The organism is Pseudomonas sp. EA_65y_Pfl2_P78 (assembly GCF_963970495.1).
GTDB classification, from domain to species: Bacteria; Pseudomonadota; Gammaproteobacteria; order Pseudomonadales; family Pseudomonadaceae; genus Aquipseudomonas; species Aquipseudomonas baetica_A.
This window is the reverse complement of the sequence record NZ_CAXAON010000015.1, coordinates 57,672-115,342: the sequence shown is the minus strand read 5'-3', so window position 1 is coordinate 115,342 and position 57,671 is coordinate 57,672. Positions and strand designations below refer to the sequence as shown.

General features: G+C 59.6%; 48 protein-coding genes (2 of these 48 cut by a window edge). 24 read left to right on the top strand and 24 right to left on the bottom strand.

From position 1 onward, the window contains the following. On the bottom strand, positions 1-1,199 hold part of the coding region annotated (locus AACY02_RS14235; protein WP_339432497.1) for a DUF6531 domain-containing protein (this coding region is incomplete at its 3' end). Its footprint begins 972 nt before the window's first position; 1,199 of 2,171 annotated nt are visible. A gap of 248 nt (positions 1,200-1,447) precedes the next feature. Here AACY02_RS14235 and AACY02_RS14230 point away from each other — a divergent pair. Beyond that, positions 1,448-2,143: an HAD-IA family hydrolase gene (locus tag AACY02_RS14230; RefSeq protein ID WP_339432496.1), complete on the top strand. Its 696-nt coding sequence runs from the start codon at positions 1,448-1,450 to the stop codon at positions 2,141-2,143. A 74-nt stretch (positions 2,144-2,217) separates the two neighbouring features. Here AACY02_RS14230 and AACY02_RS14225 read toward each other — a convergent pair whose 3' ends face one another. Beyond that, positions 2,218-2,964 (bottom strand): 3-oxoacyl-ACP reductase family protein, encoded by a 747-nt coding sequence (locus AACY02_RS14225; RefSeq protein ID WP_339432495.1) that lies wholly within the window; start codon positions 2,962-2,964, stop codon positions 2,218-2,220. 126 nt (positions 2,965-3,090) lie between these two features. Between AACY02_RS14225 and AACY02_RS14220 the strand changes: the two genes are divergently transcribed. Next, positions 3,091-4,017, top strand: coding sequence for a LysR family transcriptional regulator (locus AACY02_RS14220; RefSeq protein WP_339432494.1), 927 nt, complete (start codon positions 3,091-3,093; stop codon positions 4,015-4,017). Positions 4,018-4,158: 141 nt separating this feature from the next. Here AACY02_RS14220 and AACY02_RS14215 read toward each other — a convergent pair whose 3' ends face one another. The 3 genes from AACY02_RS14215 to AACY02_RS14205 form a co-directional block, all read right to left on the bottom strand. Next, positions 4,159-4,887 carry an aspartate/glutamate racemase family protein gene (locus AACY02_RS14215; RefSeq protein WP_339432493.1) on the bottom strand — a complete coding sequence of 243 codons (729 nt, stop codon included), beginning with the start codon at positions 4,885-4,887 and terminating at the stop codon, positions 4,159-4,161. Positions 4,888-4,941: 54 nt separating this feature from the next. Beyond that, entirely contained in the window at positions 4,942-6,480 is a 1,539-nt protein-coding gene (locus tag AACY02_RS14210) for an NCS1 family nucleobase:cation symporter-1 (RefSeq protein ID WP_339432492.1), read from the bottom strand. A gap of 494 nt (positions 6,481-6,974) precedes the next feature. After that, complete coding sequence (locus tag AACY02_RS14205; RefSeq protein WP_339432491.1) at positions 6,975-7,709, bottom strand: phosphoadenylyl-sulfate reductase; 735 nt, start codon at positions 7,707-7,709, stop codon at positions 6,975-6,977. Between the two features lie 163 nt (positions 7,710-7,872). Between AACY02_RS14205 and thrH the strand changes: the two genes are divergently transcribed. Beyond that, positions 7,873-8,490: a bifunctional phosphoserine phosphatase/homoserine phosphotransferase ThrH gene (gene thrH, locus AACY02_RS14200; RefSeq protein ID WP_339432490.1), complete on the top strand. Its 618-nt coding sequence runs from the start codon at positions 7,873-7,875 to the stop codon at positions 8,488-8,490. A gap of 92 nt (positions 8,491-8,582) precedes the next feature. Here thrH and pabB read toward each other — a convergent pair whose 3' ends face one another. The 4 genes from pabB to rloA form a co-directional block, all read right to left on the bottom strand. Beyond that, positions 8,583-9,926 carry an aminodeoxychorismate synthase component I gene (gene pabB / locus AACY02_RS14195; protein WP_339432489.1) on the bottom strand — a complete coding sequence of 448 codons (1,344 nt, stop codon included), beginning with the start codon at positions 9,924-9,926 and terminating at the stop codon, positions 8,583-8,585. Positions 9,927-10,068: 142 nt separating this feature from the next. Next, entirely contained in the window at positions 10,069-11,055 is a 987-nt protein-coding gene (locus AACY02_RS14190) for an alpha-L-glutamate ligase-like protein (RefSeq protein ID WP_339432488.1), read from the bottom strand. Next, entirely contained in the window at positions 11,055-12,590 is a 1,536-nt protein-coding gene (rloB, locus tag AACY02_RS14185; protein ID WP_221733944.1) for an osmotic stress tolerance membrane protein RloB, read from the bottom strand. Before rloB ends, AACY02_RS14190 begins: the two co-directional genes overlap by 1 nt. A 5-nt stretch (positions 12,591-12,595) precedes the next feature. Then, a complete protein-coding gene (rloA, locus tag AACY02_RS14180; RefSeq protein WP_221733943.1) occupies positions 12,596-13,132 on the bottom strand; it encodes a retropepsin-like aspartic peptidase RloA in 537 nt (178 codons plus the stop codon). 292 nt (positions 13,133-13,424) lie between these two features. Between rloA and AACY02_RS14175 the strand changes: the two genes are divergently transcribed. From AACY02_RS14175 to prpD, 6 genes are all read left to right on the top strand, one after another. Beyond that, positions 13,425-14,147: a GntR family transcriptional regulator gene (locus AACY02_RS14175; RefSeq protein WP_221733954.1), complete on the top strand. Its 723-nt coding sequence runs from the start codon at positions 13,425-13,427 to the stop codon at positions 14,145-14,147. Continuing rightward, positions 14,144-15,034, top strand: a complete 891-nt coding sequence (prpB, locus tag AACY02_RS14170) for a methylisocitrate lyase (RefSeq protein ID WP_250603955.1) — start codon at positions 14,144-14,146, stop codon at positions 15,032-15,034. Before AACY02_RS14175 ends, prpB begins: the two co-directional genes overlap by 4 nt. Positions 15,035-15,074: 40 nt before the next feature. After that, a complete protein-coding gene (prpC, locus tag AACY02_RS14165) occupies positions 15,075-16,202 on the top strand; it encodes a bifunctional 2-methylcitrate synthase/citrate synthase (RefSeq protein WP_339432487.1) in 1,128 nt (375 codons plus the stop codon). Between the two features lie 118 nt (positions 16,203-16,320). Continuing rightward, complete coding sequence (acnD, locus tag AACY02_RS14160) at positions 16,321-18,915, top strand: Fe/S-dependent 2-methylisocitrate dehydratase AcnD (RefSeq protein ID WP_339432486.1); 2,595 nt, start codon at positions 16,321-16,323, stop codon at positions 18,913-18,915. A gap of 54 nt (positions 18,916-18,969) precedes the next feature. After that, complete coding sequence (gene prpF, locus AACY02_RS14155; RefSeq protein ID WP_339432485.1) at positions 18,970-20,160, top strand: 2-methylaconitate cis-trans isomerase PrpF; 1,191 nt, start codon at positions 18,970-18,972, stop codon at positions 20,158-20,160. Positions 20,161-20,341: 181 nt separating this feature from the next. Further along, entirely contained in the window at positions 20,342-21,826 is a 1,485-nt protein-coding gene (gene prpD / locus AACY02_RS14150) for a 2-methylcitrate dehydratase (protein ID WP_339432484.1), read from the top strand. 3 nt (positions 21,827-21,829) lie between these two features. Here prpD and AACY02_RS14145 read toward each other — a convergent pair whose 3' ends face one another. Together AACY02_RS14145 and AACY02_RS14140 are read right to left on the bottom strand one after the other, a co-directional pair. After that, positions 21,830-22,558: an alanyl-tRNA editing protein gene (locus AACY02_RS14145; RefSeq protein ID WP_339432483.1), complete on the bottom strand. Its 729-nt coding sequence runs from the start codon at positions 22,556-22,558 to the stop codon at positions 21,830-21,832. A 29-nt stretch (positions 22,559-22,587) separates the two neighbouring features. Then, the gene (locus AACY02_RS14140) at positions 22,588-23,508 is read right to left on the bottom strand and encodes a DMT family transporter (RefSeq protein WP_339432482.1); all 921 of its coding nucleotides are present in this window, start codon (positions 23,506-23,508) and stop codon (positions 22,588-22,590) included. 90 nt (positions 23,509-23,598) lie between these two features. On the opposite strand from AACY02_RS14140, the gene AACY02_RS14135 reads away from it, so the two are divergent. Next, positions 23,599-25,008, top strand: a complete 1,410-nt coding sequence (locus AACY02_RS14135) for an aminotransferase-like domain-containing protein (RefSeq protein WP_339432481.1) — start codon at positions 23,599-23,601, stop codon at positions 25,006-25,008. 50 nt (positions 25,009-25,058) lie between these two features. On the opposite strand, the gene ppsR is transcribed toward AACY02_RS14135, so the two are convergent. After that, a complete protein-coding gene (ppsR, locus tag AACY02_RS14130) occupies positions 25,059-25,877 on the bottom strand; it encodes a posphoenolpyruvate synthetase regulatory kinase/phosphorylase PpsR (protein ID WP_339432480.1) in 819 nt (272 codons plus the stop codon). A 332-nt stretch (positions 25,878-26,209) separates the two neighbouring features. Between ppsR and ppsA the strand changes: the two genes are divergently transcribed. The 8 genes from ppsA (at position 26,210) to AACY02_RS14090 (ending at position 34,371) form a co-directional block, all read left to right on the top strand. Then, a complete protein-coding gene (gene ppsA / locus AACY02_RS14125) occupies positions 26,210-28,585 on the top strand; it encodes a phosphoenolpyruvate synthase (protein WP_339432479.1) in 2,376 nt (791 codons plus the stop codon). Positions 28,586-28,684: 99 nt separating this feature from the next. Continuing rightward, positions 28,685-29,674, top strand: coding sequence for an alpha/beta fold hydrolase (locus tag AACY02_RS14120; protein ID WP_339432478.1), 990 nt, complete (start codon positions 28,685-28,687; stop codon positions 29,672-29,674). Positions 29,675-29,900: 226 nt separating this feature from the next. Beyond that, a complete protein-coding gene (rraA, locus tag AACY02_RS14115) occupies positions 29,901-30,392 on the top strand; it encodes a ribonuclease E activity regulator RraA (RefSeq protein ID WP_339432477.1) in 492 nt (163 codons plus the stop codon). Positions 30,393-30,413: 21 nt separating this feature from the next. Beyond that, entirely contained in the window at positions 30,414-31,409 is a 996-nt protein-coding gene (locus AACY02_RS14110; RefSeq protein WP_339432476.1) for a zinc transporter ZntB, read from the top strand. A 63-nt stretch (positions 31,410-31,472) separates the two neighbouring features. Continuing rightward, the gene (locus tag AACY02_RS14105) at positions 31,473-31,721 is read left to right on the top strand and encodes a hypothetical protein (protein ID WP_008076827.1); all 249 of its coding nucleotides are present in this window, start codon (positions 31,473-31,475) and stop codon (positions 31,719-31,721) included. A gap of 2 nt (positions 31,722-31,723) precedes the next feature. Further along, on the top strand, positions 31,724-32,548 hold the full coding sequence (locus tag AACY02_RS14100) for a mechanosensitive ion channel family protein (protein WP_221733929.1): 825 nt from the start codon (positions 31,724-31,726) through the stop codon (positions 32,546-32,548). A gap of 90 nt (positions 32,549-32,638) precedes the next feature. Continuing rightward, a complete protein-coding gene (gene sigX, locus AACY02_RS14095) occupies positions 32,639-33,229 on the top strand; it encodes an RNA polymerase sigma factor SigX (protein ID WP_166222309.1) in 591 nt (196 codons plus the stop codon). 107 nt (positions 33,230-33,336) lie between these two features. After that, positions 33,337-34,371 carry an OmpA family protein gene (locus tag AACY02_RS14090; protein ID WP_221733928.1) on the top strand — a complete coding sequence of 345 codons (1,035 nt, stop codon included), beginning with the start codon at positions 33,337-33,339 and terminating at the stop codon, positions 34,369-34,371. Between the two features lie 82 nt (positions 34,372-34,453). Here AACY02_RS14090 and cobA read toward each other — a convergent pair whose 3' ends face one another. The 8 genes from cobA to AACY02_RS14050 form a co-directional block, all read right to left on the bottom strand. After that, positions 34,454-35,200 carry a uroporphyrinogen-III C-methyltransferase gene (cobA, locus tag AACY02_RS14085; RefSeq protein ID WP_339432474.1) on the bottom strand — a complete coding sequence of 249 codons (747 nt, stop codon included), beginning with the start codon at positions 35,198-35,200 and terminating at the stop codon, positions 34,454-34,456. Between the two features lie 10 nt (positions 35,201-35,210). Then, positions 35,211-37,928, bottom strand: a complete 2,718-nt coding sequence (locus AACY02_RS14080) for a nitrate reductase (protein ID WP_339432473.1) — start codon at positions 37,926-37,928, stop codon at positions 35,211-35,213. Continuing rightward, entirely contained in the window at positions 37,928-38,245 is a 318-nt protein-coding gene (gene nirD, locus AACY02_RS14075; protein WP_339432472.1) for a nitrite reductase small subunit NirD, read from the bottom strand. The genes AACY02_RS14080 and nirD overlap by 1 nt, the downstream gene beginning before the upstream one ends. Further along, entirely contained in the window at positions 38,242-40,695 is a 2,454-nt protein-coding gene (gene nirB / locus AACY02_RS14070; RefSeq protein ID WP_339432471.1) for a nitrite reductase large subunit NirB, read from the bottom strand. Before nirB ends, nirD begins: the two co-directional genes overlap by 4 nt. A gap of 338 nt (positions 40,696-41,033) precedes the next feature. Then, complete coding sequence (locus tag AACY02_RS14065) at positions 41,034-42,704, bottom strand: bifunctional protein-serine/threonine kinase/phosphatase (protein WP_339432470.1); 1,671 nt, start codon at positions 42,702-42,704, stop codon at positions 41,034-41,036. A 7-nt stretch (positions 42,705-42,711) separates the two neighbouring features. Further along, a complete protein-coding gene (locus AACY02_RS14060) occupies positions 42,712-43,923 on the bottom strand; it encodes a nitrate/nitrite transporter (RefSeq protein WP_339432469.1) in 1,212 nt (403 codons plus the stop codon). A gap of 255 nt (positions 43,924-44,178) precedes the next feature. After that, positions 44,179-44,754: an ANTAR domain-containing response regulator gene (locus tag AACY02_RS14055; protein ID WP_339432468.1), complete on the bottom strand. Its 576-nt coding sequence runs from the start codon at positions 44,752-44,754 to the stop codon at positions 44,179-44,181. 15 nt (positions 44,755-44,769) lie between these two features. Beyond that, positions 44,770-45,981, bottom strand: a complete 1,212-nt coding sequence (locus tag AACY02_RS14050) for a CmpA/NrtA family ABC transporter substrate-binding protein (protein WP_339432467.1) — start codon at positions 45,979-45,981, stop codon at positions 44,770-44,772. Positions 45,982-46,216: 235 nt separating this feature from the next. Here AACY02_RS14050 and AACY02_RS14045 point away from each other — a divergent pair, with 235 nt between their 5' ends. Then, positions 46,217-47,236 (top strand): quinone-dependent dihydroorotate dehydrogenase, encoded by a 1,020-nt coding sequence (locus tag AACY02_RS14045; protein ID WP_339432466.1) that lies wholly within the window; start codon positions 46,217-46,219, stop codon positions 47,234-47,236. 157 nt (positions 47,237-47,393) lie between these two features. Here AACY02_RS14045 and rmf read toward each other — a convergent pair whose 3' ends face one another. Next, positions 47,394-47,609 carry a ribosome modulation factor gene (gene rmf / locus AACY02_RS14040; protein WP_003223300.1) on the bottom strand — a complete coding sequence of 72 codons (216 nt, stop codon included), beginning with the start codon at positions 47,607-47,609 and terminating at the stop codon, positions 47,394-47,396. Positions 47,610-48,138: 529 nt separating this feature from the next. Here rmf and rlmKL point away from each other — a divergent pair. Continuing rightward, positions 48,139-50,409, top strand: a complete 2,271-nt coding sequence (gene rlmKL / locus AACY02_RS14035; protein ID WP_339432465.1) for a bifunctional 23S rRNA (guanine(2069)-N(7))-methyltransferase RlmK/23S rRNA (guanine(2445)-N(2))-methyltransferase RlmL — start codon at positions 48,139-48,141, stop codon at positions 50,407-50,409. A gap of 143 nt (positions 50,410-50,552) precedes the next feature. Then, entirely contained in the window at positions 50,553-52,943 is a 2,391-nt protein-coding gene (locus AACY02_RS14030; RefSeq protein ID WP_339432464.1) for a sensor domain-containing diguanylate cyclase, read from the top strand. Positions 52,944-53,067: 124 nt separating this feature from the next. Here the strand turns inward: AACY02_RS14030 and dacB are convergent, their stop codons facing one another. Further along, a complete protein-coding gene (gene dacB / locus AACY02_RS14025) occupies positions 53,068-54,528 on the bottom strand; it encodes a D-alanyl-D-alanine carboxypeptidase/D-alanyl-D-alanine endopeptidase (RefSeq protein WP_339432463.1) in 1,461 nt (486 codons plus the stop codon). A 42-nt stretch (positions 54,529-54,570) separates the two neighbouring features. Here dacB and AACY02_RS14020 point away from each other — a divergent pair, with 42 nt between their 5' ends. Both AACY02_RS14020 and AACY02_RS14015 read left to right on the top strand, forming a co-directional pair. Further along, the gene (locus tag AACY02_RS14020; RefSeq protein WP_339432462.1) at positions 54,571-54,711 is read left to right on the top strand and encodes a hypothetical protein; all 141 of its coding nucleotides are present in this window, start codon (positions 54,571-54,573) and stop codon (positions 54,709-54,711) included. Between the two features lie 51 nt (positions 54,712-54,762). Next, positions 54,763-55,107, top strand: coding sequence for a YggL family protein (locus tag AACY02_RS14015; protein ID WP_003223308.1), 345 nt, complete (start codon positions 54,763-54,765; stop codon positions 55,105-55,107). Between the two features lie 37 nt (positions 55,108-55,144). Here the strand turns inward: AACY02_RS14015 and AACY02_RS14010 are convergent, their stop codons facing one another. Continuing rightward, entirely contained in the window at positions 55,145-56,341 is a 1,197-nt protein-coding gene (locus AACY02_RS14010) for a benzoate/H(+) symporter BenE family transporter (protein WP_339432461.1), read from the bottom strand. 271 nt (positions 56,342-56,612) lie between these two features. On the opposite strand from AACY02_RS14010, the gene AACY02_RS14005 reads away from it, so the two are divergent. Beyond that, positions 56,613-57,377: a GntR family transcriptional regulator gene (locus AACY02_RS14005; protein WP_008146364.1), complete on the top strand. Its 765-nt coding sequence runs from the start codon at positions 56,613-56,615 to the stop codon at positions 57,375-57,377. 149 nt (positions 57,378-57,526) lie between these two features. On the opposite strand, the gene guaD is transcribed toward AACY02_RS14005, so the two are convergent. Further along, positions 57,527-57,671, bottom strand: the final stretch of a protein-coding gene (guaD, locus tag AACY02_RS14000; RefSeq protein WP_339432460.1) for a guanine deaminase. Its footprint extends 1,160 nt past the window's final position; the window shows 145 of its 1,305 coding nt (coding positions 1,161-1,305); its start codon lies off the right edge, out of view — the gene reads right to left on this strand; the stop codon is at positions 57,527-57,529.

Below are 57,671 nucleotides of genomic sequence, written 5' to 3'. Positions count from 1 at the left end.
GGCACCGTCAAAACCACCGAATCGGCCTGACGAATATTCAGCGCAATTGACGGTGTCGGTTTCAGCTCAGCAGCACGGGCATTGATTACCAACGGCTTGAGCACGCTCGCATGCCGACTCAGTTCGGGCTCAGAGGTCAGCTCAGCCAGGCGCAATGCCGAGGCCGCCAGCCACTCCCGCGCCCGTGGCGATTTGATCTTCGCCAACACTTTGCTGCTCAAGCGCAGCGGTACACCGACACCGCCAGATACCCGCATCAACAGGAAGCTGATCAACAACTCGACGCGAACCTCGGCCACCACTTCGGCCAGGTACTGCGGCGGCAGCATTTTCAGCCAACTGGTGAATGCGGCCAGATGAATGAACATCAGCGGCTCGTCGCTGAGGATCAGCAGACCGTTAGCGATGGCCTCGCTTGAGGCTTGCAGCAGGGCGTCCAGCTCAATGTCGGTCAGGTACTCCAGCAGCTTTTCGCTATTGGCCTGCAAGTCGGCAAGCAGGGCAAACAGTTGCTTGATGTCATCCCAAACGCCGTGCAGGGCGTTCTCGAATCCGCGCCAGTCGGCTTGCTGCAGTTGACCGTAACGCTCAATGAATCCGGCGCTGGAAAACGCTGCCCATAGCGGCTGAAATTCCGTCCACTCCCCACGTAACCAGACTTCCAGGTCGTCGAGAATGCCTTGATAAGAGGCGTACAACGCTCGGACATGCTCAGCGCAGACATCGGGAAAGAAGGTGATGCGATAACGCTGGCCCCGGTCGCAGTCGTTCAGCTCCAGAATGCCGCTGGGGCCGATGGTGTGGGGTATCGGGTCTCCGAACGTCAAAACCCCGTTGGCATCGTCGATCACCGGCTCCAGCGTCACCGGGGTATTACCGATGGGGACGAATTGCGCGGCCTCGAACATGTGCACCAGGGTCAACGGGCCGCTTGCCTTACACATGACCACGGATGAGCTGATGGGCTGGCGAGATTTGATCGGTGCGCTGAGTTGCACATCGTTGCCGACCTTGAACACCTGCTCGACATCCAGCGCCGTGCCCGTCCAGAACTGTTCGGCCCAAACATCGTAGTTGTTCAGGCAAAGGCGAAATTCCCGGATCAGGTTTTCGAAGTCCGGGTGTTCAGGGTTCAGGGCGGCAACTACCAGCAGGCCGATGCTGTTGTTCAGGGCCAGAAGCCGATCGGGTTGGAGCATTCGCAGTCACTCGCGCACGTGAAAAAAGAGGTGCGCGGACTTTGCGGATGATCAAAAAGGAAAGAAGTCGGGAGAGTAGGCAATGCCTGTAGGGCGTTTCGCTAAATGCTCGCGATTAGTTCGTCGCTTCGACGAACATTGACCGTTGCTCAATGCCCGTTGCGCTCGCTATGCTGCTGAACCCTTTAATCAGGTCCGAGCAGCGGCGCTACCGGTCGCCTGGGATATGTTTGATAACGGATCCGATGATGAATGCACCGCTGAAGGCGTTTGGCCCGATCAAGGCCGTGATTTTCGATATGGACGGTTTGCTGCTGGACACCGAGGGCATTTACACCGAGGTCACTTCGCTGATTGCCGAGCGGTACGGGCGCACTTTCGATTGGGGCGTCAAGCAGAACATTATTGGCCGAGGCGCCAATGACCTTGCCAATTACGTGGTCCAGGCGCTCGATTTGCCGATCACTGCCCAAGAGTTTCTGGTGATTCGTGAGCCATTGATGCGTGAGCGCTTTCCCAAGGCTCAGGCAATGCCGGGCGCTGAGGAATTGATTCGCCACCTCAAGGCGCACAACATTCCGATTGCGGTGGGCACCAGTTCGTCGCGTCAGTCGTTCGGCCAGAAAACCACCTTGCACCGCGACTGGTTTGAACTGTTCGATTTCATCGTCACCGCGGACGATCCGGAAGTCGGCGCAGCCAAACCGGCGCCGGATATTTTCCTGACCGCGGCCCGTCGTCTGGGTGTCGTGCCTGAGGATTGTCTGGTGTTCGAGGATTCGCCGTTTGGCGTTACCGCGGCCAAAGCCGCGGGCATGACCGCCATTGCCATTCCCGACGCCGCGATGGCCGATGAGAAATACGCACACGCCGACGGTATTCTGCGGTCGTTGAAAGCCTTCATCCCGAGCGCCTGTGGTTTGCCGGCGCTGGAATGGGCCTGAACGCCAGATATCAAAAAACGCCGCCCCTCTGTTAAAGGAGGGGCGGCGTTTTTCTTACAGACGGTTGAGAAAAATCAGGCGCCGAAACCACCGTCGATGGTCAGGCTGGCACCGGTGATGTAACCGGCTTCAGGCCCTGCGAGGTAAGCGACGAAGCTGGCGATTTCTTCGGCTGTACCGTAACGACCCACGGCCATCAACGGAATCAGGCTTTCGGCGAAGTCACCGCTGGCAGGGTTCATGTCGGTGTCGACCGGACCGGGTTGCACATTGTTCACGGTGATACCACGAGGGCCCAGATCACGCGCCAACCCCTTGGTCAGGCCCACCAGCGCCGACTTGCTCATCGCATACACACCGCCGCCGGCGAAGGGCATACGGTCAGCATTGGTGCTGCCGATGTTGATGATCCGTGCACCTTCGCCCATGTGTTTGGCGGCTTCCTGGGAGGCGATGAAAACGCTGCGAATGTTGATCGCCACGGTTTGGTCGAAATCTTCCAGTTTGAAGTCTTCCAGTGGGGCGACGGCCAGTACGCCGGCGTTGTTGACCAGAATGTCGAGGCGACCAAAGGCTTCGACGGTGGCGCTGACCGCATGGCGGATGGCGGCGGCGTCGGCGCTGTCAGCCTTGATCGCCAAGGCTTTGCCGCCGCTGGCGGTGATGCTGTTTTGCAACTCTTCGGCTTTGACCGTTGAGCTGACATACGTGAAGGCAACCGCAGCGCCTTCAGCGGCTAGACGTTTGACGATGGCAGCACCGATGCCACGGGAACCGCCTTGAATCAGAGCGACTTTGCCGCTGAGGTGTTGAGTGGACATGTTCGATCTCCAGAGTATTCAAGGCGCAATGCCTTGTTGTTGGAACCGAGTATCGGCTTCTGATCCACAGCCGTGTAGACCCTGATTGCTATAGTCTGTGTAAACCAAAAGTTTATAGTGGCGACCATGGAAACCTTCAGCAGTATCGAATGCTTTGTGCGCAGTGCCGAAGTCGGCAGCTTTGCCGAGGCTGCGCGGCGCCTGAGCCTGACGCCAGCGGCAGTGGGCAAGAGCGTGGCGAAGCTTGAGGCGCGGCTCGGTGTGCGCTTGTTTCAGCGCAGTACGCGGAGCCTGACGTTGACCGAGGCGGGGCAGCTGTTTTTGAGTCAGGTCAGTGCCAGTCTGACGACCATCCAGAACGCGGTGGCCAATCTGGCCAGTGTCGAGGGCCTGCCAGCGGGGACTTTGAAAGTCAGTATGGGGACGGTATTCGGGCGCTTGTACATCGTGCCGTTGCTGGAAGCGTTTTTACGTCGATTTCCGGCGATCAACCCTGACTGGCATTTTGATAACCGCCAGGTCGATTTGATTGGGCAAGGTTTCGATGCGGCGATTGGCGGGGGATTTGAATTGCCCCAAGGTGTCGTCGCGCGCAAATTGGCGCCGGCGCACCGAGTGTTGGTGGCATCGACGGGGTATCTGGAAAGTCACAAAGCAATCGTCGAGCCTGATGACCTGCAACACCACGATGGCATCCTGATTCGCTCGCCGCAAACCGGTCGAGTGCGCTCCTGGCAGTTGATCAGCAGTGGCAGCCAGCTCTGCCGCCCCTTGACCCTCAAGACGCGAATGACCATGAGCGACTCCGAGGCGGCCTGTGCGACTGCCGCGCAAAGTCTGGGAATTGCATTGGTGAGCATGCCGTTTGCGGTGGGTTATCTGCAGGCGGGCACGTTGCAGCGCGTGCTGCCGGATTGGTACATCGATGACGGCAACATTTCGATCTACTACGCCGAGCATAAATTGTTGCCGGGCAAGACGCGGGCGTTTGTCGATTTTGTGATTGAGCAGTTTGCGCAGCAGGGCTTGGCGCAGCGGTTCAGTGCCATTTGAGCATGGCCTGAGACCTGGTTGCCCCGATTTGCGAGCAAGTCCGCTGCCACAGGGTTTTGTGTCGTTTACAAGGCTCCCGTTCCACACAAAACCTGTGCAAGCTTGCTCGCGAATGAGTCGACTCGATATCCGACTGTGAACTCAGCGAGCAAACCGCTGCGCCCAGCCAATGATTTTCTTCGGCCGCGGCGTCGCATACGTCCGCACCTTGGACGTCGACAGCCGCAACCGCACCAGCGCTTCAGCGATGGTCACCGCTGCCGTCACTCCGTCCACCACAGGCACCCCGGTACGCCGACGAATCTGTTCATCGAGCCCGGCCATGCCGCCGCAACCCAGGCAAATCACTTCGGCCTTGTCCTGCGTCACGGCCAGTTCAGCCTGATGCACGATCGCCTCCAGCGCGCGCTGCGGCTCGTGTTCCAGTTCAAGAACGGCCAAACCACTGGCTCGAACTGAAGCACAACGGTCCCACAAACCGGACAATTTCAATCGATCCTCGATCAGCGGCACGGTGCGATCCAGGGTGGTGACCACCGAGTACGCGTGCCCCAGGAACATGGCCGTACTGGCGGCTGCGTCAGTGATATCCACCACCGGTACATTGAGCAGTTCCTGCAAGCCTTCGCGCCCATGTTCGCCATAACCGGCCTGAATCACGGCGTCGAACGGCTGGTCGTAGGACATCACCCGATCCATCACGGCGATGGCCGCCAGATAGCTTTCGAAATTGCCTTCAACCGAGTCAGCACCGAAATACGGCGTGAGGCCGACAATTTCCGTACCGGGTGAGGCGACAGCCTGCGCCGAGCGGGCAATGGCCTGAGTGATGGAATCTGTGGTGTTGACGTTGACCACGAGAATGCGCATGAAAAATCCTTATAACGGGCAGTTCTGCGGCCCGAAGTCCGGGCCGCGAAGGGGTTAATGGCAGACGTTGTCGACGGCGAAGGCTTCGCCACTGACGTCGGCGTAGTGCGGTTGGCGTTTGGCGATGATGAGGTAAAGCATTCCGGCGATCCCGGCGCCGATCAGCCAGGAGAAGGGCGAAACGTTGTGGAAACCAGGCACCAGCGCCAGGACGATGGCGATCAGCGCAGCGGGAATAAACGCCGTGACGGCGCGCCAATTGATACCGCGGCTGTAGTAATAAGCGCCGTTGGGGTCTTCGCTGTAGAGCTGAGGAACGTTGATCCGGCCTTTGCGGATCAGCCAGTAGTCGACCATGATCACCCCGTACAACGGGCCGAGCAGGGCGCCCAAACCCGACAGGAAGTACACGATCACCAGCGGACTGTTGTAGAGATTCCACGGCAGGATCAGCACCGCGATGGTCGCGCTGATCAGCCCGGCGCGGCGAAAGGTCAGGTATTTGGGCGCCAGATTGCTCAGCACGAAGGCCGGGGCGACGAAGTTGGCCATGATGTTCACCGCCACGGTGACGATCAGGAACGCCAGGCAACCCAGCACCACAAAGAAGGTGTTGGGAATCGAAGCGATGATCTCGGTCGGGCTTTCGATGATCCGGCCATTGATCTGGAATTGCGCGCCACACAGCAGGACTGTTATCGCGGCGAACACCAGAATATTCACCGGCAAGCCCCAGAAATTCCCGACCTTGATGGTCTTGCGGCACGGCGAGGAGCGGGCGAAGTCGCAGAAGTTGAGAATCAACGTGCCGTAGATCGCCAGCCACAACGCGCCGCCTGCAAAAATATTGCGCCACATCTCGCCGCCGGTCAGCGGTTCGCGGATCGACCAGGCGATGGTTGCGTTGGCTTGCGTGTACATCCACGCGGCGAGCGCGGCGACGGTCAGCAAAATCACCGGCCCGGCGAATGCTTCATACCGGCGAACCATTTCCATGCCGTAGGCAAGAATCGCCAATTGCACGAACCAGATCGCCACGAAGCACACCCAACCCAAAGTCGACAGGCCGAGGATCGCGTTGTCATCGTACTCGGCGAAGCCGGGATGGACTGCCGTCAGTAACACGCGCAAAACCACTGACGCGAGATACGTCTGAATGCCGAACCAGGCGATGGCGATCACCGCCCGGATCAGTGCAGGAATTTGCGCGCCGTGGATGCCGAAACTGATCCGGCTGATCACCGGAAACGGCACCCCGGTTTTCTGCCCCATGTAGCCGGACAGGTTCATGAAGAAATACACCAGTGCCGCGCCAATCCCCAGCGACAGCAAAATCTGCCAGCCACCCAGGCCCAAGGCATACAGGCCGATGGCGAACGAGTAGTTGGCGATGTTGTGCACGTCGTTGGTCCACAGGGCGAAGATGCTGTATTTGCCCCAGCGCCGGCCTTCGGCCTTGGTCGGTGCCAGATCGCTGTTGTGCAGACGCGGGCTCAGTTGTAACGGTTCGCTCAAGCCGTCAGGGGGCAAGGGTTGAGCGTGGACAGAGGCGGGCAGATTCAGCGCGACGTTATTGGAGAGACTTGTACGCATTCCGGCAGGCTCCTGATGTTCAGGACCGCGATGACTGTGCGTGAGCTGTCAGGCTCGACAAATCTTCGTCGCGGCAGTGAACCATCATTGGTTACGGGGCATCTGCAGCCTGTACGGGATAGGGCGCTTCAGGCTTGCGGATCGAAAGTGTGTATGTTTTGCAGTTTTGTATACAAAACATGTATGCACTAAAGCCAGATCTGTGCCAGTTGTTGATCTATGGAATGGGTCTCTCATTTCGAAAAGTTATCGAACGGGACTAAGTGTCTGAAAATCAGTGGATATAAATTGACCGATTGAACAGGTATTTATTTTTTGCGCAAGATTTCGGCTGACATCAAAAGGGAGGGCTTTGCAGGAGGGATGTAACGTTTCAGGTCGCAGAAATGAAAAGTGCACACACAAATGGCACTGATGGTGACAGTTGTGTGTACACGTTTTCGGAGGGTGCCATATAACAAATGTGGGGATGTCACTGGATGCAAAGGTGTGGGTTACGCCTTGCCGATGATATTCCCGGCATGCAACCCGCATTCTTTCTGGGTGGCTTCTTCCCACCACCAGCGGCCTTCGCGCTCGTGCTGATTTGGCAGCACCGGGCGGGTGCACGGTTCGCAGCCGATGCTGATAAAGCCGCGCTCATGCAGGCTGTTGTACGGCAGTTCCAGCATACGGATATAGCCCCAGATCTCTTCGCTGGTCATCTGCGCGAGGGGGTTGAACTTGTACAGGGTGCGCTCCGGCGTGGAGAACGCGCTGTCAATTTCCATCACCGCCACGGCGCTGCGGGTGCCCGGGCTCTGGTCACGGCGCTGGCCGGTGGCCCAGGCTTTGACGTCGGACAGTTTGCGGCGCAACGGTTCGATCTTGCGGATACCGCAGCATTCACCGTGGCCGTCCTTGTAGAAACTGAACAGGCCTTTTTCCTTCACGAACGGTTCCAGTTTCGTGGCGTCCGGCGAGACGATGTCGATGTCGATCTTGTAGTGCTCGCGCACCTGCTCGATGAAACGGTAGGTCTGCGGATGCAAGCGGCCAGTGTCGAGGCTGAACACTTTGACGTTCTTGTTCAGCTTCCAGGCCATGTCCACCAGCACCACATCCTCGGCGCCGCTGAAAGATATCCACAGATCATCACCAAACTCGGCAAACGCGAGTTTCAGGATGTCTTGAGCGGATTTGTTGGCATAGGTCGTGGCGAGGTCCACGACGTCGAACGTTGGGCTCATCAGGGCGGCTTCCTACAGGTCGGTGGCGCTGGGCGCTCTATATGGCGCCGATGGTAACAAAAAGCAGCGGCGCTTGGGGCGTCCTGTGCGTTGCGTGGTTGGGGTTGAGTCGCTAGAGTTCGGGCTCGCTCGACTCAATAAACAATACAAACGGGAGTGTCTTGTGGAAATTGCTTGCCTGGATCTTGAAGGGGTGCTGGTACCGGAAATCTGGATCGCCTTCGCCGAAAAAACCGGAATCGAATCCCTCAAGGCCACCACTCGGGACATTCCCGACTACGACGTGCTGATGAAGCAGCGTCTGCGCATCCTCGATGAGCATGGGTTGAAGCTGGCGGATATTCAGGAGGTGATCGCAACGCTGAAGCCGCTGGATGGCGCAGTGGAGTTCGTCAACTGGCTGCGCGAGCGCTTTCAGGTGGTGATTCTGTCGGACACTTTCTATGAGTTCTCCCAACCGTTGATGCGTCAACTGGGCTTCCCGACCTTGCTTTGTCATCGTCTGATCACTGACGACAGCGGGCGGGTGAGCAGCTATCAGTTACGTCAGAAAGACCCCAAACGCCAGTCGGTTCTGGCCTTCAAGAGCCTCTATTATCGGGTGATTGCGGCGGGTGATTCGTACAATGACACTTCGATGCTGGGCGAGGCGGATGCCGGGATTCTGTTCCACGCACCGGACAATGTCATTCGCGAGTTTCCGCAGTTCCAGGCGGTGCATACGTTTGCCGAGTTGAAGCAGGCATTTCTCAAGGCGTCTAACCGGGATTTGAGCCTATAGTCGTCAGGCCTGACGCCTTCGCAGCAAGCCCGCGCCACAGGGGAATGCATTCTTGTGTGGGCGCGGACTTGCTCGCGAAGGTTTTAGAGGTTTTAGAGGTTTTGCAGGGTTTGGAGCAGAACCTTCACTTTGGTAATCGACTCCTGATACTCCGCCTGCCAGTCCGAGTCCGCGACAATCCCGCCGCCGCCCCAGCAGCACACCTGCCCATCCTTGACCAATAAACTGCGGATCGCGATGGAGCTGTCCATCTCGCCACGCACGTCCAGATACAACAACGAGCCGCAATACAAGCCGCGACGGGTTGGCTCCAGCTCGTCGATGATCTGCATCGCCCGAATCTTCGGCGCACCAGTGATCGAGCCACCGGGAAAGCTGCCGGCGATCAGGTCCAGTGCATCGCGATCCTGCGCCAGTTCGCCCGTCACGCTGCTGACCAGGTGATGCACATTCGGATAGCTTTCCAGGCTGAACAACTCCGGCACCCGTACCGAGCCGATACGGCAGGTGCGGCCGAGATCGTTGCGCAGCAAGTCGACAATCATCAGGTTTTCCGCGCGATCCTTTGGGCTGGCCAGCAGTTGCGCGGCATTCGCGGCGTCTTCGGCAGGTGTCAGGCCACGGGGGCGGGTGCCCTTGATCGGGCGGGTTTCGACCTGCCGCTGGCTGACTTTGACGAAGCGCTCGGGTGACAGGCTCAGCACTGCAGCGCCGTCGGGCAGGCTCTGGAAACCGGAAAAAGGCGTCGGGCAGGCGTCGCGCAATGCGCAATAGGCCAGCCATGGATCGCCTTGGCACGGCGCGCGAAAACGCTGGGCGAAGTTGACCTGATAGCAGTCGCCGGCCTGAATGTAATGCTGAATGCGTTCGAACGCCTGGCGGTAGTCGTCTGGCGACAGGTCGGGACTCATCGGCTGGTTCAGTTTGAACGGCGTCAGCGAGCCCGTCATCGGCTGACTGAACAGCGCAATCAGCCGCTGTTTTTCACTGTCGGCCAGCGTCGGGTGAAACACCAATTGGCTAGTGGCCGCGTGGTGATCGCTGATCAGCGCCCAGTTGTATAGGCCCAAACGCGCATCCGGTAATTGCAGATCATCGCGCGCCTGGCTCGGCAGACTCTCCAGATGCCGGCCGAAGTCATAACTCAGGTAACCGATCAGACCGCCGGCGAACGGCAACTCATAAGGCGCCGGCAATTGCGCGTCGCCCAAGCGCTCCAGATTGTCGCGCAGACGCTGGAGGAAATGGCTGCCGTTTTCGTCCGGCCACACCGCCAGTTGTTCCAGCGGCCAGGCGCTGAGCACGTCATAACGGCCACGGTCGGCACTCGGCCGGCCGCTGTCGAGCAGCACGGCGCCGGGGGCGTTGCGGATTGCCGCGAAGTATCCGGCGGGATTGGCGCGGTAAGGCAGAGGGTGTACGGAACAGGTCAGCATGGGCGGGGCAGATCGGCCATTGAGGCGGGGTAGGGATTGTAGTCCTCTGCGGGAATTGCTCCTAGAGGGGATGTCGGTGATTGGCAGGTTGTGGGGCTGATCGTCCCCGCGCAGCGCATGGGAACGATCATGGACAGGGTGATCAGCCTTCGACGGCGGGAATATGGCCGAACATCTCCTGAGTAAACGCCACCCGCTCTTCAACCGACTCTGTCACGCCACGGGCCTTCAGTTCTTCCAGTCGCGCTTCCACCGCGTGGGTACGCAGCGTCAGCCCGCAGTCGTTGGCGATCTGGATGTTCAGCCCCGGCCGCGCGTTCAGCTCAAGAATCAGCGGGCCTTTTTCCTGATCGAGCACCATGTCCACGCCGATATAACCCAGACCGCACAGCTCGTAGCAGCCAGCGGCGAGTTTCATGAAACCGTCCCAATAGGGCAGTTGCACGCCGTCCACCGCGTTGGTGGTGTCGGGGTGTTTGGCGATGATGTTGTTCAGCCAGGTGCCGCGCAGTGTCAGGCCCGTAGCCAGGTCGACACCCACACCGATGGCGCCCTGGTGCAGGTTGGCCTTGCCGCCGGACTGACGGGTCGGCAGGCGCAACATCGCCATCACCGGATAACCCATCAGCACGATGATGCGGATGTCCGGCACGCCTTCGTAGCTGATGCTCTTGAAGATCTGGTCCGGGGTGACGCGGTATTCGATCAGCGCGCGATCGCGATGGCCGCCTAGCGAATACAGGCCGGTGAGGATGCTGGAGATGTGATGCTCAAGTTCTTCGTGGGCAAGGATCTTGCCCGACACCGTGCGATAGCGTCCCTCGAAACGGTCAGCCACCACGATAATGCCGTCACCGCCGGCGCCTTGGGCCGGTTTGATCACGAAGTCGGTGTGCCCGTCGATGATCTCGCCGAGCTTGTCGATTTCCTTCTCGGTGGAGATCACGCCATACAGCTCTGGCACTTGAATGCCGGCCTCGATGGCGCGCTCCTTGGTGATGATCTTGTCATCGACGATCGGGTACAGACTGCGCTTGTTGTACTTGAGCACATAGTCCGCGTTGCGGCGATTGATGCCCATGATGCCTCGGGCTTCCAGGGCCTTCCAGGTCTTCCAGAAACCGAACATCAGTGATCAGCCTTGTTCAGGAACGCCTTGAAACGCACCAGCTCGGTCAGGCGATAACCGCGATAGCGACCCATTGCCAGCATGAAACCCACCATGATCAGCAGGATCGCCGGGAAGGTGAAGACGAAGTACACCAACTCAGGCACGGTCATGATCAAGTGCGCCAGCGACGCGGCGAACAGCGTGCCGATGGCCACTTTCATCGCGTGACTTGCGCCACGTTCTTCCCAGGTGATCGACAGGCGCTCAATGGTCATGGTCAAAATCACCATCGGGAACAACGCCACCGACAGGCCGCGCTCCAGACCGAGCTTATGGCTGAACAGACTGATCGCCGCGATCAACACCACGACAAAGGTCAGCACCACCGACAGGCGCGGCAGCATCTGCAGTTTCAGATGTTCCAGATAAGAGCGTAACGACAGGCCCAGCGCGGTAATCACGGTGAACAGGATGATGCCGAAGCCCAACTGGGTTTCGCGGAAGGCGAGGGCGATCAGTACGGGGGTGAAGGTGCCGAGGGTCTGCAGGCCGATCAGGTTGCGCAGGATCAGGATCACCAGCACGCCAATCGGGATCATCACCATGATCATGAAGGTTTGCTGGGTTTGCAGCGGCAGGCCATACAGCGAGTATTCGAGGAAGTTGGCGTCGGTGTTTTCGTCGGTCAGCTTGGCCAGACGAATCGCATTCATCTCGCTGTTGTTCAGGCTGAAGGTCACGTTGGCTTTCTTGCCGCCGTCGATGGTGATCAGGTTCTCATCGCCGGTCCACCACTGCAGGCGGTCGCTTGGCAGGCCTTGTTCGCCGGTTTCCGGGTTGAAGTACAGCCAGTCGTTGCCATTGAAGCTGCGCAGCCACAATTCAGGGCTTTGTGGTTGATCGGCAACCAGGCGGATGGTGTGGACTTTTTCAACCGGGACGTGCGCGATAGACAGCAACAGTTCGACGATTTTGGCTTTGTGCGCGGTGGATGGATCGCCCGCCAGCAGCAGTTTCACGTTGTCATCGTTGAGGTTGTTGACGCGTTTGATCGCCTCGCCAATGAAGGTTTCGACGTCGGCCGAGTGCTGGCGGATCGGCGCGAGCAGTGCTTCGGCGGCGATTTTTTCCGGGCCTTCGACCGCAATGCTGTCGCGGAAGGTCGGGCCTTTGATCTTGGATTTTTCCGAGGTGTAACGCTTGGTCAGCACCAAACGGTAATACAGGGTCTGGTTGCCCTTGGCCCGGCGCGCCGACCAGGTCACCTTGCGGTTGCCATCGACGCGGTTCACGGCCACGCCATAGTTATTGGAGATGAAGCTTTCGTTGAGGCTGACGTAATCGCGGCTCAGGGGCGGCACGAACATCTGGATTTTGACCGGATCCTTGGCACTGGCGACGAACTCGACCTTGGCATCGATGTTCCACAAATCGTCGGTGGCGTCTTCGGTCACCGGAATGCCGAGCACGAAAATCTGATAGGCCGTAACCGAAACGCCCAGCAACACCAGAATGGTGATCAGGATTTTCAGGTGAAAGGTTAGAGAACGCATGGAAATTACTCGGCGGTATGAGCGGCGATGGTGCAGGCGGGTTTGCCGGCAGCGTATTTAAGACTCGGGTCGACCAGCGCATCGAAACGTTTCAAGGCTTCGGAGCCGATCAAAAGCGGATATTGGAACGCACTTCGGTCGGTCAGGTTCACTTCGATGCTGCGCATCGCCGTGCCCATGCAGATATCCAGCTCGATCACCGGGCGGGCGGTGTACTTCTTGCCTTCTTCCGGGTCGTAGTCGCCGGCGCGGCGCTTGATCTTGCTGACCCGGGCCAGCGGTCGTTCGATCGGGTGCGAATGCGCGGCGTCGATCGCCAGGTAGAAACGTACCCAGGATTCACCGTCCCGCTTGAAGCGTTTGATGTCGCGGGCACTCAGCGAGGCGGTTTTAGCGCCCGTATCGAGTTTGGCCGCGACTTGCAGATTGATGCCATCCAACGAGGCGTATTCGTTGAGGCCGTACACGGTTTTTTCTCCCGCGGCGGCAAGCCCGGGCAGGCAAAACAGAGCAAAAAATGTGGGGAAAGGCTTGAGTCTCATAAATCCTGGTGCGCAGCGTTCCGTTTTCGGTTCAGGTCCTTGGCAAAACTTGCGCAAGCCCCTTCGTGTGCCTATCAGCTTTTTATGACAAGCCGTACAAATGGCCAGCAAATGCGGGCGGCATTCTAGCACGGTGATTTTATGGCGCCAGCGCCCGAGCGGGTCTATAACCCTTGGGGTGGTCCAAGGGTGGTTATTAGACGATTGTCGACAATATCTATTTTTCCTTTGACTGAGGCTGGCGAATTGACTAGTTTTTGCCGCATTGGATTTAAAGGTGTCGACAATCATGCTGGATCAACTCGATCCCCCGGTCATCAGCGGCGACGATTCCGAGACGCTTTCGGAAAACGTCTTCCGGCGCATTCAGGCGGCCATCGTCAAAGGCGAGATCGCTCCAGGCAGCAAAATCTCCGAGCCGGAGCTGGCGCGCACCTACGGCATTAGTCGTGGCCCGCTGCGTGAGGCGATTCATCGTCTGGAAGGTCAGCGCCTGCTGGTCCGGGTGCCGCATGTCGGTGCGCGGGTGGTGTCGCTCAGTCACGCCGAATTGCTGGAACTCTACGAAATCCGCGAATCCCTTGAAGGCATGGCTTGCCGCTTGGCGGCTGAACGCATGAGCGTCGAAGAAATCGACGAGTTGCGCCGGGTGCTCGAAACCCACGAGCGCGACGCGGCATTTCAGGCCGGCGTCGGCTACTACCAGCAGGAAGGCGATTTCGACTTTCACTACCGGATCATCCAGGGCAGCGGCAACCGCACCCTCACGCAAATGCTTTGCGGCGAGCTCTATCAACTGGTGCGCATGTACCGCATCCAGTTTTCCTCCACGCCCAATCGCCCCCGCCAGGCCTTTGCCGAACACCACCGCATTCTCGATGCGATCGCCGACCGTGACGGCGAGCTCGCGGAATTGTTGATGCGCCGTCACATCGGCGCCTCGAAACGCAATATCGCCCGTCATTACCAGGACGGCGCCAACGATAAGACAGCCACTGAACGAGGTGAGTCATGAGTTCCAACCTGAACACTCCAGGCCAGCGTTTCCGCGACGCGGTCGCCAGCGAGCATCCATTGCAGGTGGTGGGCGCGATCAACGCCAACCACGCGCTGTTGGCCAAACGCGCCGGCTTCAAAGCGATCTACCTGTCCGGTGGCGGTGTGGCGGCGGGCTCGCTCGGCGTGCCGGACCTGGGCATCACCGGCCTGGACGACGTGCTGACCGACGTGCGCCGCATCACCGACGTTTGCGATCTGCCGCTGCTGGTGGACGTGGATACCGGTTTCGGTTCTTCAGCCTTCAACGTGGCGCGCACCGTCAAGTCGATGATCAAGTTCGGCGCGGCGGCGATTCACATCGAGGATCAGGTCGGCGCCAAGCGCTGCGGTCATCGCCCAAACAAAGAGATCGTCAGCCAGCAGGAAATGGTCGACCGCATCAAAGCCGCCGTCGATGCCCGCACGGACGACAGCTTCGTGATCATGGCGCGTACCGATGCGCTGGCGGTCGAAGGCCTGGAGTCGGCACTGGATCGCGCTGCCGCATGCATCGAGGCCGGCGCCGACATGATCTTCCCGGAGGCCATCACCGAACTTGAGATGTACAAACTGTTCGCCAACCGCGTGAAAGCGCCGATTCTGGCCAACATCACCGAATTCGGCTCGACACCGCTGTACACCACCGAGCAACTGGCCGGCGCCGACGTGTCGCTGGTGCTGTACCCGCTGTCGGCGTTTCGCGCGATGAATAAAGCGGCGGAAAACGTCTACACCGCGATCCGCCGCGACGGCACGCAGCAGAATGTCATCGACACCATGCAGACTCGCATGGAGCTTTACGATCGCATCGATTACCACACCTTCGAGCAGAAGCTCGATGCGTTGTTTGCGGCGAAGAAGTAAGCCGCCGTACTCCCTAACAAATTCAAGATTGGAGAAAACAATGGCTGAAGCAAAAGTACTCAGTGGCGCCGGGCTCCGGGGCCAGGTGGCCGGGCAAACGGCACTGTCCACCGTGGGCCAGGCCGGCGCCGGGCTGACCTATCGCGGCTACGACGTGCGTGAACTGGCGGCAGAGGCGCAATTTGAAGAAGTCGCTTACCTGCTGCTTTACGGCGAGCTGCCGACCCAAGCGCAACTTGCCGCCTACCAGGGCAAACTGAGCAAACTGCGCGACCTGCCGCAAGCGCTGAAAGAAGTGCTGGAACGCATCCCCGCCGACGCTCATCCGATGGACGTGATGCGCACCGGTTGCTCGTTCCTGGGCAACATCGAACCGGAGAAAGACTTCAGCGAACAGTGCGACAAGACTGACCGTCTGCTGGCCGCGTTCCCGGCGATCATGTGCTACTGGTATCGCTTCAGCCACGACGGCAAACGCATCAACTGCGTCAGCGACGAGCCCACCATTGGCGGCCACTTCCTTCACCTGTTGCACGACAAGAAACCGAGCGAACTGCACGTCAAAGTGATGAACGTGTCGCTGATTCTGTACGCCGAGCACGAATTCAACGCCTCGACGTTCACCGCTCGCGTTTGTGCATCGACCCTGTCGGACCTGTATTCCTGCGTCACCGCCGCTATCGGTTCGTTGCGCGGCCCGCTGCACGGCGGTGCCAACGAAGCGGCGATGGAAATGATCGAGCGCTTCTCATCGCCCGAAGAGGCGATCAAAGGCACCCTCGGCATGCTTGAGCGCAAAGACAAGATCATGGGCTTCGGTCACGCGATCTATAAGGACAGCGACCCGCGCAACGAGGTGATCAAGGGCTGGTCGAAAAAACTGGCTGACGAAGTGGGTGACAAGGTGTTGTTCGCGGTTTCCGAAGCCATTGACAAGACCATGTGGGAGCAGAAAAAACTGTTCCCGAATGCCGACTTCTACCATGCCTCGGCTTACCACTTCATGGGCATCCCGACCAAACTGTTCACGCCGATTTTCGTCTGCTCGCGCCTGACCGGCTGGGCCGCGCATGTGTTCGAACAGCGTGCCAACAACCGCATCATCCGTCCAAGCGCCGAGTACATCGGCGTCGAACAGCGCAAGTTCGTGCCAATCGAACGTCGCTGAATGGTGGGCCTCCCGCACCGGTAACTGGATAAACCGGGAACCAATGTGTGACCGAGTCCACTTCAGTGCCGGTGCAATGTTCACCTCTTGAAACTACCGTGACCCGAGTCCTGACCCGATGAACACAGAATTTCGCAAGAACCTGCCCGGCAGTCCTCTGGATTACTTCGACGTCCGTGCGGCGGTCGAGGCGATTCAGCCCGGCAGTTACGACACCCTGCCGTACACCTCCCGCGTGCTGGCGGAAAACCTGGTGCGTCGCTGCGATCCGGCCACGCTCACCGATTCCCTCAAGCAACTGATCGAACGCAAACGCGACCTCGACTTCCCGTGGTTTCCGGCCCGTGTGGTGTGCCACGACATTCTGGGCCAGACCGCGCTGGTCGACCTCGCTGGTCTGCGCGACGCGATTGCCTTGCAAGGCGGCGACCCGGCGCAGGTCAACCCGGGGGTGCCGACGCAACTGATCGTCGACCACTCGCTGGCCGTCGAAGCGGGCGGTTTTGATGCCCAGGCGTTCGAGAAAAACCGCGCCATCGAAGACCGTCGCAACGAAGACCGGTTCCACTTCATCAACTGGACCAAAAAGGCCTTCAAGAACGTCGACGTGATCCCGCCGGGTAACGGCATCATGCACCAGATCAACCTGGAGAAAATGTCGCCGGTGATCCAGGTGCGCGACGGTGTGGCGTTCCCGGACACCTGCGTCGGCACCGACAGCCATACCCCGCACGTTGATGCACTGGGCGTGATCGCCATCGGCGTTGGCGGTCTCGAAGCCGAGAGTGTGATGCTCGGCCGCGCCTCGTGGATGCGCCTGCCGGAAAGCGTCGGCGTCGAATTGACCGGCAAGCTGCAACCGGGCATCACCGCCACCGACATGGTGCTGGCACTCACCGAATACCTGCGCAAACAGAAAGTCGTCGGGGCGTGGCTGGAGTTCTTCGGCGAAGGCGCTGCCGCGCTGACCCTCGGCGACCGCGCCACCATCTCCAACATGGCCCCGGAATACGGCGCCACGGCGGCGATGTTCTACATCGATCAGCAGACCATCGATTACCTGAAACTCACGGGTCGCGAAGACCAGCAAGTGCAGTTGGTCGAGCAATACGCCAAGACCACCGGCCTGTGGGCCGACAGCCTCAAAGGTGCGCAATACGAGCGTGGTTTGACCTTTGATCTGTCCTCGGTCGTGCGCAACATGGCCGGCCCGAGCAACCCGCACGCCCGCGTCGCCACCCGCGATCTGGCGGCCAAAGGCATCAGCGGCCAGTGGGAAGAGGTGCCGGGGCAGATGCCCGACGGCGCGGTGATCATCGCCGCCATCACCAGTTGCACCAACACCAGCAACCCGCGCAACGTCATCGCCGCCGGCCTGCTGGCGCGCAATGCCAACAAGCTTGGATTGACCCGCAAGCCGTGGGTCAAATCCTCGTTGGCCCCGGGCTCGAAAACCGTGGCGCTGTACCTCGATGAAGCGGGGCTGACCACGGAGCTGGAGCAACTCGGTTTCGGTGTCGTCGCATTCGCCTGCACGACTTGCAACGGCATGTCGGGTGCGCTGGACCCGGTGATCCAGCAAGAGATCATCGATCGTGATCTGTACGCCACGGCCGTGCTTTCGGGCAACCGCAACTTCGACGGCCGGATTCACCCCTACGCCAAGCAAGCGTTCCTGGCCTCGCCGCCATTGGTTGTGGCGTACGCCATCGCTGGCACCATCCGCTTCGACATTGAGAAGGATGTGTTGGGCGTGGTCGACGGCAAGGAAATCCGCCTCAAAGACATCTGGCCGAGCGACGAAGAAATCGACGCCGTGGTCAAATCCTCGGTCAAGCCGGAGCAGTTCCGTCAGGTCTACATCCCGATGTTCGCCATCCACGAAGACACCGGCCCGAAAGTCACGCCGCTGTACGAGTGGCGTGAGATGAGCACCTACATTCGTCGTCCGCCGTATTGGGAAGGCGCACTGGCGGGTGCGCGTCCGCTCAAGGGCATGCGCCCGCTGGCGGTGCTGCCGGACAACATCACCACCGATCACCTGTCGCCGTCGAACGCGATCATGCTCAACAGCGCCGCCGGCGAATACCTGGCGAAAATGGGCTTGCCGGAAGAGGACTTCAACTCCTACGCCACCCACCGGGGTGACCACTTGACTGCGCAACGCGCAACGTTTGCCAACCCGAAACTGTTCAACGAAATGGTGGTGGAAAACGGCAAGGTCAAACAGGGTTCGCTGGCCCGCGTCGAGCCGGAAGGCCAAGTGATGCGCATGTGGGAAGCCATCGAAACCTACATGGAGCGCAAGCAGCCACTGATCATCATTGCCGGCGCCGATTACGGTCAGGGTTCGTCCCGCGACTGGGCGGCCAAGGGGGTGCGTCTGGCTGGGGTCGAGGCGATTGCTGCCGAAGGCTTCGAACGTATCCATCGCACCAATCTGGTGGGTATGGGCGTGTTGCCGCTGGAGTTCAAACCGGGCACCGACCGTCACACCCTGGCCATCGACGGCAGCGAAACCTACGACGTGATCGGCGCCCGCACACCGCGCGCTGACTTGACGCTGGTGATCCATCGCAAGAACGGCGAGCGCGTCGACGTGCCGGTGACATGCCGCCTCGACACCGCTGAAGAAGTGTCGATCTACGAGGCCGGCGGCGTGTTGCAGCGCTTCGCTCAGGACTTCCTCGAAGAGTCGTCGGTTGCCGTTTAAATCATCGTATGTGGGCGTGGGCTTTTGAGTCCCGCGCCTTTGTTAAGGAGCACCATGGCTCACGCACCTCAAATAAAGATCCCCGCTACCTACATGCGTGGCGGTACCAGCAAAGGCGTGTTTTTCAGTCTCAAGGACCTGCCCGAGGCGGCGCAGATTCCCGGCCCGGCCCGCGATGCGTTGTTGTTGCGGGTGATCGGCAGCCCCGACCCGTACGACAAGCAGATCGACGGCATGGGCGGCGCCACGTCGAGCACCAGCAAAACCGTGATCCTGTCGAAAAGCATCAAAGCCGATCACGACGTCGACTACCTGTTCGGTCAGGTCTCCATCGACAAGCCGTTCGTGGACTGGAGCGGCAACTGCGGCAACCTGTCGGCGGCGGTCGGTTCGTTCGCGATCAGCAATGGTTTGGTCGACGCCAGCCGTATCCCGCAAAACGGCGTAGCGGTGGTGCGCGTATGGCAGGCCAACATCGGCAAGACCATCATTGCTCATGTGCCAATCACCCATGGCGAGGTGCAGGAAACCGGCGACTTCGAACTCGACGGGGTGACCTTTCCGGCCGCCGAAGTGCAAGTGGAGTTCATGGACCCGGCAGCAGACGAAGAGGGCGGCGGTGGCTCAATGTTCCCCACCGGCAACCTGGTCGATGAACTGCAAGTGCCCGGTGTGGGCACGTTCCAGGCGACCATGATCAATGCCGGCATTCCGACGATCTTTGTCAACGCCGCCGACCTCGGTTACACCGGCACCGAGTTGCAGAGCGCGATCAACAGCGATCCGAAAGCGCTGCAAATGTTTGAAACCATTCGTGCCTACGGTGCGTTGCGCATGGGGTTGATCGCCAATCTGGATGAAGCCGCCAAGCGCCAACACACACCGAAAGTCGCGTTCGTGGCCAAGCCTGCGGATTACGTGGCCTCCAGTGGCAAGGCGGTTGCGGCAGGTGACGTTGATCTGCTGGTGCGCGCCTTGTCGATGGGCAAATTGCACCACGCGATGATGGGCACCGCAGCCGTTGCGATCGGTACCGCTGCTGCCATTTCCGGCACGTTGGTAAACCTCGCGGCGGGTGGCATCGAGCGCAATGCCGTGCGTTTTGGCCATCCGTCCGGGACCTTGCGGGTCGGTGCTGAGGCCAGTCTGGAAAACGGTGAGTGGGTGGTGAAGAAGGCCATCATGAGTCGCAGTGCGCGGGTATTGATGGAAGGCTACGTGCGCATTCCCGGCGACGCTTTTTAAGTAACACTTCATTCCCTGTGGGAGCGGGCTTGCTCGCGAAGGCGGCGCACCAGGCAACAATGATGTCGACTGACACTGCGCCTTCGTGAGCAAACCCGCTCCTTGGGGATAGTATTTCAACCCAAAAAATCAGCCCTGAACCGAGGTCCCATCAACGAACCACTTCAAGAGTGAATCGAACATGAGCGCCAACGTAGACCTGAACAATCGCCCCGACTACGACCGTGTCCTGCAGGACATCGCCGACTACGTCCTCTCTTTCAAAGTTGACTCCAGCGAAGCCCTCGACACCGCCCGCAACTGCCTGATGGACACGCTCGGCTGTGGCCTGCTGGCGTTGCGTTTCCCCGAATGCATCAAACACCTTGGCCCCATCGTTGAAGGCACTGTCGTGCCGTTCGGGGCACGAGTTCCGGGCACGAGCTATCGCCTCGACCCGGTGAAAGCCGCGTGGGACATCGGCTGCATCGTGCGTTGGCTTGATTACAACGACACTTGGCTCGCTGCCGAGTGGGGGCATCCGTCGGACAACCTCGGCGCGATTCTCGCGGTGGCCGATCACCTTTCGCAAAAACGTCAGGCCAACGGTGAAGCGCCGCTGACGATTCGCGATGTGCTGGAGGCCATGATCATGGCCCATGAGATTCAGGGCGTGATCGCACTGGAGAATGCCTTCAACCGCGTAGGACTCGACCACGTCATCTTGGTCAAAGTCGCTTCAACCGCCGTCACCGCCAAACTCATGGGGGCCAATCGCGAGCAGTTGTTGTCGGCGTTGTCCCATGCGTTCGCTGACGGACAGGCGCTGCGCACATATCGGCATGCTCCGAACGCCGGCTCGCGCAAATCCTGGGCGGCGGGGGATGCATCGAGTCGTGGCGTGCGCCTGGCGGACATCGCCATGCGCGGTGAGATGGGCATTCCCGGTGTTTTGAGCGCGAAACAGTGGGGCTTTTACGACGTGCTGTTCAGCCACACCAACAGCGATCTGACCTTAAAACCGGAGGATAAACGCAGCTTCAGTTTCTCGCGGCCGTTTGGCAGTTACGTGATGGAAAACGTGCTGTTCAAGATCAGCTTCCCGGCCGAATTTCATGCGCAAACAGCTTGCGAAGCGGCGGTCACGCTGCACCCTCAGGTGCGCAATCGCCTGCATGAAATCGACCGCATCGTCATCACCACACATGAGTCGGCGATTCGCATCATTTCCAAGGTCGGGCCGCTGGCCAATGCGGCCGACCGTGACCATTGCATTCAGTACATGACCGCTGTGCCGTTGGCGTTCGGCAATCTGGTGGCCGAGCAATACGAAGACGATTTTCACAAGGCCCACCCGATCATTGATGTGCTGCGCGAAAAAATGGTCATTGTCGAAGACCCGCGCTTCACTCGCGAGTATCTGGAGGCCGACAAACGCTCGATTGCCAACGCGGTGCAGGTGTTTTTCAAGGACGGTTCGAGCACCGAGAACGTGGTGGTGGAATACCCGATTGGTCACCGTCGCCGTCGCGCCGAAGGCATTCCGTTGCTCGAAGACAAGTTCAAGACGAACCTGGCAACCCGTTTCACCGACCAACGCAGCGGCAAGATCTTCGCGCTGTGCACAGATCAGGCGCAGCTTGAGGCGACTGCGGTGAACCGCTTCGTCGACCTGTTCGTGATCTAGGGCTCATTCAAACCGCAGGATCACCCGGCGGTTGGTCCTGCTCTTCTTCTCGATTTTTTCGCAAAACACTCGACCGATTTCCAGGGTGTTTTGTACGTGGGTGCCGCCACAGGGCTGGAGGTCGATGCCGATCACTTCGACCATTCGCAATTCACCCTGAATCGCCGGCGGGTTAATCGTTTTGCTGCCGGTTTTTTCCAGCAGTGCGGGAAACTCCGAGGCGGGCATCGACAGGGTGGTGACGGCAATGGCCTGCTCGATCAGCGCGTTGAGGTCGTGGGTGAGGCTGTCCTTGTCGAGGGTCATTTGGGGCAGGTCGAAATCCAGCCGGCCCTTGTCGGCACTGATGCTGCACCCGGTGACCGGCGCATTGATGATCGAGCCCAGCAGGTGCAGGCAGGTGTGCATCTTCATGTGTTGATAGCGCCGCGCCCAGTCCAGGCTGGCGTTGAGCAGGGCGCCGACGCATAGCTGAGGCGGGCATTGCGCAACGTTGTGCCAGATGATCGACGGCAGCAACGGGTCGCGCAGCGTTCCCGTCACCTCGATCCGGGTGCCATCCGGCAAGCTGAAGTGCCCGGTGTCGCCCGGCTGCCCGCCACCGGTGGGATAGAACAGCGTGTGTTCGAGGACGACGGCCTGATCAACCACCGCGATCACCCGGGCACTGAAATCGCGCTGATAAGGGGCATTGTTAAAAAGACTGAGGGTTTCCATGGTGTGTACCGACATTTGAACCTCCGATGTTCAATGCATGATTGTTAGCGCTTGGCTGGCAGCTTGGTGATCGCAAATCCGCCCAGCAGGACGGCTGAATACAGCATCAGCTCGCGAGAAATTTCCGTGCCTTCGTACCAGGCGCCGATGATCACGGCGAACACCGGAAAGATGATGAACACGAATGACAGAAGCACCGGGCTCAGGCGTTTGAGCAGGACGAAATAGACGATAAAGCCGCCGACCGACGCTATCAGCCCCAAGTACAGCAGCGCCCCCCAGGAGCGTGGCGTGATGGTGGCGAACGTCGGGTCTTCCAGCGAAAGGCCGGTGACCAGCAGCATCAAACCGGCAATGCCGATGGGCAGAGTGTTGTAGGTGATCACACTGATTGCGCTGCCGTGCTTTTTGGTGATCACGTAGCACAGCGCGTGCATGATCGCCGCGCTGAGAATCGCCAGTACACCAAGCCATTGCGCCTGATCCAGATGCAAACCCTGGCTGCGGATGATCATGAACAGGCTGCCGAAACCGATGGCGATCCCGAGTATTTGCGTCGCCTGGATGTTCTCGCGCAGAAACAGCGCAGAAAAAATCAGGATGAACACCGGCATGCAACTGAACAACAGCGCGGTCAGGCCGGACGACACATGCATCTCGCCATAGTTGAGCAAGTAGTAGGGCAGGCTGAAATACGACAGCGTGACGAACACAAAGAACCAGCGACTCCGCCGGGGGAACAGCAGCGGTTCTTTGCGCAATACGGCGAAGCCGAGGAACAGCGGAAAGGCAATCAGAAAGCGCAGCCCGGCGGCAGTCAGTGGCGGCACACTTTCCACGGCAATCTTGATCCCCAGCCATGTCGTGCCCCAACTCAGGCAGACGATCAGAAACAACACGCTGGTGACCAACCCGGCGAGCCAGGGTTTGCTGGTGTTCAACGGTGTGCTGAGGGCGATCGACATGCGGTGTGCTCCGAACGACGGAATTGACCTGATTACTGAAAAGGTCTATCCCTGATTGAACCTGTTTTCAGTACGCTATTCGGGGCAAGAATGACTGTCAAAGTAAGTATTGCCATGGTGTCAATCCTGCGTGACGGCCTGGCCAATGGCGTCGGCGTGAAGTATCAGCGCCTCGCGGACGCGGTCGAGAAGACCATCGTTGCCGGTGTTATCGAGGCCGGTTGCAAGTTGCCCCCCCACAGGTTGTTGGCCGATAGCCTCGGCGTCACCATCGGCACCGTCAGCCGTGCCTACGGCCAACTGGAGCGTGTGGGATGGGTCGTGGCCCGTGTAGGAGACGGCACTTATGTGCGTCAGCGCGGGATGGAGCGGCCGCAAGACAAGGGCTTTCGCAATGTCAGCGATGAGCCCCCGGCCTGCTTCGACATGAGTCGCAATCAGCCGATTCCCGGGCAGGAAACGGCTTTGATGAGCCAAGCCCTGCAGACACTGGCCGGTGATCCGCACCGCTTGCAGCAGTTGACGGGATACACCGCTGAAGGTGGACTGCCACGGCATCGAGCGGCGGGTGCCCAATGGCTGCGTCATGGGGATTTTGTCCCGCACGCCGATCAGGTGCTGTGCGTCAACGGTGGTCAGCATGGCCTGTTGTGCGCGTTGATGGGTTTGCTCAAGGCGGGTGACACGGTGGTCACCGAGCATTTGTCCTACCCCGGATTGATCAGCGTCGCACGCCAACTCGGGATAAAGCTGATCGGTGCCGCGATGGATGACGAAGGACTGTTGCCCTCGGCGCTGGAGGACATTTGCCGTCAGCACCGGGTATCCGCGCTGTATTGCACGCCGACGATCCAGAATCCTACGGCGGCGGTCATGTCGATCTCACGACGCCAGGCGATTGCCGAGGTCTGTCGCCAACACAACCTGCTGATCCTCGAAGACGAAGCACACGCGGTGCTGGATCGCCAGCGTCCGCTGCCTCTGAGTTATTTCGCCCCTGAGCGTTCAGTGTTGATCGGCAGTCTGAGCAAGGCGGTTTCGGCGGGGGTGCGGGTTGGCTATCTGCATGTGCCGCAAGCGTTGCTTGGGCGCATCAGCTCCGCCATTCGTGGTACCTGCTGGATGGCTAATCCATTGACCCAGGAGGTGGCGACTCTGTGGATCGAAAACGGCATGGCCGAGCGCTTGCTGGATGAGCAGATCGGCGAGATCGGCCGGCGCAAGGCCTGGGTGGCGGGTGCGCTGGAGGGATTGAGCTACAAGACGCATATCCACAGCCCGCATTTCTGGTTGCAAGTGCCTGAGCTGTGGCGGGCGTCGCAGATTGCCGCGGAATTGAAGGAAAACAACTATCTGGTGGCGACCGCCGAGGCGTTCGCCGTCGGGCACGCGGCGGTGCCGCAGTTTATTCGGGCGAGTGTGTGCAATTCGGTGGGGGATGACAGGTTGTTGCTGGGTGGGTTTGAAGCGCTGGCGCGGTCACTCACCGAAACCGCGTAATCGTTCTTCGCGAGCAAGCTCGCGAAGGTTTCAGATCAGGCACCGCGAATCTACTTGAACCGCCGCTCCACGCCTTTCTCGACCAGAATCTTCGCCGAAATTTCCTCCACCGAGAAATGCGTGGAGTTGATGTTCGGGATGTTTTCGCGGCGGAACAGGTTTTCCACTTCGCGCACTTCGAATTCGCACTGGGCATAGCTCGAATAGCGGCTGTTGGGCTTGCGCTCGTTACGGATCGCGGTGAGGCGATCCGGGTCGATGGTCAGGCCGAACAGCTTGTGCTGGTGCGCGCGCAGGGCGGCTGGCAAGGTCAGGCGCTCCATGTCGTCCTCGGTCAGTGGGTAGTTGGCGGCGCGGATGCCGAACTGCATCGCCATATACAGGCACGTCGGCGTCTTACCACAACGCGACACGCCCACTAGTATCAGATCGGCCTTGTCGTAATAGTGCGTGCGGGCGCCGTCATCGTTGTCGAGGGCGAAGTTCACCGCTTCGATGCGCTCCATGTAATTGGAGTTGTGCCCGATCGAATGCGACTTGCCGACGGTGTAGGAAGAATGCTCGGTCAATTCCTGCTCGAGAGGCGCCAGGAAGGTCGAGAAAATGTCGATCATGAAACCATTGGAGGTGGCGAGAATCTCACGAATGTCCTGATTGACGATGGTGTCGAAGATAATCGGGCGAAAGCCGTCGGTTTCAGCGGCTTTGTTGATTTGTTGTACCATGGCCCGCGCTTTTTCCACGCTGTCGATGTACGGGCGCGTGAATTTGCTGAAGCCTATGTTTTCGAACTGCGCCAAGAGGCTTTGACCCAGGGTTTCGGCGGTAATGCCGGTGCCATCGGAGATAAAGAAAGCAGATCGTTTCATTTGCACCTTGGGCCTTAAGTGAGTGTCCTGTGTTGCCTATGCATGCCGTCGTGGCGGCGCCTGTTGTCGCCATACTACGTTGCCGCTCCTCGCCATAGCCAGCTATGACTTGCCGCGGCGCCTTGTCTGGCAACAACAGTCACTCGCCACATCGGCATGCATAGGCAGTACAGGACACTTATGAGCATTTCTGGATATGATAGGCGCGATTTGCCGGCCGCCATTGGCCCGCATTCTCACTTATTTTCCAGGTCCAGGCCATACAGCCGGCCAACGCTCCCCCGAGCCGCCGGCTTCTGAGCTTTTCCAACACAGTTAGTGGAGAGATCACCTTGGTAGAGTACGTAGTTTCCCTCGATAAGCTCGGCAAACACGATGTTGAGCATGTGGGGGGCAAGAACGCATCCCTGGGCGAGATGATCAGCAACCTGGCAGGCGCCGGTGTGTCGGTCCCTGGCGGCTTTGCCACCACCGCTCAGGCCTATCGCGACTTCCTCGAACTGAGCGGCCTCAACGACCAGATCCACAAGGCCCTCGACGCACTCGACGTTGATGACGTCAATGCGCTGGCCAAGACCGGCGCCCAGATCCGTCAATGGATCATGGAAGCCGAGTTTCCTGAAAAACTGAATGCCGAGATCCGCACCGCGTTCGCCGCGCTGTCGGCCGGTAACCCTGACGTGGCCGTGGCCGTGCGTTCTTCGGCCACCGCCGAAGACTTGCCGGACGCCTCTTTTGCCGGTCAGCAGGAAACCTTTCTGAACATCCGTGGCGTGGAAAACGTCATCCGCGCTGCCAAAGAGGTGTTCGCTTCGCTGTTCAACGACCGTGCGATCTCCTACCGCGTGCACCAGGGCTTCGACCACAAGCTGGTTGCCCTGTCGGCCGGCGTGCAGCGCATGGTGCGTTCGGAAACCGGCACCGCCGGCGTGATGTTCACCCTCGATACCGAATCGGGCTTTCGTGACGTGGTGTTCATCACCGGCGCCTACGGCCTGGGTGAAACCGTCGTACAAGGCGCGGTGAACCCGGATGAGTTTTATGTCCACAAGGGCACGCTGGAAGCCGGTCGTCCGGCGATCCTGCGTCGCAACCTGGGCAGCAAAGCCATCAAGATGATTTACGGCGACGAGGCCAAGGCCGGTCGGTCGGTCAAAACCGTCGATGTCGACAAGGCTGACCGCGCGCGTTTCTGTCTGAGCGACGCCGAAGTCAGCGAACTGGCCAAGCAGGCGATGATCATCGAGAAGCACTACCAGTGCCCGATGGACATCGAATGGGCCAAGGACGGTGACGACGGCAAGCTGTACATCGTGCAGGCCCGTCCGGAAACCGTGAAAAGCCGCACTCAGGCCAACGTCATGGAACGTTACCTGCTCAAAGAAACCGGCACCGTGCTGGTCGAAGGTCGCGCCATCGGCCAGCGCATCGGCGCCGGCAAGGTTCGCATCATCAAGGACGTGTCCGAGATGGACAAAGTCCAGCCGGGCGACGTGCTGGTGTCCGACATGACCGACCCGGACTGGGAACCGGTGATGAAGCGCGCCAGCGCCATCGTCACCAACCGGGGCGGCCGTACCTGCCACGCGGCGATCATTGCCCGTGAACTGGGGATTCCGGCCGTCGTGGGCTGTGGTAACGCCACCCACCTGCTGAAGGACGGTCAGGGCGTGACCGTGTCCTGCGCCGAAGGCGACACCGGTTACATCTTCGAAGGCGAACTGGGCTTCGACATCAAGAAGAACTCCGTGGATGCCATGCCTGATCTGCCGTTCAAGATCATGATGAACGTCGGCAACCCGGACCGCGCCTTCGACTTCGCGCAACTGCCGAATGCCGGTGTGGGCCTGGCCCGCCTGGAATTCATCATCAACCGCATGATCGGCGTCCACCCCAAAGCACTGCTGAACTACGACGGCCTGCCGCCGGAAATCAAGGAAAGCGTCGACAAGCGCATCGCCGGTTACGACGATCCGGTCGGTTTCTACGTCGAAAAACTGGTTGAAGGCATCAGCACCCTCGCGGCTGCCTTCGCGCCGAAGAAAGTCATCGTGCGTCTGTCGGACTTCAAGTCCAACGAATACGCCAACCTGATCGGCGGCAAACTCTACGAGCCGGAAGAAGAAAACCCGATGCTGGGCTTCCGTGGCGCTTCGCGTTACATCAGCGAATCGTTCCGTGACTGCTTCGAACTCGAATGCCGGGCCCTCAAGCGGGTGCGCAACGAGATGGGCCTGACCAACGTCGAAATCATGGTGCCGTTCGTGCGCACCCTTGGCGAAGCCAGCCAGGTTGTGGATCTGCTCGCAGAGAACGGATTGAAGCGCGGCGAGAACGGTTTGCGCGTCATCATGATGTGCGAACTGCCGTCGAACGCGATTCTCGCGGAAGAATTCCTCGAATTCTTCGACGGTTTCTCGATCGGTTCCAACGACCTGACTCAACTGACCTTGGGTCTGGATCGCGACTCGGGCATCATCGCGCACCTGTTCGACGAACGTAATCCGGCGGTCAAGAAGCTGTTGGCCAACGCGATTGCCGCGTGCAACAAGGCCGGCAAGTACATCGGTATCTGCGGTCAGGGGCCTTCGGATCACCCGGATCTGGCCAAATGGCTGATGGAACAGGGCATCGAAAGCGTGTCGCTGAACCCGGACACCGTGCTGGAAACCTGGTTCTTCCTGGCGGAAGGCCAAGCGGCCCAATAAGTCGTTAATGAAGCCTCGACCTGCCTTTGCGGGTCGAGGCTTTGAGATTGAAGTAGGGCGGGCTCCTGTGGATGCCGCCCTTTTTTGTGCAAGAGCATTATGCAAAGCAGCAGCAACCTATTTCCTGTCGCCCTGATCAGCGCCGAGCGGCGCGGCGATCTGAGCGAAGATGTTTACCGATTGAAACCCGGCAACAGCCCGGACTGGTCTGTGGAAATCGCCGTCACCCGTTTGGGTATGGCCGATGAACCGGCCGTGCGCGGCGTGCCAGTGATTCTGTTGCATGGCAGTTTTTCCAATCGGCGCTTCTGGTTTTCCCCGAAAGGTCTGGGGCTGGGTGCGTACCTGGCACGGCTGGGTTTCGACGTGTGGATCCCGGAGATGCGCGGTCACGGTCTGTCGCAGCGCAACGAGGATTACCGGCGCAATCGCGTCGCTGACTACGCGCGATACGATCTGCCGGCAATTGCCGCGTTCGTGCGCGAGCAGAGCGGTCAGGTTCCGCATTGGCTCGGGCACTCGCTGGGCGGCATCACCCTGGCGGCGGCGCTGGGCGGCGAATACCTGGGTGAGCCGGCCGTGGCGTCCGCGGCATTTTTTGGCACGCAAGTCAGCCGAACCTACTGGCCCCTGAAAATCCCACCGGTGGAGTGGAGCAGTCGCTTCATTCTCAAGCGATTTGCCCAGCTATCGGGCTCGCGTCTTAAACGTGGGCCAGAAGACGAGCCGATCGGTCTGGCCATCGAAAGCATGCGCTGGTATGGCTTGTTCGGTCGTTTTGGTGACAAGGACAAGGATTGGTGGGCCGGTTTGGCAGATGTTCAAGTGCCCGTGCTGGCGGTCAGCGCAGCGGGGGACCATCAGGACCCGGCCTGGGCCTGTCGCAAACTGTTCGAGCAGATAGGCAGCGAGCAAAAACAGTTCGTCAATCTGGGGCGCGAGCAGGGCTTCAGCGAAAATTTCGGTCATGTCGAGATGTTGGTGAGCAAATCTGCGCAGACGCAAGTGTGGCCACTGGTTGCACGCTGGTTGAGCGATCAGCAAGCGCCCCTGCTGGGTGGGAAGCCGGATATGGCGGCTGCAGGCTGAGTCGCAGGCTCTGAAAAGGGCATTTCGTTCGGCATGGCTTGCGGCTAAGATATGACGCGTTGTGCGGTTCTGGTCATATTGGGTGGCTGTTTAGCTATTACGTTTCAGCGTTTGTTCAGGTTCGTTCAGCGACCATGGGATGAACTAAGGTAAACAGCGACCGCCGGAACTCGTTTCAAAAGAGTGCGTCATCCCTGATCGTCTTCCTTTTCACAGGAGTTTTTCGATGAACCATTACCTTACGCCTGACCTTTGCGACGCTTATCCGGAGCTGGTTCAGGTGCTGGAACCGATGTTCAGCAATTTCGGCGGCCGTGATTCGTTCGGCGGCGAAATCGTGACCATCAAATGCTTCGAAGACAACTCGCTGGTCAAGGAACAAGCCGAGCTCAACGGCCACGGCAAGGTGCTGGTGGTCGATGGCGGCGGTTCCCTGCGCCGTGCGCTGTTGGGCGACATGATCGCCGAGAAGGCCGCAAAGAATGGCTGGGAAGGGCTGGTGATCTACGGTTGCATCCGTGATGTCGACGTTATTGCCCAGACCGATCTCGGGGTTCAGGCCTTGGCCAGTCATCCGATGAAGACCGAAAAACGCGGCGTTGGCGACCTCAACGTTGCGGTGACTTTTGCCGGTGTGACGTTCCACCCGGGGCACTACATTTATGCGGACAACAACGGCGTGATCATCTCGCCGAGCCCGCTGAAGATGCCTGAATAAGCCTTCGACAAAGGGATGAGGATGTTCGAGGAAGAAAACGCGCAATGGGGGCTGGTGCATGCCCTGGTGCTGGACGGTAAAGGCGGTGCGCGTTCGATAGCCCGGACTGAACTCGACGATTTGCAACTGCAGGCCCATGAAAGCCTGTGGCTGCATTGGGATCGCAGTCATCCGCAAACCCAGACCTGGCTGCGCAAATCCAGTGGTCTCAATGAATTCACCTGCGACCTGCTGCTGGAAGAGAACACCCGACCTCGTTTGTTGCCGTTGCCGGATGCCGAGTTGTTGCTGTTTTTGCGCGGGGTCAATCTCAATCCGGGCGCGGAGCCGGAAGACATGGTGTCGGTGCGCATTTTTGCCAGCGCTCAGCGTGTGATCTCCCTGCGTTTGCGACCGTTGCGGGCTACCGATGAATTGCTCGCGCAACTGGCAGACGGCAAAGGCCCGAAAACCGCTTCTGAACTGATCCTTTATCTGGCGCAGTTCCTTACCAACAAGGTGCAGGATCTGGTCACTTGCCTCTCGGAAATCGCCGATGAGGAAGAAGAAAAAATGGATGCCGACGAACGGTATACGCCCGATCATGGCGCCATTTTGCACATCCGTCGCAGGGCGGCTGGACTGAAGCGTTTTCTCGCGCCACAGCGGGATATCTTCGGCCAGATGACGCGGATAAAACTGCCCTGGTTCGTCGATGACGATGCCGACTACTGGAACGAATTGAACAACAGCCTGACGCGTTATCTCGAAGAGCTCGAATTGACCCGAGAGCGCGTGGGGCTTGTGCTGGAGGCTGAGGACCGGCGCCTGAGCGAGCGCATGAATCGCACGATGTATCGCTTCGGGATCATCACCGGGATCTTTTTACCGATGAGTTTTATCACCGGTCTGCTGGGTATAAACGTCGGTGGAATTCCGCTTTCCGGGAGTCCTTACGGCTTCCTGGTGGCTTGCCTGCTGATGGTCGCTGTGGCCCTTGGGCAGTGGTGGTTGTTCCGACGTTTGCGTTGGGTATAGAGATGCCGCATGTGACCCGACCAAATTTGCCCGCGTCTTTCACAGACATCACGAGAGGTGCGTATGCACGATCCGTTTGAACAGTCTTTGCGTGACATGCTCAACGCTTCGCCGTCCAGCCGCGACGACGATGCGTGCCTGGGTCGCGTACTCAAAACCGCCAACCGCCAGGTCGGCGCCGGCGATCTGTTCAGCCTGCTGGGCCGCTGGCTGCCCGCGCTGATGATCGCCTTGAACAACGGATCGGCCCATGTTTCGCCGGTTTCCCGTCTTCGTAAACCTACCGCTCGCACTGCTGATAAGGCTGATTGAATATGGAACTTGATCTCTGGACTCAGAGCCTCGTCACTGCAATGACTGCGTTGTGGACCAAAGTCGCCAACTTCATCCCGAACCTGTTTGGCGCACTGGTCGTGCTGCTGCTGGGTTTCGTCGTGGCGAAGCTGCTCGATACCTTGCTGTCCAAGCTGCTTGCCAAACTGGGTCTCGACCGCCTGATGGGCGGCACCGGTTTGACCAAGTTGATGTCGCGTGCCGGGTTGCAGGTACCGATTTCGACCCTGATTGGCAAAATCGTCTACTGGTTCGTTCTGCTCATTTTCCTGGTTTCTGCAGCAGAATCCCTCGGGCTTGAGCGAGTTTCGGCTACGCTCGACATCCTGGCGCTGTATTTGCCGAAAGTATTCGGCGCCGCGCTGGTGTTGCTGGTAGGTGTTCTGCTCGCACAACTGGCCAACGGGCTGGTGCGTGGTGCAGCAGAAGGCGTAGGTCTGGACTACGCTTCGGGATTGGGTCGAATTGCACAGGGACTGGTGATCATCATCAGCATCTCGGTTGCGATCAGTCAGCTTGAGGTCAAGACCGACCTTCTGAACCATGTGATCGTCATTGTTCTGATTACCGTTGGTCTGGCCGTTGCGCTGGCCATGGGCTTGGGAAGCCGGGAAATCGCCGGTCAGATTCTTGCGGGAATCTATGTGCGTGAGCTGTATCAGGTTGGGCAACAAGTGCGTGTTGGCGAGGTCGAAGGCCAGATCGAAGAGATCGGCACGGTTAAAACCACACTGCTGACCGATGAGGGTGAGCTAGTCTCTCTTTCCAATCGGATCCTGCTGGAACAGCATGTGAGTAGCCGCTAATCCGGCAAACCCTGCTAATGTATGCCGCCGCAAAATGCCAGCTGATGCTGGTTGCGGCGGACATTGACCTGACTGTCGGCACGACTTGTTTTGAATAAAGCCCATACGCTATCCACGCGCTACGACCCCCGCGAACTCTCTGATGAGGAGTTGGTCGCGCGCTCGCATACCGAGCTTTTTCACGTAACGCGCGCTTATGAAGAACTGATGCGGCGTTACCAGCGAACATTATTTAACGTCTGCGCGAGATATCTCGGGAACGATCGCGACGCGGACGATGTCTGTCAGGAAGTGATGCTGAAGGTTTTGTATGGTTTGAAGAACTTTGAGGGGAAATCGAAGTTCAAAACCTGGCTGTACAGCATCACTTACAACGAATGTATTACGCAGTATCGAAAGGAACGGCGAAAGCGTCGCTTGATGGACGCATTGAGTCTTGACCCGCTGGAAGAAGCGTCTGAGGAAAAGGCGCCGAAACCGGAAGAGAAGGGTGGACTCGATCGCTGGTTGGTGTATGTGAACCCGATTGACCGTGAAATTCTGGTGCTACGTTTTGTCGCAGAGCTGGAGTTTCAGGAGATCGCAGACATCATGCACATGGGTTTGAGTGCTACAAAAATGCGGTACAAGCGTGCTCTAGATAAATTACGTGAGAAATTTGCAGGCATTGCTGAAACTTAGTTCAGCGCAAATATCTCTTACGTGTAGGCAAGTTCTGATAGAATTGCCGCCGAGTTGTCCCCCGGTTTGCGGGACTGCTTCACAATCACCAGATGGGGATTTAACGGATGAAACTGAAAAACACCTTGGGCTTGGCCATTGGTTCTTTGATTGCCGCCACTTCGTTCGGCGCTCTGGCACAAGGCCAAGGCGCAGTTGAAATCGAAGGCTTCGCAAAGAAAGAACAATTCGACAGCGCTCGTAACTTCAAGAACAACGGCAACCTGTTCGGCGGTTCGATCGGTTACTTCCTGACCGACGACGTTGAACTGCGTCTGGGCTACGACGAAGTGCACAACGTGCGTTCCGACGATGGCCGTAACATCAAGGGCGCCAACACCGCTCTGGATGCTCTGTACCACTTCAACAACCCAGGCGACATGCTGCGTCCATACGTATCGGCTGGTTTCTCCGATCAGAGCATCGGTCAGAACGGTTCCGGCGGTCGTAACCGCTCCACCTTCGCCAACGTTGGCGGCGGTGCCAAGCTGTACTTCACCGACAACTTCTACGCTCGTGCTGGCGTTGAAGCTCAGTACAACATCGACCAGGGCGACACCGAGTGGGCTCCTAGCGTCGGTATCGGTGTGAACTTCGGTGGCGGCTCCAAGCCTGCTGCTGCTCCAGTTCCAGCACCGGCTGAAGTCTGCTCCGACAGCGACAACGACGGCGTTTGCGACAACGTTGACAAGTGCCCGGACACCCCAGCCAACGTAACTGTTGACGCTGACGGCTGCCCAGCAGTTGCAGAAGTTGTTCGTGTTGAGCTGGACGTCAAGTTCGACTTCGACAAGTCGGTTGTGAAGCCAAACAGCTACGGCGACATCAAAAACCTGGCTGACTTCATGAAGCAGTACCCATCCACCACCACTACTGTTGAAGGTCACACTGACTCCGTCGGTCCTGACGCTTACAACCAGAAACTGTCCGAGCGTCGTGCAAACGCCGTTAAGCAAGTTCTGACCAACCAGTACGGTGTTGAATCGTCCCGCGTTCAGTCTGTTGGCTACGGCGAATCCCGCCCAGTTGCTGACAACAAAACTGAAGCTGGCCGCGCTGTAAACCGTCGCGTAGAAGCGCAGGTTGAAGCTCAAGCTAAGTAATTAGCTGCCGCTCTGAGAAAAGCCCGGCTTATGCCGGGCTTTTCTTTGCCTGTGATTTGGCCTTACGAGACGCACGCGGCCCCTATGCAGAGTTTCCGCAGGCTGCGATCTTTTGATCTTCAATAACAGCCGCCACTGCACCGATCACCAGAATGGCAGGGCTCTTGAGTTCAAACCTGCAAGCATCGTCACTCATTGACGTCAGATTGCTCCGGCATTCGCGCTGCTCCGGCAACGACGCATTTTCGATCATTGCCACCGGCGTATCCGCCGCCATCCCGCCTGCCAACAGTTGATCGCGGATCTCGACTAGCTTGGCCACCCCCATGTAGATCACCAGGGTTGTGCCGCCCTGCGCCAGCGCCTGCCAGTTCAATTGGCTGTCGTCCTGAGTGTGTGCGGTCACCAGCGTCACACCGCGAGCGACACCCCGCAATGTGAGAGGAATATCACACTGCGTCGCCCCGGCCAGCCCGGCAGTGATGCCGTTGACCCACTCGACTTCGACGCCACGCTCGCGCAACCACAGCGCTTCTTCGCCGCCACGCCCGAAAATGCACGGATCACCGCCCTTGAGCCGCACGACGCATTTACCGTGGCGAGCATAGCGCAGCATCAACCGATGGATGAACGCCTGCGGTGTCGAGCGGCACCCACCGCGTTTTCCCACCGCAATAATCCGCGCGGTGGGGCAGTGTTCCAGCACTGCGTCGTTGACCAGATCATCGATCAGCACCACATCGGCTTCGCGCAAGGCGCGTACCGCTTTGAGGGTCAGCAGTTCCGGGTCGCCGGGGCCCGCGCCCACCAGCCAGACTTTTGCATTCATGGTGTTTTCCTCATCCGATGGTCGCGACTGGCTGCACATCGGCGGCCAGCAAGCGTTTTATTTCCGCAACGCAGGAGCCGCATTGCGTGCCGCAGCCCAGTTGGTTTTTCAGCCCTTGCAGATCCAGACCCTGACGAATGCCGGTGCAGACTGCGTTGAGGCTGACGTTTTCGCAGTTGCACAAGGTTTTATCCGGGGCGATTTGCGCTTCGGCGCTACCGGGTGGTGCGCTCATTGGCGCCAGTAGCCAGCGACGCAGTTGTTCGTCCGCGCGGCCTTCCAGCCATAGGCCCTGCAGCCAATGCTGCGCGAGGGTCTCACCGGCCAGCCGAATCGCAGTGATTCGGCCGTTTTCGATTCGCACGCGTTTGCCGATGGCGCGACGTGGGTCGTCGTAGGCCAGTACGGGCCCGTCGATAAGCGACAGGCATTGGTCAATCTCACGCAGTAATTGCGGATCTGGCGCCTCGCTGCTGGCGGCGCGTATCAGCAATGCCGATCGTTCACGTCCGACAAGGCTGAGACTTACGTAGGAAAATGCCTCGCAGAGTGGTCTTAGGGTCTCGAAATGCCGTTGTACATCGCCCTCAATGAGGGCGAATAGCCGCCATGGCAAGTTCACCGATTCCACGCGCACTCCGCTGTGTTTGAGTTCCGGCTGCCTGGACAGGGGGTCGAAGGCGCTCAGTGTCAGCGTGTTCACGCCACCCTTGAGAAAGCGATCGCCCCAATGCATCGGCAAAAATGCCTGACCTGGACGCACACTGTCATCGCTGCTTAGCGCGACGATCACAGCCCCTCGACGACTCTTCAGGTTGACCAGATCCCCGGGCTGCAAGCGATGCCGGCGCAACTCGTCGGGATGCAGACTCAATACCGCTTCGCTGACATGGCCGAACAATTGCGCCGCGGTGCCGGTGCGGCTCATGCCGTGCCATTGATCGCGCAGGCGACCGGTGATCAGCGTCAGTGGAAAACGTGCATCGCGCGGTTCCTTGGCGGCGCGATAGGGGTCGGCAATGAACTGCGCACGCCCGTTTGCCGTAGGAAAAATACCGTCGCCGTACAAGCGTGGGGTGCCTTGCCTGGCTCCGGAGGGAAAGGGCCACTGCTGGGGGCCTATCTCGTCGATCAAGGCATGGCTGATCCCCGACAAATCCAGGTCACGCCCGCGCGTCAGCAGTTTGTATTCATCGAACAACTGCGCGGGTTGATCGAAGGCAAACAGACTTGGCTGATCAAGACGCAGACGTTTCTCCAGACGCTGTGCGAAGTCCACCGTGATCGCCCAGTCTGGACGCGCTTCGCCCGGTGCGACTACCGCTTGGCGAACGTGGGAAATTCGCCGCTCGGAATTGGTGACCGACCCTTCCTTTTCGCCCCAACTGGCGGCGGGCAACAGCAAGTCAGCAAACGCAGCGGTTTCGGTGGTGCGAAAGGCTTCCTGCAACACCACGAACGGACAGGCTTGCAGTGCTGCACGCACGGCACTTTGATCCGGCATCGATTGCGCAGGGTTGGTGCAGGCAATCCACAACGCCTTGATCTTGCCGCTGCGTACTTGCTCGAACAGTTCGATGGCGCTCAGTCCAGCGGTTTCGGGCAACCGTTCCACCCCCCAATAAGCCGCTACCTCGGCGCGATGCTCCGGATTGCCCGCGTCACGATGGCCGGGCAATAGGTTGGACAGACTGCCGGTTTCCCGCCCACCCATGGCATTCGGCTGACCGGTAAGGGAGAAAGGTCCTGCGCCGGGACGGCCGATTTGTCCGGTAGCCAGATGCAGATTAATCAGTGCACTGTTCTTGGCGCTGCCGGCGGTGGACTGGTTCAAACCCATGCACCACAACGACAGGAAGCTCGGCGAAGTGCCCACCCATTCAGCACATTGCTGCAACTGCTCGACACTGATCCCGCACAACTGCGACACCATCGGCGGGGTGTAATCGCGCACCAGGCTTTTCAGCGCCGTCAGGCCCTCGGTGTGGGCGTTGATGAAGTCACGGTCGATCCAGTCTTCCCACAACAACAGATGCAAAATCCCATGGAACAAAGCGACATCGGTGCCGGGCAAAATTGCCAGATGCAGATCTGCCAGATCGCAGGTATCGGTGCGGCGAGGATCAATCACGATGACTTTCATCGATGGGCGGCGGGATTTGGCTTCTTCCAGTCGCCGGAAAAGTACCGGATGGGCGTAGGCCATGTTACTGCCGACGATCATCACGCAATCGCTGAGTTCCAGATCCTCGTAGCTGCACGGCGGTGCATCGGCACCGAGACTGCGTTTGTAGCCGACCACTGCTGACGACATGCACAGCCGAGAATTGCTGTCGATGTTGTTGGTGCCGACCAGCGCCCGCGCCAGTTTGTTGAAGGCGTAATAATCCTCGGTCAGCAGTTGCCCGGAAATATAGAACGCCACGCTGTCCGGGCCATGCTCGGTGATGGTATCGGCGAACACGTTGGCGGCGTGTTCCAGCGCCGTATCCCAATCAGTGCGGCTGCGGGCCAAACCTTTGGCCAGGCGCAGTTCCGGGTACAGCGCTCGGGCTGCGAGGTCGCCGGTCAGGTGCAAGGTCGAGCCTTTGCTGCACAGTTTGCCGAAGTTGGCTGGGTGCGCCGGATCGCCGCTGACGCCGAGAATGCGCTCGCCGTCATGCTCGATCAGCACGCCGCAGCCGACTCCGCAATAACAGCAGGTCGAGGCGCTCGTCTGGCGATTCATCAGACGGCGTCCCGCAGGGCCAGTTGCACGCGACCATTTTCGATCCGCGCCGGGTGATGGTGGGCGCAGCCGACGTCCGGGGCTTGTGCCTCGCCCGTTTGCAAGTCGATTTGCCAGTTGTGCAGCGGGCAGGCCACGCGTTTGCCGTAGATCAAACCCTGGGACAACGGCCCGCCCTTGTGCGGGCAGCGGTCGTCGAGGGCGAAAACCTCATCGTCACTTGTACGAAAAATCGCAATGTCGCCTTTAGGCCCGGTAATGATCCGTGAACCGAGGGCGTTGATCTCATCGAGGGCGCAGATATCGAGCCAGTTCATGCCGGCACCTCCAGGTTTTTCACGGGGATCACATCGAATTCTTTTTTCAGTTGCGGCTGCGCCAGGCGCTCTTTCCACGGGTCCTGTTCGAATGACAGGGAGAATTGCAGGCGTTCGTTCAGCGCTTTGCGACGCTCGGGATCTTCCAGCACGGCTTTCTTGATGTGCTCCATGCCGACCCGTTGCAGGTAGTGCACGGTGCGTTCCAGATAGAACGCTTCTTCGCGATAGAGCTGCAGGAATGCGCCGTTGTATTCGCGGACTTCTTCAGCGGTTTTGAGCTTGACGAAGAACTCGGCGACTTCGGTTTTGATCCCGCCGTTGCCACCGATGTACATCTCCCAGCCGGAATCGACGCCGATGATTCCTACGTCCTTGATCCCCGCTTCCGAGCAGTTGCGTGGGCATCCGGAGACGGCCAGTTTCACTTTGTGCGGTGACCACATGTTGAACAGGTCGTGTTCCAGCTCAATGCCCAGTTGTGTCGAGTTTTGCGTGCCGAACCGACAGAACTCGCTACCGACGCAAGTTTTTACCGTGCGGATGGATTTGCCGTAGGCGTGGCCGGACGGCATGTCGAGGTCTTTCCAGACGCCCGGCAGATCCTGCTTTTTGATGCCCAGCAAGTCGATGCGCTGGCCGCCGGTCACTTTGACCATCGGCACGTTGTACTTGTCGGCGACATCGGCAATTCGTCGCAACTCCGACGGGTTGGTCACGCCGCCCCACATCCGTGGCACCACCGAATAGGTGCCGTCCTTCTGAATGTTGGCGTGGGCGCGTTCGTTGATCAGGCGCGATTGCGGGTCGTCCTTGGCTTCGCCGGGCCAGGTGGAAATCAGGTAATAGTTCAGCGCCGGACGGCAGGTGGCGCAGCCATTCGGGGTGCGCCAGTTGAGGTAGCTCATGGTGCCGGCGATGGTCAGCAGATGTTGTTCGCGGATCGCCTGACGAATCTGCCCGTGGTTGAGGTCGCTGCACCCGCAGATGGCTTTTTCGCTTTTCGGTTTGACGTCGGCCGCGCCGCCGACGGTGTTGATCAGGATCTGCTCGACCAGCCCGGCGCAGGAGCCGCAGGAACTGGCAGCCTTGGTGTGCTTCTTCACTTCATCGACGCTGAACAGGCCGTGTTCCTGAATCGCCTTGACGATGGTGCCTTTGCATACGCCGTTGCAGCCGCAGACTTCGGCGGTGTCGGCCATGGACATGGCTTTGTCCTGGCCCTGATGTCCTACATCGCCCAAGGCGTTTTCACCGAACATCAGGTGATCGCGGATCTCGCCGATGGCGTGATTCTCACGAATCTGCCGGAAATACCAACCGCCATCTGCCGTATCGCCGTACAGACAGGCGCCGACCAGCACGTCATCCTTGATCACCAGTTTCTTGTACACCCCGCCGATCGGGTCGGAGAGGGTGATGGTTTCGGTGCCTTCGCCGCCCATGAAGTCGCCGGCGGAAAACAGGTCGATGCCGGTGACTTTGAGTTTGGTCGACGTCACTGACCCTTGATAGCGCGCGAAGCCCAGTTGCGCGAGGTGGTTGGCGCAAACCTTGGCTTGCTCGAAAAGCGGCGCGACCAGGCCATAAGCAATGCCGCGATGGCTGGCGCACTCGCCGATGGCGTAGATGCGCGGGTCATAGGTTTGCAGGGTGTCGTTGACCACAATTCCGCGGTTGCATGGGATGCCGGCCTTTTCCGCCAGTTCTGTATTGGGGCGGATGCCGGCGGCCATGACCACCAGATCGGCGGGGATGATGTCGCCGTTCTTGAACTGCACCGAGCCGACGCGGCCATTGCCGGCGTCGTGCAGGGCCTGGGTCTGTTCGCACAGGCGGAAATGCAGGCCACGGGATTCGAGGGCGGTTTGCAGCAGTTGGCCGCTGGTTTTGTCCAGTTGCCGCTCCAGCAGCCATTCGCCGATGTGCACCACGGTGACGTGCATGCCACGCAGCATCAGGCCGTTGGCGGCTTCGAGGCCCAGCAGGCCACCGCCGATGACGACAGCGTGTTTGTGGGTTTTCGCGGTGTCGATCATCGCCTGGGTGTCGGCGATGTCACGGTAACCGATCACACCCTGCAAGTTGTTGCCGGGAATCGGCAGGATGAACGGCGTCGAGCCGGTGGCAATCAGCAGGCGATCGTATTCGGCTTCGGTGCCGTCCTCGGCGATCACCCGGCGTTTGACCCGGTCGATCTCCACCACTTTGCGGTTGAGCAATAACTTGATGTTGTTTTCCAGGTACCAGTCGAGGTCGTTGAGCACGATCTCTTCGAACGTTTGCTCGCCGGCCAGCACCGGGGACAGCAGGATGCGGTTGTAGTTGGTGTGCGGCTCGGCGCCGAAGACCGTGATGTCGTACAGCTCGTTGCTCAGTTTGAGCAGTTCTTCCAGGGTGCGGACGCCGGCCATGCCATTGCCGATCATCACCAGTTTGAGTTTTTTCATCAGGTTCTCCGGGGAGCTTCGGCTGGCCTCTTGTGGGCAGTCAGGCGTTGCTCGACAAATTTTGCGCAAACAAAAAAAGGCGTCCCGCTAGTTGCCTAGCGAGGACGCCTTTGTCCTGGTCCCGTTCTCTCGGGAAGCCGGGCCTTCGTCGTTGAAGGTTGGGCTTTATGTGTGGTGAACGGAGCAATGCAGTGGTTGTGCCAAGTGATGCATTGCCGGGTTTATTGGGGGAAACCGTATGTTACTGCCGGTTTTTTGCACCGAATCGAGGCGGGTTGCTCGTTCGTGGAGCGTTTGGCTGATGAATTTGCGCTGGCCTGGCCGACGCTTTCGCGGTCTCAACTGTGAAACAACAAAACCAGCAGCACCAGATTCCCCAACAAGGCCAGCAACGCCATCGTCCGCCAGACCTTCAAAGGCTCACGCTCCAATAAAGGCCTGGGCCGCACGCTGAGGCTGCGTCGTTCCCCTTGTTCCAACACCAATAACCATTCTTGCGCTGTTTCAAATCGTTGTTGCGGGTCGCCAGCCACACCGCGCTCCAGGCTTTGTGCGACCCATTCCGGTACGTCCGGGCGGTAGCGACCGGCACTCACCGGCACGCCGAATCGTGGCCGCTGGAAGGCTTCGACCTCGCCATAGGGAAAGTGCCCCGTCAGCAGAAAATAGAGCGTCACGCCTACCGCGTACAGATCCTGTTGCGCACTCGGTGGGTCGCCGCGAAAGGCTTCCGGGGCGAGGTAGCTCGGTGTGCCGGGCAATGTGGCAGGCGTGTCCTGCGAAAGCCCCGGACAATACGCCAGACCGAAATCCAGCAGCCGCAACTCCCCGTCGTCGCCCAGATGCAGATTCTCCGGCTTGATGTCGCGGTGCAGGATCTGCCGCCGATGCAGCAGCCCCACCGTCCGCAACAAGCGCTCGGCAATGTCTTGCCATTGCGCCAGGGGCAGTGGAGCGTTTTGTTGAAACAACTGCGCCAGCGTCGTCCCGGCATATTCCCGCATCACGTAGTACAAATGCTGACGCTGATGGCCAGCATGGATTTCGGGAAAATGTCTGCCGGCGACACGTTTGAGGAACCATTCTTCCGAGAGCAAGGCCTGCCCGGCCTGGGGATCATCGGCCAGACGCGTCGGCAGGGTTTTCAGCAACCAGCGCCGACCTTGCCCATCAATGACTCGATAGAGCAGCGATTGCTGGCTCTTGCCGACAACGCCTTGCACCTGCCAGCCTTCGAACATCTGCCCGTTTTTCAACGGCGGCGGCAGTGGCCATTGCTGCAAATGAATCAATGCGTCACCGATGCTCGCTTCACCGACGGCATCGACCCGCACCAGCAAAGCACTGGCGTTGTCCTGACTGCCCGCCAGGTGCGCGGCGTTGACCAGCGTCTGTACGGCGCTGTCGAGATCCGGCTGGTCGCGCAGAATGGCCGCAATCGCGGTATCGCTCAGGGTCGACCACACGCCATCGCTGAGCAGCACGAAACACTCGCCCGCGCGCAGCTCACCATCAAGGAAATCCAGCACCAGATGCTGATCCAGCCCCAGCGCACGCTTGAGTACGTGTTGCATGCCCGGCTGCTCCCAGACGTGATCCTGGGAGATGCGCTGCAAGCGGTCGGCCTGCCAGCGATAGACCCGGCAATCGCCGACATGGGCGAGGGTAAAGCGCTGGCCACGCATGACCAAAGCGCTGACTGTGGTGAGCAGCGGTTGCCCACCGCCGTTGGCTTGCAACCAACGATTCTGCGCAATCAGCAAGCGCTCAAGTGCCTGCGCCACGCCCCAGGTTTGCGGTGTGGCGTAATAGTCGAGCGCCAGGGCCTGCAAGGTCGAGCGTGCAGCGAGTCCGCCATCGGCGCATTGGCTGACACCGTCGGCGATGGCGAACAGATAACCTTTGCTCGCTGCCAGCGCCGGAGCGGGCGTGACCAGACGCAAGGCGTCCTGATTCTCCGCGCGCGGGCCGGTGGCACTGGCCTGGGCAAAACTCAGTTGCAGGGCCATGGACTCTTCAGACCCGCGCCGCCGTCACCGCCGCCGACCCCCAGGTGGTTCTCCAGCGACGCTTGACCCCGTGCAGACCAAACCACGCCAGCACGCCAAGACTGGCGAACAACCACAGCGCCAATTGATAGCTGCCGGTGCTCTGTTTGATCGCACCCATGCCCGCCGCCAACGCAAAACCGCCGATACCGCCGGCCATGCCGATCAGCCCGGTCATGACGCCGATTTCCAGACGAAAACGCTGGGGGACCAGTTGGAAAACCGCACCATTGCCTGCCCCTAAACCGAGCATGGTGCAGACGAAAAGCGCCAGCGCCGCGTAGGAACTTGGCAGGTTGAAACCAACAACCGCGATGCAAATAGCCGCGACGGTGTACATCGCCAGCAAGGTGCGGATGCCGCCGAAACGATCAGCCAGGGCGCCGCCCAGTGGCCGCATCAAACTGCCACCGAACACACAGGCCGCGGTGTAGTAACCGGCGGTCACCGGGCTCAAACCGTACTGATCGTTGAAGTAGCCGGGCAGGGCGCTCGCCAGGCCGATGAAACCACCGAAGGTGACGCTGTAGAAAAACATGAACCACCAACTGTCACGGTCGCCAAGGGCTTTGAAGTAGTCAGCCATGGCTTTGGGTTTTGGCCGCTGGGGGGCGTTTTTCGCCAGCAAGGTGAACAGCACCAGTGTCAGGATCAACGGAATAAGGGCGAAACCGAAGACGTTGCTCCAGCCGAAGGATGCAGCCAGTACCGGGGCGATCAGTGCCGCGAACACGGTGCCGGAGTTACCCGCACCGGCAATGCCCATGGCTTTGCCCTGATGCTGCGGCGGATACCACTGCGACGCCAGTGGCAGGGCCACGGCAAACGACGCGCCGGCCATACCGAGGAACAGGCCCAGTATCAACGCCTGTTCGTAGCTATGAATGCCAAGTTTCCAGGCGCCGAACAGTGCACAGATCACGATGACCTGGCCGATCATTCCGGCAGTTTTTGGTGACAGGCGATCGGCGAGCATGCCCATCACAAACCGCAGTACGGCGCCAGCGAGGATCGGTGTGGCGACGACGAGGCCGCGTTGTTGAGTGGTCAGGTGCAGGTCGCCGGCGATCTGCACCGCCAACGGGCCGAGCAGGTACCAGACCATGAAGCTCAGGTCGAAATAGAGGAAGGCTGCGAACAGGGTCGGGGTATGGCCGGATTTCCAGAAGCTTGAATTCATCGCGCACCTCAGCTGAAAAGAGTCTCGAAAGGAGTCATGCACAGCAGGTGGGGCGCCGCCACGGCCGCACCACCGACCCCGGTCTGTGGGGCCAAAACGAAAAAACGCCGCTACCTGACTCGCCGGGAGGGGCGAACGGGTGAGCGACGTCTTTGTCGAGGGTGGGGCAACCGCCGTTGGTTACCTGTGTTGAATGCCTAGCCAGATTTGTGCCAACAGGTTGAGATCAAGGTACGCCCGCTCGCGATATCGGTTTCAGCCCAGCAACTCACTCATGGCAATGATCTGCTCCGCCACCTGAATCAGCTTCTGCTGGCGGCTCATGGCCTGGCGGCGCATCAGGGTGTAGGCCTCTTCCTCGTTGCAGTCCTTCATCTTCATCAACAAACCCTTGGCCAGTTCGATGCGCTTGCGTTCTGCCAGTTGCTGGTCGCGGGCCTGAAGTTGCGCGCGCAAGGCCTGATCGCTCTCGAAGCGGGCCATGGCCACATCAAGAATCGGCTGCAACCGTTGTGCGTGAATACCTTCGACGATGTAGGCACTGACCCCGGACTTGATCGCCTGACGCATCACGCTGGGGTCATGTTCGTCGGTGAACATCACAATCGGCCTTGGCTGGTCGCGGCTGACCAGTACCACTTGCTCCATGACATCGCGACTGGGTGACTCGGTATCGATCAGAATCACGTCCGGGCGCACTGTTTCGACGCGCGCGGGCAGATCGATGGTCAGGCCGGACTCGTCGATTACCTCGAAACCCGCCTCGGTCAGCGCGGTTTTCAGACGTCCGACTTTTTTCGCCGTGTCGTTGATCAGCAGAATACGCAACATGTTCACGGTCTCCTGTCAGCGTCGGGCGAGAAGAGGAGCGTCGTCGCTCAGAGCGTGCAGCTTGAAACTGCGGGCGTAACCGGCCGGGTCGCTGCCGTCCCAGACTTTGCCGTCGAGCAACTCGCTGCTGCGCATGTCCGTAGCCCACGCGGCAACGCCCACGGCGGTCGCGGCTTCACGGTAGATGTCGAGTTGTTGAACCTGGCGGGCGACGGCGAGGTAATCCGGATCTTCGCGCAGCAACCCCCAGCGGCGGAACTGAGTCATGAACCACATGCCGTCGGACAGGTACGGCAAATTGACTTCGCCCTTGCCGTGAAAGCGCAAGCCGTGAGGATCTTGCCAGCGATTGCCCAAGCCGTCGGCATAGTCACCGAGAAAGCGCGGTTCGATACACGACATCGGCGCGTCCAGGTATTGCGGCGCGCTGAGCAACTGCGCAGTGCTGCGGCGATTCTGCGGGCTTTGTTCGATAAAACGACTGGCTTCAAGGATCGCCATCACCAACGCCCGCGCGGTGTTGGGGTATTGCTCGACAAAGGCACGGGTGCAGCCGAGAACCTTCTCCGGGTGATCGGGCCAGATGGTCTGGCTGGTGGCCAATGTAAAACCAAGATCCTGCTGTACCGCGCTGGCTGCCCACGGTTCCCCGACGCAAAAACCATCGATGCGCCCGGCTTGCAGGTGCGCGACCATTTGCGGTGGCGGCACCACCACGCTCTCAACATCCTGCAACGGATGAATGCCCTGGCTCGCCAGCCAGTAATAAAGCCACATCGCGTGAGTGCCGGTGGGGAACGTCTGGGCAAAGGTCAGTTTTGCGCGGCTTTGGTGCGCATGACGATCCAGTGCTTCAGGACTGGTCACGCCGAGGTTTTGCAGACCGTGTGACAGGTTGAGACTTTGGCCGTTCTGATTCAGGCCCATCAGCACTGCCATGTCGGTCGAAGCAACACCGCCGATGCCCAGGTGCACCGCGTAAATCAGCCCGTAGAGGCTGTGGGCGGCGTCGAGTTCGCCGCTGACCAGTTTGTCGCGCAAATTGGCCCACGACGTCTGGCGTTTCAGGTTCAGGGTCAGCCCATAAGGTTGGGCAAAGCCCTGAGTGGCGGCGACGACCACGGAGGCGCAATCGCTCAGGGCCATGAAACCCAGGTTGATTGCGCTTTTTTCCGGGGCATCACTGCCGTTGACCCAGGCCAGCGGCCCGACGGAGGGTTCATTCATCGAGTGCACCTGCAAAAGCCGCCTTCAAAAAAAACGCCGTCCCAGGCTTTGCGCAGGCAAAACCCGAGGACGACGCCATTGTCATTGCCCGCACGCCGCCGTTGGCCTGTGAGCTGATGACGATGAAAGTGCAAGGCATATGCCAGTCGCCACGATTTGCGTGTGCGCCTCGCACGGCAGGTCGATGCACGGCTATAATCGCCGCCTCTTTTCGCCGCCCGAGTCATCGCCGCCCATGTATTCCCTGGCCCGTCAGCTGTTGTTCAAACTTTCCCCGGAAACCTCCCACGATCTGTCGCTGGATCTGATCGGCGCGGGTGGGCGTTTGGGCCTCAATGGCTTGCTGTGCAAGGCACCGGCGAAGATGCCGGTGACGGTCATGGGGCTGGAGTTCCCGAACCCGGTGGGTCTGGCGGCCGGTCTGGACAAGAACGGCGCGGCCATCGACGGCTTCGCGCAACTGGGTTTCGGTTTTGTCGAAATCGGCACCGTGACTCCACGCCCACAGCCAGGCAACCCGAAACCACGGATTTTCCGCCTGCCGGAAGCCGAGGCGATCATCAATCGCATGGGCTTCAACAACCTCGGTGTCGATAACCTGCTGGCGCGCGTCGCAGCGGCCAAATACAAAGGCGTGCTGGGCATCAACATTGGCAAGAACTTCGACACCCCGGTCGAGCGTGCCGTGGACGATTATCTGATCTGCCTGGACAAAGTCTACGCCCACGCCAGTTACATCACGGTCAACGTCAGCTCGCCGAACACCCCGGGTCTGCGCAGTTTGCAGTTCGGTGATTCGCTCAAACAGTTGCTGGCCGACCTGGCCACGCGCCGCGCCGAACTGGCGTTGCGTCATGGCAAACATGTGCCGCTGGCGATCAAGATCGCTCCGGACATGACTGACGAAGAAACTGCGCAGGTCGCGCAAGCGTTGATCGAAACCGGGATGGACGCGGTGATTGCGACCAATACCACCCTGAGCCGTGTGGGTGTTGAAGGCATGGAGCATGGTGATGAGGCGGGTGGTCTGTCGGGCGCGCCGGTGCGAGACAAGAGCACGCACACGGTGAAGGTGCTGGCGGGTGAGTTGGGTGGTCGTTTGCCGATCATTGCCGCTGGCGGTATCACGCAAGGCAAACATGCGGCTGAGAAGATCACGGCCGGTGCGAGCCTGGTGCAGATTTATTCTGGCTTCATCTATAAAGGCCCGGCGTTGATTCGTGAGTCGGTCGACGCCATCGCTGCCCTGCGCTGATTTCGCAGGTTATGTGGTCCAGCACAAAAAATGATCATTCAGGCATAAAAAAGGGCTCCTCGAAGGAGCCCCTGGGCCGCAGCCCGCCGTCCGGGAAGGACGTGCGTGGTTAATGCGTTAAACATTCAGATTGTCGTGTCGGAGTAAATGCCCTGTGTCAGCCGACGGCGTGAAGTTCGTTGAGTCTGTGGATTCCCGCAGTGCCGGTCATACCGTCCCAGTTGTCGCCGCGTCCTTCTCGCCAGCCGTTGATCCAGGCTTGGCGTACCGACGGTAGAGTAAATGGGCAAAGCTCACGGGATTTTCCACCAACGCCATATTGATATCCGCGCAAAAATGCTCTTTCCAACGGATCACGCTTAAGTCTTCTCATAGGGTGTTTCCCTCACTTGTTGACTGTTCTTGACGCGTTGACCTCAATCGAGGTCTGGCAGAAAACTCCTGCCGTTGGCGGCTCGCTGCCGGCGTGGCGAGCCAAGGTGTTGACGCCGTTTCAACGTCAACCTGTGCTCAGTTCTAACCAATGAGTCACACCGATGGAATGATCGTTTTGTCATAAGCACGTAACAAAAATAGTGCTATTGCCATAAGTACCGACGGGTTTCATGGGTGTTCTTTAGGCAAACCCCGGTATGATCGGCTCCGCGCTGGATGATGGGGTTAATTCTTTAGTGAGAATGACCCACGTTTAGCGTCAGGTACTATTCGACGAAGGGTCGTTTTACGGCAATTTGTTTCACCACGTTTTTATCTGTCCTTGCATCTAAGCTCTTTTAACCCGAGCAGCGGGGATGGAATGGCACACCTTCGTGCCACGCGGGCGTTCTTTTAGAAAAGCGCCTGATTGAAAACCGGATCGGCAATGCGTTGCCGATTCACTAGCCAAAGGCTCTGGAAAAACCATGTCCGATCGTTTCGAACTCTTCCTCACTTGCCCCAAAGGCCTTGAAGGCCTGCTCATCGAGGAAGCCGTCGGGCTTGGCCTTGAAGACGCCCGCGAGCACACGTCCGCCGTGCGTGGCATGGCGACCATGGAAACCGCTTATCGCCTGTGCCTCTGGTCGCGTCTGGCTAACCGTGTGCTGCTGGTGCTCAAGCGTTTTCCGATGAAAGACGCTGAAGACCTGTACCACGGCGTGCTCGACGTCGAGTGGCAGGACCACATGCTCAGCGACGGCACCCTGGCCGTTGAATTCAGTGGACACGGCTCGGGTATCGACAACACCCACTTCGGCGCCTTGAAAGTCAAAGACGCCATTGTCGACAAACTGCGTACCCCGCAGGGCGATCGCCCGAGCATCGACAAGCTGAACCCGGATCTGCGCATTCACCTGCGTCTGGATCGCGGCGAAGCCATTCTGTCCCTCGACCTTTCCGGCCACAGCCTGCACCAGCGCGGCTATCGCTTGCAGCAGGGCGCGGCGCCGTTGAAGGAAAACCTCGCGGCGGCGATTCTGATCCGTTCCGGTTGGCCGCGCATTGCGGCTGAAGGCGGCGCGCTGGCTGACCCGATGTGCGGTGTCGGTACGTTCCTCGTCGAAGCCGGCATGATCGCCGCCGATATGGCGCCGAACCTGCGTCGTGAACAGTGGGGCTTCACCGCTTGGCTCGGTCACGTCCCGGCGCTGTGGAAGAAACTCCACGAAGAAGCTTCCCAGCGTGCCGCTGCCGGTCTGGCCAAGACGCCGCTGTGGATTCGCGGTTACGAAGCGGACCCGCGCCTGATTCAACCGGGCCGCAACAACGTTGAACGTGCGGGTTTAAGCGAGTGGATCAAGATCTACCAGGGCGAAGTCGCGACGTTCGAGCCGCGTCCGGATCAGAACCAGAAAGGTCTGGTGATCTGCAACCCGCCGTACGGCGAGCGTCTGGGTGACGAAGCCAGCCTGCTTTACCTCTACCAGAACCTCGGCGAGCGCCTGCGTCAGGCCTGCCTGAACTGGGAAGCGGCGGTGTTCACCGGCGCGCCGGATCTGGGCAAGCGCATGGGCATTCGCAGCCACAAGCAGTATTCGTTCTGGAACGGTGCGCTGCCGTGCAAGCTGCTGTTGATCAAAGTGCTGCCGGATCAGTTTGTCACCGGTGAGCGTCGCACACCGGAACAGCGTCAGGCCGAGCGTGAGCAAGCCGCTTACGATCAAACCCCGGACGAGCCACAAGAGCGCAAATTCAACAAGAACGGCAATCCGATCAAACCGACGCCAGCCCCAGCACCAGTGATCGAGCAGCCGCGCTTGAGCGAAGGCGGGCAGATGTTTGCCAACCGTCTGCAAAAAAACCTCAAGGCCATGAGCAAGTGGGTCAAGCGCGAAGGCATTGATTGCTACCGCGTCTACGATGCCGACATGCCTGAGTATTCGATGGCCATCGACCTGTACCACGATTGGGTGCATGTCCAGGAATACGCGGCGCCGAAGTCCATCGACCCGGAAAAGGCCTCGGCCCGCATGTTCGATGCCCTGGCGGCGATTCCGCAGGCGCTGAACGTCGACAAGAACCGCGTGGTGGTCAAGCGCCGCGAACGCCAGAGCGGCACCAAGCAGTACGAGCGCCAGAGCGCACAGGGCAAGTTCAACGAAGTCAGCGAGGGCGGCGTGAAGTTGCTGGTCAACCTCACCGACTACCTCGACACCGGCCTGTTCCTCGACCACCGGCCGATCCGCATGCGCATTCAGAAAGAGGCCGCCGGCAAGCGCTTCCTCAATCTGTTCTGCTACACCGCGACGGCCAGCGTCCACGCGGCCAAGGGCGGTGCACGCAGCACCACCAGTGTTGACCTGTCGAAGACTTACCTCGATTGGGCGCGCCGTAACCTGTCGCTGAACGGCTACTCGGACAAGAACCGTCTGGAGCAGGGCGATGTGATGGCGTGGCTGGAGAACTGCCGGGACGAGTACGACCTGATCTTCATCGATCCACCGACTTTCTCCAACTCCAAGCGCATGGAAGGGATTTTCGACGTGCAGCGTGATCAGGTGCAGTTGATCGACCTGGCCATGGCTCGCCTGGCGCCGGGGGGCGTGCTGTACTTCTCCAACAACTTCCGCAAGTTCGAGTTGGAGGAGAATTTGACCGAGCGTTATGCGGTCGAGGAAATCAGCGCGCAGACCCTTGATCCGGATTTCGCCCGTAACACCAAGATTCACCGCGCCTGGAAAATCACGGCTCGTTGACGCTTGGAAAGATTGGATCCACAGAGCCTTGATTTTTAAAGGCTCTTGGATTCTCTCAGTGCTAGCCAAATTAGTGGCTAATAGCTATAACTCACTCATGGCCAATGGCGTTTTCCGCAATAGTGGCGTAGTGAGTGGCCCTTATGTCGTTGCACCCCGTGCGCCCGAAGATTCTGGGTTTTATCAGCGAAGACGTCTCGGCCTGGCTGGTCGCGATGCTGGTATTGCTCGCCGGCGGGATTCTCACGGGGCTGCTCGCCTGGGCGACCCTCAATCAGTTGCAGCAACAATTGCATCAGCGTTTTCAACTGCTGGCCAATGAACGCTACAGCCGCATCGAAGAGCGCTTTCAGGATCAGGAACAGCGCCTGGACGGCTTGCGCCGCTTCTTCGTCAACTCCCAATCGGTGTCCCGCGCCGAGTTCGATGGTTATGCCAAGCCCCTGCTGTTGCGCACTCAAGCCTATTCCTATGCCCCTCGCGTGCCGCGTGCACAGCGACTTGCGCTGGAGCAGGCGGTCCGTGACGAGGGCTTGAGCACCTTTACCTTTCGCGAACTGAGCGCCGACGGCCAGTTGCAAGTGGCGGGGGATCGCGCCGAGTACGTGCCGGTGCTCTACACCCAGACCCAGAGTCGCTTGCCGGCCCCGTTGGGTTATGACCTGCTGGCGCAGCCGCTGCGCCGTGCAACGCTGGAGCGCGCCGATCACACCGGCCGTATGGCCGTCTCGCAACCGTTGCATCTGGTCAGCATCGAGCCGGCCTATGCGCGGGGAGTATTGCTGCTGGCGCCGGTCAACCGCGCAGGCGCGCCGGGCGCAATGCCGCAAGGCTACGTCATGGCGGTGATCAGCATGCGTCAGTTGCTCGCGGACGGGTTGCCTGAAGAAAACCATGATTTCCTGACGGTGCGCATTCTCGACCTCTCCACCGCCGAGCAACACGAGGTGCTGTACGAATCGGCGAACAAACCCGGGGCGAGCGATCTGGAATCGACCCGGCTGTTGCGCCTGGCTGACCACGACTATCAGGTTGAAATGCAGCCCAGCGAAGCGTTCCTGCAGGCCAATCACTCCTCCATCAGCAGCCTGGTGGTACTGGGGGCGATGCTCAGTCTTTTGCTCAGTGCCTTGCTCTACGTACTGGTCAGTCAGCGTCAACGAGCCCTGCGCCTGGTCGAGCAACGCACCCGGGAACTGCATGCCCGCGAGCAGGAGCTGCGCGGCGCCCACGGCCAGTTGCGTGGCGTGCTGAATGCCGCCACGCAAGTAGCGATTATCGCCACTGATTTGCGCGGCGTGATCAACACTTTCAACCCGGGTGCGGAACAGATGCTGGGCTACAGCAGCGCCGATGTCGTCGGCCACATGACCCTGGAAAACCTGCACCTTTCGCGTGAGTTGACGGCGCGCTCTGCCGAGTTGAGCGCGCGCTATGGCAAGACCATTCCGACCTGTCAGGCGATGTTGGTCGAGGGGGGAGAAGTGGGCGGTCACGAAGCGCGTGAATGGACGCTGGTACGCCACGACGGCAGTCATTTGCCGGTGAACATGCTCGCAACACCGGTTCTCGATGAGCAAGGCCTTTGGGTCGGGCATCTGGCGATCTGCATCGACATCACCGAACGCAAGCGGGTGCACGAGGCACTGGCGGCGCGGGACGTGTTGTTAAAGAAGCTCAGTGCCCATGTCCCGGGCGGCATCTATCAATTCAAAATGGAGTTCGGTGGGCGTTTCAGCGTGATCTACGCCAGCGACGGCATCCGGGAAATCTACGAACTTGAGCCGGACGTGCTGTTGCTCGACGCCGAGGCGGTCTTTTCTCGCATTCACCCGCAGGACATCACCCGCGTGCGCAAATCGATTCGTGCGTCGGCTGAAAACCTCAGCCCATGGCGCGAGGAGTACCGCGTGCAGCTACCCGAGCGCGGCGTGCGCTGGGTTCGCGGTGAAGCGACGCCCGAAGAGCTGCCGGGCGGGGGCGTGCTGTGGCACGGCTACATTTCAGACATTTCCGACCTCAAGCGAGTGCAGGAGGAACTGCGAGCACTGTCGGTGACAGATTCGTTGACCGGCATTCACAACCGTCGCTACTTCCAGGAACGACTGACCAGCGAAATGGCTCGGGTTGAGCGGGGTGGTGGCGAGCTGTCGGTGATCATGCTCGACATCGATCATTTCAAGCGCATCAACGACCAGTATGGTCACGCGGTGGGTGATCGGGTGCTTCAAGCCGTGTGCGAGCGTATTGGCCACCGGTTGCGGCGTACGGATGTGTTTTGCCGCTTGGGTGGTGAGGAGTTCATGGTGCTGTGTCCGGACATCGACGGTGAACACGCGTACAGGTTGGCCGTGAAGTTGTGGCAGGGCCTTCGCAGCGCGCCGGTGGATGTGGTTGGCGTGGTCACCGCGAGTTTCGGTATCGCCAGTTGGCGACCGGGAGAGGGGGCTGATTCGCTATTGCTGCGCGCGGATTCAGGGGTTTACGCGGCGAAGCAGGGCGGACGGGATCGTGTCGAGCGGCAGATGAATTAAACCTGTGGGCGCTAATCCCCAGCGGGAGCGAGCTTGCTCGTGAAGGCGCAATGTCAGCCAATAGCGTTCTGACTGAACTGACGTCTTCGCGGGCAAGCCTGCGCCCACAGGTTCGGCAGTGTGCTTACAGCACGGAAGCGGTCTGCGCCGTTTTCGGCTGGCGATACAGATCCAGCAGCACCTGATCCAGCACCGACGACGCACCAAACGGCGCTTTGTCGTTGAGGATCGCCACCACCGCCCAGGTGTTGCCGTTGACGTCGCGGCTGAAGCCGGCAATCGCCCGCACAGTGTTCAGAGTGCCGGTCTTGATGTGGGCTTCGCCGCGCATGGCGGTGGTCTTCAGACGTTTACGCATGGTGCCGTCGGTACCGGCGATCGGCAGCGAGCTGATGTACTCGGCGGCGTACGGGCTATGCCAGGCCGCTTGTAGCATGTTCGCCATTTCACGGGCGCTGACCCGTTCGGCACGGGACAGACCAGAGCCGTTCTCCATCACCAGGTGCGGCGCGGTAATGCCTTTCTTTGCCAGCCACTGACGCACCACGCGCTGAGCGGCTTTGGCATCGTCACCGTCGGCGTCGTTACGGTACTTCTGGCCCAAGCTTAGGAACAGTTGCTGGGCCATGGTGTTGTTACTGTATTTATTGATGTCGCGGATGATTTCCGCCAGGTCCGGCGAATAAGCGCGGGCCAGCAGTTTGGCGTTGCTTGGGGTGGACGCCAGACGATTCTTGCCCTGAATGCTGCCACCCAGTTCTTTCCAGATCGCCCGAACGGCGCCGGCGGTGTAAGTCGCATGGTCGAGCAGCGACAGGTAAGTCTGCGAGCTGCAACCGTCACCCAATTGGCCGGCGACGGTCACGGTCACGCTGCCATCAGCCTGCGGCACCGGGTTGTAACGCACACCGCCGGTGCATTGCTTGGAATTGAGGGCTTTGACGGTGTTTTCGATGTGGATGCTGGCAATCGGCGGTTCCACCGAGATCAGCACCCGGCCACCGTCATTGCGCGCCACGAAGCGCAAGGCCTTGAGGTTGACCAGCAGCGAATCGGGCTTGACCAGAAACGGCTTGTTCTGATCGTTGCCGTCATCGTTGAATTCCGGCAGTTGCGGCTGCACGAAGAAGTTGCGGTCCAGCACCAGATCACCAGTGATCTGGGTCACGCCGTTGGCGCGCAAGTCGCGCATCAGCAGCCAGAGTTTTTCCATGTTCAGCTTGGGATCGCCGCCGCCCTTGAGGTACAGGTTGCCATTGAGGATGCCGCCGCTCAGGTCGCCGTCGGTGTAGAACTCGGTTTTCCATTGATGGTTGGGGCCGAGCATTTCCAGCGCCGCGTAAGTCGTGACCAGCTTCATGGTCGAGGCCGGGTTGACCGATACGTCAGCGTTGAACACGGTCGGGGTACCCGGGCCGTCGAGCGGCACCATCACCAGCGACAAAGCGCTGGGCTGCAACTTGCTGGCCTTGAGCGCTTTTTCGACGTTGGGGGTGAGGGCGGTATTGATCGTGGCAGCAGAAACAGGCAGGGCCAATGGCAGAAGAAGGCCGGCGAGAAATAGAGGACGCAACGATTTGATCATATGAAATAAAACCCTGCAGAAGAGGGGAAAAAAGGCGAGGACATGGATGAAAAAGCCCTCAGTGGTCATGAAAGTGTCGGCATTATGCCCCAAGGTGTTACCGCTTGTGCCGTGCTGGAGGCGGCCAACGGCTTATTTTTTTACAGGCGGTCGGGCGCTGTGTCCACAGAGGCGGGCAATTGACGTTTTAAACTGGTAAAGTGCCGGCCGTTATTACTTAAGAGGATTGTTCCAATGGCGACTAACCGTTCCCAGCGTCTGCGCAAAAAACTGTGCGTTGATGAATTTCAAGAGCTGGGTTTCGAACTGAACCTGGACTTCAAAGAAGACTTGTCCGAAGAAGCCATTGACGCGTTCCTAGAAGCCTTCATCAAAGAAGCCATGGAAGCCAACGGTCTGGGTTATGTTGGCGGCGACGACTTCGGTCTGGTATGCCTGCAGAAGCGTGGCTCGGTCAACGAAGAGCAGCGCGCTGCTGTTGAAGCCTGGCTGAAAAACCGTAGCGAACTGACCGGTATGACCGTCAGCCCGCTGCTGGACGTTTGGTATCCGGAAAAGCCGATCAACGCGGCTAAGTGATACTGAAAAAAACGGCGACCTTCGGGTCGCCGTTTTTTTATGCCTGGGTTTTGCGCCCGTTGAGGATCAGCAAGGTCACCACCCCCGCCACAATCCCCCAAAACGCCGAACCGATGGAAAACAGCGTCAGCCCCGACGCCGTGACCATAAAGGTGATCAGCGCCGCTTCACGTTCCTTCACTTCGCTCATGGCGATGCTCAGCCCGTTGATGATCGAGCCAAACAGTGCCAGCGCAGCAATCGACAGCACCAATTCTTTGGGTAGTGCCGCAAACAACGCCGCCAATGTGGCGCCGAATACGCCGGCAATCCCGTAGAAAATTCCGCACCAGACTGCGGCGGTATAACGCTTGTTGCGATCCTCATGGGCGTGCGGCCCGGTGCAGATCGCCGCGCTGATGGCCGCGAGGTTGATGCCGTGGGAACCGAACGGCGCCAGCAGCAGCGAGGCGATGCCGGTGGTGGTGATCAGTGGCGAGGCCGGGACGGTGTAGCCGTCGGCGCGTAGCACGGCGATGCCGGGCATGTTCTGCGAGGTCATCGCCACCACGAACAGCGGGATGCCGATGCTGATGGTCGCCGCGAGCGAGAAGTGCGGCGTGGTCCACACCGGCGTCGCCACTTCCAGATGGAAACCGCTGAAATCCAGCAGGCCCATGAAGCCCGACAGCGCGGTGCCGATCAGCAGCGCGGCGAGCACCGCGTAACGTGGCGACAGGCGCTTGACCACTAGATAGGTGAAGAACATCCCCAGCACCAGCCCGGTGCGGTGTTGCGCGGCGACGAAGATTTCGCTGCCGATCTTGAACAGAATCCCCGCCAGCAACGCCGCCGCCAGTGATGCCGGGATCTTTTTCACCAGGCGTTCGAAGCTGCCGGTCAGGCCGCAAATCGTCACCAGCACCGCGCAGGTGATGTAGGCGCCAATGGCCTCGCCATAGGTGACACCGCCAAGGCTGGTGATCAGCAGCGCCGCACCGGGCGTCGACCAGGCGATGGTGATGGGCGTGCGATAGCGCAGCGACAGACCGATCGAGCACACCGCCATGCCGATCGAAATCGCCCAGATCCACGAGGAAATCTGCCCGCTGCTCAAACCCGCCGCTTGCCCGGCCTGGAACATCAGCACCAGTGAACTGGTGTAGCCGGTCATCATCGCGATAAAACCGGCGACGATAGCCGATGGCGAAGTATCGGCGAGAGGGCGCAGCCGGGTGTAGGTGGCGTCGTTCATGACGGCGGTGTTCCTTATACAGATGAAGATGTGCGCAATTACCCTGAACCCCTGTGGGAGTTGTGTTCTGGCTGCGGATTCTGCGAACAAGCCTAAACTCAAACGTAACGGATCGTTGCAATACAGCCGAGGTCACAAACAGCCATACAGTCGTGTTGCCACCATCCATTGTGTACAATCGCGCTGTTTTTTACGCGATACTTGCCAGCGACCTACTGTGCCGTATTACAGTCACGGTCTATTCGCCGCAGTTCTCCCGACTCGAGTGCCCATGAACGAACAGTTGCAACCCCTCAAGAAACAACCGCGAGCAGGCAAAGCCGGCCGCAGCGGCACCCAGGACGATATTGTCTACGCGCATATCTTCGAGGCCATCCTCGAACAGCGTCTGGCGCCCGGCACCAAGTTGAGCGAAGAAGCGCTGGGGGAGATCTTCGGGGTCAGCCGCACCATCATTCGCCGCGCGCTGTCGCGTCTGGCCCATGAAGGTGTGGTGCTGTTGCGACCCAACCGTGGCGCCGTGGTTGCCAGCCCGAGCGTTGAAGAAGCCCGCCAGGTGTTCATGGCACGGCGTCTGGTCGAGCGTGCGATCACTGAACTGGCGGTGCAACACGCCACCGCCGAGCAGATCGCAGAACTTCGTCAGATGGTCAATGACGAGCGCGACAGCTTCTCCCGTGGTGATCGCGGCGCCGGTATTCGTCTTTCGGGTGAATTCCACCTGAAACTCGCCGAAGCGGCAAAGAATGCTCCGCTGATCAGTTTTCAGCGCAGCCTGGTTTCGCAGACTTCGCTGATCATTGCCCAGTACGAAAGCGGCAACCGCTCGCATTGCTCCTACGACGAGCACACCCAGTTGATCGACGCCATCGAAGCGCGCAACGCTGAGCTGGCGGTGGACTTGATGATGCACCACATGGACCACATCGACAGCAAGCTCAACCTCGATGAGGAGAGTGCGTCGGATGACCTGCATGCGGTGTTCTCGCATTTGTTGCAGACCAAGAAGCCGGGGCGTCCTGCGGCCAAGCTCTAAAGTAGACCGAGTCACTCCCTTCGCGAGCAGGCTCCCACAGGGGAATGCATTTCAAATGTGGGAGCGGGCTTGCTCGCGAAGGTGTACTGACAGGCAATAAAAATCCCCCGGGGTGAGCACCTCCGGGGGATTTTTTATGCCTGAAAGACTTAGCGCTGATGCACCAAAGCACCCGCCGCATACGTCTGCTGCACCGTCCGGTCGTCGCCCAGCGTCATCAACACAAACAACGTCTCGGCAATGTTGTTGGCCTGCTTCAAGCGATAGCTGAGCAACGGCGTGGCGTTGTAGTCC

Bases quoted from the DNA above. Each gene is read 5' to 3' on its own strand.
- rloB (WP_221733944.1), bottom strand. From the start codon at position 12,590: ATGCGTTCTCTAACCTTTCACCTGAAAATCCTGATCACCATTCTGGTG.
- nirD (WP_339432472.1), bottom strand. From the start codon at position 38,245: ATGAACTGGCTCGATATCTGCGCCCTCGATGAGATCAACGCCCTCGGT.
- AACY02_RS14230 (WP_339432496.1), top strand. From the start codon at position 1,448: ATGAATGCACCGCTGAAGGCGTTTGGCCCGATCAAGGCCGTGATTTTC.
- prpD (WP_339432484.1), top strand. From the start codon at position 20,342: ATGAGCGCCAACGTAGACCTGAACAATCGCCCCGACTACGACCGTGTC.
- AACY02_RS14005 (WP_008146364.1), top strand. From the start codon at position 56,613: ATGAACGAACAGTTGCAACCCCTCAAGAAACAACCGCGAGCAGGCAAA.
- AACY02_RS14110 (WP_339432476.1), top strand. From the start codon at position 30,414: ATGTTCGAGGAAGAAAACGCGCAATGGGGGCTGGTGCATGCCCTGGTG.
- cobA (WP_339432474.1), bottom strand. From the start codon at position 35,200: ATGAATGCAAAAGTCTGGCTGGTGGGCGCGGGCCCCGGCGACCCGGAA.
- AACY02_RS14090 (WP_221733928.1), top strand. From the start codon at position 33,337: ATGAAACTGAAAAACACCTTGGGCTTGGCCATTGGTTCTTTGATTGCC.
- dacB (WP_339432463.1), bottom strand. From the start codon at position 54,528: ATGATCAAATCGTTGCGTCCTCTATTTCTCGCCGGCCTTCTTCTGCCA.
- AACY02_RS14140 (WP_339432482.1), bottom strand. From the start codon at position 23,508: ATGTCGATCGCCCTCAGCACACCGTTGAACACCAGCAAACCCTGGCTC.
- AACY02_RS14060 (WP_339432469.1), bottom strand. From the start codon at position 43,923: ATGAATTCAAGCTTCTGGAAATCCGGCCATACCCCGACCCTGTTCGCA.
- AACY02_RS14015 (WP_003223308.1), top strand. From the start codon at position 54,763: ATGGCGACTAACCGTTCCCAGCGTCTGCGCAAAAAACTGTGCGTTGAT.
- AACY02_RS14045 (WP_339432466.1), top strand. From the start codon at position 46,217: ATGTATTCCCTGGCCCGTCAGCTGTTGTTCAAACTTTCCCCGGAAACC.
- AACY02_RS14205 (WP_339432491.1), bottom strand. From the start codon at position 7,709: ATGAGCCCAACGTTCGACGTCGTGGACCTCGCCACGACCTATGCCAAC.
- rlmKL (WP_339432465.1), top strand. From the start codon at position 48,139: ATGTCCGATCGTTTCGAACTCTTCCTCACTTGCCCCAAAGGCCTTGAA.
- prpB (WP_250603955.1), top strand. From the start codon at position 14,144: ATGAGTTCCAACCTGAACACTCCAGGCCAGCGTTTCCGCGACGCGGTC.
- ppsR (WP_339432480.1), bottom strand. From the start codon at position 25,877: ATGAAACGATCTGCTTTCTTTATCTCCGATGGCACCGGCATTACCGCC.
- AACY02_RS14055 (WP_339432468.1), bottom strand. From the start codon at position 44,754: ATGTTGCGTATTCTGCTGATCAACGACACGGCGAAAAAAGTCGGACGT.
- AACY02_RS14210 (WP_339432492.1), bottom strand. From the start codon at position 6,480: ATGCGTACAAGTCTCTCCAATAACGTCGCGCTGAATCTGCCCGCCTCT.
- rmf (WP_003223300.1), bottom strand. From the start codon at position 47,609: ATGAGAAGACTTAAGCGTGATCCGTTGGAAAGAGCATTTTTGCGCGGA.
- rloA (WP_221733943.1), bottom strand. From the start codon at position 13,132: ATGAGACTCAAGCCTTTCCCCACATTTTTTGCTCTGTTTTGCCTGCCC.
- AACY02_RS14190 (WP_339432488.1), bottom strand. From the start codon at position 11,055: ATGTTCGGTTTCTGGAAGACCTGGAAGGCCCTGGAAGCCCGAGGCATC.
- rraA (WP_339432477.1), top strand. From the start codon at position 29,901: ATGAACCATTACCTTACGCCTGACCTTTGCGACGCTTATCCGGAGCTG.
- AACY02_RS14020 (WP_339432462.1), top strand. From the start codon at position 54,571: ATGGATGAAAAAGCCCTCAGTGGTCATGAAAGTGTCGGCATTATGCCC.
- nirB (WP_339432471.1), bottom strand. From the start codon at position 40,695: ATGAAAAAACTCAAACTGGTGATGATCGGCAATGGCATGGCCGGCGTC.
- AACY02_RS14065 (WP_339432470.1), bottom strand. From the start codon at position 42,704: ATGGCCCTGCAACTGAGTTTTGCCCAGGCCAGTGCCACCGGCCCGCGC.
- prpF (WP_339432485.1), top strand. From the start codon at position 18,970: ATGGCTCACGCACCTCAAATAAAGATCCCCGCTACCTACATGCGTGGC.
- AACY02_RS14145 (WP_339432483.1), bottom strand. From the start codon at position 22,558: ATGTCGGTACACACCATGGAAACCCTCAGTCTTTTTAACAATGCCCCT.
- AACY02_RS14100 (WP_221733929.1), top strand. From the start codon at position 31,724: ATGGAACTTGATCTCTGGACTCAGAGCCTCGTCACTGCAATGACTGCG.
- AACY02_RS14135 (WP_339432481.1), top strand. From the start codon at position 23,599: ATGACTGTCAAAGTAAGTATTGCCATGGTGTCAATCCTGCGTGACGGC.
- AACY02_RS14080 (WP_339432473.1), bottom strand. From the start codon at position 37,928: ATGAATCGCCAGACGAGCGCCTCGACCTGCTGTTATTGCGGAGTCGGC.
- AACY02_RS14215 (WP_339432493.1), bottom strand. From the start codon at position 4,887: ATGCGCATTCTCGTGGTCAACGTCAACACCACAGATTCCATCACTCAG.
- AACY02_RS14225 (WP_339432495.1), bottom strand. From the start codon at position 2,964: ATGTCCACTCAACACCTCAGCGGCAAAGTCGCTCTGATTCAAGGCGGT.
- AACY02_RS14120 (WP_339432478.1), top strand. From the start codon at position 28,685: ATGCAAAGCAGCAGCAACCTATTTCCTGTCGCCCTGATCAGCGCCGAG.
- acnD (WP_339432486.1), top strand. From the start codon at position 16,321: ATGAACACAGAATTTCGCAAGAACCTGCCCGGCAGTCCTCTGGATTAC.
- AACY02_RS14220 (WP_339432494.1), top strand. From the start codon at position 3,091: ATGGAAACCTTCAGCAGTATCGAATGCTTTGTGCGCAGTGCCGAAGTC.
- AACY02_RS14105 (WP_008076827.1), top strand. From the start codon at position 31,473: ATGCACGATCCGTTTGAACAGTCTTTGCGTGACATGCTCAACGCTTCG.
- prpC (WP_339432487.1), top strand. From the start codon at position 15,075: ATGGCTGAAGCAAAAGTACTCAGTGGCGCCGGGCTCCGGGGCCAGGTG.
- AACY02_RS14010 (WP_339432461.1), bottom strand. From the start codon at position 56,341: ATGAACGACGCCACCTACACCCGGCTGCGCCCTCTCGCCGATACTTCG.
- AACY02_RS14050 (WP_339432467.1), bottom strand. From the start codon at position 45,981: ATGAATGAACCCTCCGTCGGGCCGCTGGCCTGGGTCAACGGCAGTGAT.
- pabB (WP_339432489.1), bottom strand. From the start codon at position 9,926: ATGCTGACCTGTTCCGTACACCCTCTGCCTTACCGCGCCAATCCCGCC.
- AACY02_RS14030 (WP_339432464.1), top strand. From the start codon at position 50,553: ATGTCGTTGCACCCCGTGCGCCCGAAGATTCTGGGTTTTATCAGCGAA.